The organism is Mesorhizobium sp. M0778 (genome assembly GCF_040320105.1).
Classification (GTDB): Bacteria; Pseudomonadota; Alphaproteobacteria; order Rhizobiales; family Rhizobiaceae; genus Mesorhizobium.
Genome location: NZ_JAMYPA010000036.1, coordinates 1 through 42,496, shown reverse-complemented (window position 1 = coordinate 42,496; position 42,496 = coordinate 1). Strand labels below are relative to the sequence as shown.

30 protein-coding genes and 3 pseudogenes are annotated in these 42,496 nt (G+C 60.7%); 20 read left to right on the top strand and 13 right to left on the bottom strand.

Annotated elements, in window-relative coordinates:
- From NKI22_RS30045 to NKI22_RS30035, 3 genes and pseudogenes are all read left to right on the top strand, one after another.
- A pseudogene (locus tag NKI22_RS30045) lies at positions 1-187 on the top strand (IS110 family transposase); the annotation flags it as partial.
- A 923-nt stretch (positions 188-1,110) separates the two neighbouring features.
- On the top strand, positions 1,111-1,863 hold the full coding sequence (locus NKI22_RS30040; RefSeq protein WP_352484263.1) for a LuxR C-terminal-related transcriptional regulator: 753 nt from the start codon (positions 1,111-1,113) through the stop codon (positions 1,861-1,863).
- 303 nt (positions 1,864-2,166) lie between these two features.
- The gene (locus NKI22_RS30035; RefSeq protein WP_352484262.1) at positions 2,167-2,355 is read left to right on the top strand and encodes a hypothetical protein; all 189 of its coding nucleotides are present in this window, start codon (positions 2,167-2,169) and stop codon (positions 2,353-2,355) included.
- Positions 2,356-3,591: 1,236 nt separating this feature from the next.
- On the opposite strand, the gene NKI22_RS30030 is transcribed toward NKI22_RS30035, so the two are convergent.
- The 3 genes from NKI22_RS30030 to NKI22_RS30020 all read right to left on the bottom strand — a co-directional run bounded on the left by NKI22_RS30030 (position 3,592) and on the right by NKI22_RS30020 (position 5,446).
- Positions 3,592-4,425 (bottom strand): LuxR C-terminal-related transcriptional regulator, encoded by an 834-nt coding sequence (locus NKI22_RS30030; protein ID WP_352484261.1) that lies wholly within the window; start codon positions 4,423-4,425, stop codon positions 3,592-3,594.
- Positions 4,426-4,744: 319 nt separating this feature from the next.
- Positions 4,745-5,026: a hypothetical protein gene (locus NKI22_RS30025; protein ID WP_352484260.1), complete on the bottom strand. Its 282-nt coding sequence runs from the start codon at positions 5,024-5,026 to the stop codon at positions 4,745-4,747.
- Positions 5,027-5,278: 252 nt separating this feature from the next.
- Positions 5,279-5,446: a hypothetical protein gene (locus tag NKI22_RS30020; protein ID WP_352484259.1), complete on the bottom strand. Its 168-nt coding sequence runs from the start codon at positions 5,444-5,446 to the stop codon at positions 5,279-5,281.
- A 200-nt stretch (positions 5,447-5,646) separates the two neighbouring features.
- Here NKI22_RS30020 and NKI22_RS30015 point away from each other — a divergent pair, with 200 nt between their 5' ends.
- The 6 genes from NKI22_RS30015 to NKI22_RS29990 all read left to right on the top strand — a co-directional run bounded on the left by NKI22_RS30015 (position 5,647) and on the right by NKI22_RS29990 (position 14,002).
- The gene (locus NKI22_RS30015; protein WP_352915801.1) at positions 5,647-7,611 is read left to right on the top strand and encodes a polysaccharide biosynthesis/export family protein; all 1,965 of its coding nucleotides are present in this window, start codon (positions 5,647-5,649) and stop codon (positions 7,609-7,611) included.
- A gap of 365 nt (positions 7,612-7,976) precedes the next feature.
- A complete protein-coding gene (locus NKI22_RS30010) occupies positions 7,977-9,266 on the top strand; it encodes a GNAT family N-acetyltransferase (RefSeq protein ID WP_352484257.1) in 1,290 nt (429 codons plus the stop codon).
- Between the two features lie 60 nt (positions 9,267-9,326).
- Positions 9,327-10,682 (top strand): NAD(P)-binding domain-containing protein, encoded by a 1,356-nt coding sequence (locus NKI22_RS30005; protein ID WP_352484256.1) that lies wholly within the window; start codon positions 9,327-9,329, stop codon positions 10,680-10,682.
- 265 nt (positions 10,683-10,947) lie between these two features.
- Complete coding sequence (locus NKI22_RS30000) at positions 10,948-11,946, top strand: carboxylate--amine ligase (RefSeq protein WP_352911123.1); 999 nt, start codon at positions 10,948-10,950, stop codon at positions 11,944-11,946.
- A gap of 644 nt (positions 11,947-12,590) precedes the next feature.
- Positions 12,591-12,809 (top strand): hypothetical protein, encoded by a 219-nt coding sequence (locus tag NKI22_RS29995; protein ID WP_352484254.1) that lies wholly within the window; start codon positions 12,591-12,593, stop codon positions 12,807-12,809.
- Between the two features lie 341 nt (positions 12,810-13,150).
- Positions 13,151-14,002 carry a class I SAM-dependent methyltransferase gene (locus tag NKI22_RS29990; protein WP_352484253.1) on the top strand — a complete coding sequence of 284 codons (852 nt, stop codon included), beginning with the start codon at positions 13,151-13,153 and terminating at the stop codon, positions 14,000-14,002.
- Positions 14,003-14,146: 144 nt separating this feature from the next.
- On the opposite strand, the pseudogene NKI22_RS29985 reads toward NKI22_RS29990, so the two are convergent.
- The 10 genes and pseudogenes from NKI22_RS29985 to NKI22_RS29940 form a co-directional block, all read right to left on the bottom strand.
- Positions 14,147-15,112 (bottom strand): annotated as a pseudogene (locus NKI22_RS29985) (acyltransferase family protein); the annotation flags it as partial.
- Between the two features lie 13 nt (positions 15,113-15,125).
- Positions 15,126-16,460, bottom strand: a complete 1,335-nt coding sequence (locus tag NKI22_RS29980) for a lipopolysaccharide biosynthesis protein (protein ID WP_352484252.1) — start codon at positions 16,458-16,460, stop codon at positions 15,126-15,128.
- Positions 16,451-17,731 carry a glycosyltransferase family 4 protein gene (locus tag NKI22_RS29975; protein WP_352484251.1) on the bottom strand — a complete coding sequence of 427 codons (1,281 nt, stop codon included), beginning with the start codon at positions 17,729-17,731 and terminating at the stop codon, positions 16,451-16,453. Before NKI22_RS29975 ends, NKI22_RS29980 begins: the two co-directional genes overlap by 10 nt.
- 14 nt (positions 17,732-17,745) lie before the next feature.
- On the bottom strand, positions 17,746-18,501 hold the full coding sequence (locus NKI22_RS29970) for a hypothetical protein (RefSeq protein WP_352484250.1): 756 nt from the start codon (positions 18,499-18,501) through the stop codon (positions 17,746-17,748).
- Positions 18,488-20,455 (bottom strand): putative glycosyltransferase family protein, encoded by a 1,968-nt coding sequence (locus NKI22_RS29965; protein ID WP_352484249.1) that lies wholly within the window; start codon positions 20,453-20,455, stop codon positions 18,488-18,490. Before NKI22_RS29965 ends, NKI22_RS29970 begins: the two co-directional genes overlap by 14 nt.
- A gap of 8 nt (positions 20,456-20,463) precedes the next feature.
- Positions 20,464-21,609, bottom strand: coding sequence for a glycosyltransferase family 4 protein (locus NKI22_RS29960; protein ID WP_352484248.1), 1,146 nt, complete (start codon positions 21,607-21,609; stop codon positions 20,464-20,466).
- Positions 21,609-22,415, bottom strand: a complete 807-nt coding sequence (locus NKI22_RS29955) for a glycosyltransferase family 2 protein (protein ID WP_352484247.1) — start codon at positions 22,413-22,415, stop codon at positions 21,609-21,611. The genes NKI22_RS29960 and NKI22_RS29955 overlap by 1 nt, the downstream gene beginning before the upstream one ends.
- The gene (locus NKI22_RS29950; RefSeq protein WP_352915796.1) at positions 22,412-22,798 is read right to left on the bottom strand and encodes a hypothetical protein; all 387 of its coding nucleotides are present in this window, start codon (positions 22,796-22,798) and stop codon (positions 22,412-22,414) included. The genes NKI22_RS29955 and NKI22_RS29950 overlap by 4 nt, the downstream gene beginning before the upstream one ends.
- Before the next feature lie 655 nt (positions 22,799-23,453).
- Entirely contained in the window at positions 23,454-25,007 is a 1,554-nt protein-coding gene (locus NKI22_RS29945) for a glucosamine inositolphosphorylceramide transferase family protein (RefSeq protein WP_352915795.1), read from the bottom strand.
- Positions 24,992-26,146, bottom strand: a complete 1,155-nt coding sequence (locus NKI22_RS29940) for a hypothetical protein (RefSeq protein ID WP_352911139.1) — start codon at positions 26,144-26,146, stop codon at positions 24,992-24,994. Before NKI22_RS29940 ends, NKI22_RS29945 begins: the two co-directional genes overlap by 16 nt.
- Positions 26,147-26,409: 263 nt before the next feature.
- Here NKI22_RS29940 and NKI22_RS29935 point away from each other — a divergent pair, with 263 nt between their 5' ends.
- The 11 genes and pseudogenes from NKI22_RS29935 (at position 26,410) to NKI22_RS29885 (ending at position 42,062) form a co-directional block, all read left to right on the top strand.
- Positions 26,410-27,654 carry a glycoside hydrolase 5 family protein gene (locus tag NKI22_RS29935; protein ID WP_352959506.1) on the top strand — a complete coding sequence of 415 codons (1,245 nt, stop codon included), beginning with the start codon at positions 26,410-26,412 and terminating at the stop codon, positions 27,652-27,654.
- A 150-nt stretch (positions 27,655-27,804) separates the two neighbouring features.
- Entirely contained in the window at positions 27,805-28,764 is a 960-nt protein-coding gene (locus NKI22_RS29930; RefSeq protein ID WP_352484242.1) for a glycosyltransferase family 2 protein, read from the top strand.
- Between the two features lie 58 nt (positions 28,765-28,822).
- Positions 28,823-29,875, top strand: coding sequence for a UDP-glucuronic acid decarboxylase family protein (locus tag NKI22_RS29925; RefSeq protein WP_352959503.1), 1,053 nt, complete (start codon positions 28,823-28,825; stop codon positions 29,873-29,875).
- A 218-nt stretch (positions 29,876-30,093) separates the two neighbouring features.
- Entirely contained in the window at positions 30,094-31,062 is a 969-nt protein-coding gene (galE, locus tag NKI22_RS29920; protein WP_352911197.1) for a UDP-glucose 4-epimerase GalE, read from the top strand.
- Between the two features lie 1,112 nt (positions 31,063-32,174).
- A complete protein-coding gene (locus tag NKI22_RS29915) occupies positions 32,175-33,731 on the top strand; it encodes a family 16 glycosylhydrolase (RefSeq protein ID WP_352911143.1) in 1,557 nt (518 codons plus the stop codon).
- 701 nt (positions 33,732-34,432) lie between these two features.
- Positions 34,433-35,347, top strand: coding sequence for a metallophosphoesterase (locus tag NKI22_RS29910; protein ID WP_352484239.1), 915 nt, complete (start codon positions 34,433-34,435; stop codon positions 35,345-35,347).
- 463 nt (positions 35,348-35,810) lie between these two features.
- Positions 35,811-37,346, top strand: coding sequence for a phosphomannomutase/phosphoglucomutase (locus NKI22_RS29905; RefSeq protein WP_352959500.1), 1,536 nt, complete (start codon positions 35,811-35,813; stop codon positions 37,344-37,346).
- A 12-nt stretch (positions 37,347-37,358) separates the two neighbouring features.
- Positions 37,359-39,657: pseudogene (locus tag NKI22_RS29900) on the top strand (AGE family epimerase/isomerase).
- A gap of 74 nt (positions 39,658-39,731) precedes the next feature.
- Complete coding sequence (locus NKI22_RS29895) at positions 39,732-40,040, top strand: GYD domain-containing protein (RefSeq protein ID WP_352916264.1); 309 nt, start codon at positions 39,732-39,734, stop codon at positions 40,038-40,040.
- Positions 40,041-40,444: 404 nt separating this feature from the next.
- Complete coding sequence (locus NKI22_RS29890; protein WP_352916267.1) at positions 40,445-41,389, top strand: PA3715 family protein; 945 nt, start codon at positions 40,445-40,447, stop codon at positions 41,387-41,389.
- A 124-nt stretch (positions 41,390-41,513) separates the two neighbouring features.
- Positions 41,514-42,062 (top strand): class I SAM-dependent methyltransferase, encoded by a 549-nt coding sequence (locus tag NKI22_RS29885; protein WP_352780232.1) that lies wholly within the window; start codon positions 41,514-41,516, stop codon positions 42,060-42,062.
- Positions 42,063-42,496: the final 434 nt, after the last annotated feature.

Sequence of the window (42,496 nt, the reverse complement as noted above, 5' to 3'; positions counted from 1 at the left end):
GCAGGCGCTCTACATGCCAGCCCTCGTCGCGGTCCGTTTCAATCAGTCACTCAAGACAAAATACCAAGACCTCCGAGACGGCGGAAAACCTGCAAAACTCGCCTTAACCGCCATCATGAGAAAGCTCGTCGTTCTCGCTAACGCCCTCATCAGGGACGACCGGAAATGGTCGCCATCCCTTCCTTGACCAAGACGGATACTCTAGCGGGGCTTTCGCGTCGCCCCTGCGGCGCGGTGCTGGGCGCCAGCGCATAGGGCATCAGCAAAATTTCTGCTGGAAGACGACAGTGCGCTGTCGCTGGAGCCAGTTCCACACGATGTTTTCCGGGCTGCTAGTGCGCGGCTGACCTGGCGGGGCCGCGGTTTATCTTGACGAGGGCAGCGGCAAAGGCCCGCTTATCATGATCGACGGCACCATGGCCTATCGCATGAGGAGAAGGTGCTGCCGAAATGCGTGTAAGCTGCCCATAAACTGCGGCAGATACAGCCGGGTGTTCTCGGACCTAAAGCGCTTGGCAACGGATGCCACGAACTGCGCCCTGGTCATGCCAATATCCACCTTCAGGAATTCTCGTCCACAATCGCGGGGAACTACCGATCCTCCCTCGAATGGCTGCTGGGCTTGGGGTTTGGCTGAGCGGTCCCATCCTGAGAATGGCATCATCGCCTACCCGGTTAGTCAACCTCGCAGAGCTATCCCACTCCTTGGCATTCCTTAAGCGGTCGGGAATCATTTCAACGGTTGGCACATGGCCAAAGAGATTGAATCTCGCCGGTGCCGCGCGTCACGATCGAACTCGCGGGAGCTTCAAGGCGGGGTGACGCGGTCTGAACACATGCCCCCAGGCGACCGTCGACGCGAAATTTTCTAAAAATTAACTTATGTTAGAGAACGCTTATAAATAGACGATAGGCTGCACAAGCTGTTCTCGGCTAGGGGCGAAGAACTGCTGAAAACTGCTGGGTGAGCCTCAGGCTTTCACAAGGGCGGGGTGCTCAATCACAAGCGCACTCAAACACACGGCAGCGTATTCAAGCTTTCAGATTGCGAAGAATGAGGGGGTTTTGGCAGCCGCAACGCGGCTTATATCCGAAAGATTGGGGATTGGCATGGGTTCCACAGCAGGGCGGCATAATTACACTTCGACCGATCGGCCAGGAGTCCTGTCCAGCGGAACGAAAAGCGTCCACGGCCAAGCAGGCAAAGGAAGCCTCCTCGTCCTGGACGGAAGGGCCCTGGACGGCGAGTGTCTCGCACTTGCCCTCGCGGACCACGAACTCGGCATGGAAATCGCGGCCATGGGTTCGATCGATGAATGGCGCGTGAAGAAGGGCTCGGTCCCTCCCCTCGCAGCCATACTCTTCAACCTTGGCGGCCGGAAGGTCACCGATCATGGGATCGCAGACGAGATTCGGCATATTTCGTCCGAATTCAAATCAGTTCCTGTGGTTATCCTGGCCGACACCGAAGATCTTGCACACATACTGACCGCTCTCGAATGCGGCGCACGCGGCTACATTCCGACCTCGGTCGGAATCGATGTCTGTGTCGAGGCTATAAACCTTGCGGCAGCGGGAGGCATCTTCGTCACTGCGAGCAGTGTCCTTTGCATGCGCCACCTGATAGGGTCGGACAGCCGCGACACCCAGCCTTTGAAAGGCATGTTCACGCTTAGGCAGGCCGAGGTCGCCCAGGCGCTCCGGCGCGGAAAAGCGAACAAGATCATCGCCTACGAACTGAACCTGCGAGAAAGCACCGTGAAGGTCCACATCCGAAACATCATGAAGAAGCTGAAGGCGACCAACCGCACGGAAGTCGCCTACAAGGTCAACGATCTCTTTGCGAGAATGAAGTCTTCCTGAAGCGTTCCCAAGCAATAAGACGGCCAGCCTCGAATGAATCCCGGCGCGCCGTCTTATTGAAAGTCGGGGGATCTCCGTTGCAGTGAATGGCATCCGGGAGCCGCCCGAGATACAGCGGCCCCCGCCCCGGTGGGGTTCGTTGCCCCGAGCTTTCTGATTGTATGCTGTAAGGAATCTTGGCGGGGTGCTCCGAAGCGCCCGGTTTCGTCGCGATGAACTTGCTCTGCAGTCCTCTGGAAAGCTGTTCCAAGGGCGCGGTGTCAGAGGCAGTGGTCCGCATGCGGCCGCAGAAGCTCTCGGCGCTTGACCCAACGGCAAGCCGGCTGGACATACCGTCCCGTGTTCCTGCAGGGCATTCAGGCGTGGAGTGCTCATCGCGCTCTCGTCGTCAGCTACACCCGCGACGAGGCGGCTGTCATGAAGATGATAGCGGCCGCCGACGGTGCGCTGGCGGTGATGAGCACGATCTCACTTCGGTTGCGGACCAAATAAGGCGACGGTGTCTGACAAACAAGCCTAGGTCCCGCCGAAAGGCTTCGGTGGGACCTGCACATACGGCGGCACACGAAGGCCTGGAGGACGACCGCTTGAAAGGGACATGCGCGACTTCCGCCAGCTCGGAAGCTGACCGCGATTCGGGTTAACTTCCTGCCGCTGAATCCGCGGATCCATCTGCAGTGTCAGGGAAAGTGTGCCTGGCCACCCATCTTACGGCTTCTTCGATCGTATCGAAATTCTTGTGCTGCCCGCTCAGCAGCCCGAAGCCTGTCTCGAGGAACCATTTGCCCTGCGTGGAGTAGGCTTCCTCGTCGATCTGAGTAAGGACCGCTACCAGTTGGTCCCATTTCCACACCAGAACCCCGGATTCCCCGCCTCGACCGTTCCGATCCGGGCTTTCTTGAACGAAAATCCAGGAGCAATTTTTGTCATGCCCACTTTGATGAATCCCTCAACTTCAAAATGGAAAGTAAAAACGGGCGGCTTGCATGGTTAGTTCTGTACTGTCTTTCCTTGTAGATGTCTACTTGCCGGACCGCTGTAGACGAATTAGTTAGCAGATCGCCCGGTGAGTTCAAGGCCCACTCGATTTTTCGATGGTCTCCCCATTGGTTTTTTTGTGTGCAAACTGCTAAAGAATTTTGGCCTTCCGGAGCGTGAAAGCCTCGGCGAAATGCTCGGTGCCCGGCATTCCATTGCGCGCAATCTCGCTGATCGCGGAAGACGTTCCAGGTCAGTTGGTTGAACCTCCCGGTGGTCCTGATGGGTGTCGAACCTGGCCTGGATTAACACCACGTCGGGATGAACCCGTGATCTTGCATCCGTCAGCCGCTGCTTTATCGATCGGCTGTGGGCGGGGAAGTGGCTGTCTTCGAAATCCGCCACGGCAATCACAAAAGGCCGGTCGTGGTCCCGTTGGCGGGGTCCAGCGCAGCGCCCCGTTGCGATCCCGTCTCTACTGCACCCTCCTTACGCTACCATCGCCGGGGGTGATTTGAACCTACCCGTTCTTGATCGCGCAACCTCGTATCAGGGCGTAGCTTTGGAAAGTGCATCGTAGAAAGGTGTGGTTGCGGGACCTGAGACCATCTCAAAATTGCGGTTTTCAGCATCGGGATTTAATGTACTGGTAGCTCGTCGCATCGGTCGACCGGGGTCTCCTTCGTGCGGCAGCTAATGCAGCGTACAGGTCAGCAGCCCGAAGGTGATATTGTCAAGACGCGGAGGCGGTCACATCGGATGAGTGTTCTTGACAAGGTGGTACTCCTTTTGTGCTTCAAGTAGCTCTTGCGGATGGGGAGAAGGCTGAGTTACCGTCCTTTCGGTCCCTGACGGGCCAGTGCCAGGAGCGGACGTGAGCATACCATGGTTCATCGCCCAAACTGCAGCCTGGGTGCGGTTGCCGACCCGAATCTTTCGAAGGATGGCCTTCACGTGCACCTTCACCGTAGCCTCGGCGATGTTAATCTTGCGCGCGATTGTTTTGTTAGATTCCCCTCCGATCAAGCAACGTATAATACAATCTTCCCGAGTTGACAACATTGATGGTTCTCGATCAGTGTTCTCCATTGTAACAGCCACATTCGTAAACTCATGTACCGCATCATGTTTCAGACCATGTCTTATGTCTTGAATAAACGTCGAAGTTTCTGCAGGTAGCACCGTCTGACCTAGCATAACCAATTCGAGAGCTTTGATGAAGGTGTCGTGAGCGGCAACTTTTGTCAAATACGCGTCAGCTCCCGCACGAAGGGCTGAAACTATATCGTTCGGTCGACAGTGATCGGCTAGCGCAACGACATGGCTGGTCGGATAGATCCCTTTAAATTCTGAAATTTGTGCGAATCCAGCACCCGCATCAGTACCGTCGAGATCCATGATGAGCAAGATGGACCGGTGCTTGGGTAGGGGCTTCTGCAGAAGGTCGTGAACACAAGCCGCAGAGAAAAGAATGCGAAACTTTGCTGCATCGAGAATTAGAACAAGGCCCTCTCGGAGTAACTCGCTTTGGCTGACAAGCACTGTCATAAAAGACTTTGTGGTCACCAAGGATTTCGTTGTCATCATAGCCTCCCCTGACGCGATTGAGGTACGCGCGTCTCGCAAGGCGCTCCTCGCAAGTTTCTTTTTTGACCGTGTTACCTTACGCTAGGAAAACCCTAGACAAGAACACCCTCTTTAGGCGTAGGGTAGCTTCGTCGAGGGGTACCCCGGATTCTCAAGCCTGAGGTCTTGGTGAGGAGTGCGAGCCCCGGGTTTCAGCCGCTCCGGGCGGCAGCCAGCACCATCGTGGCGCCGCATGCGCGGACTGCGAGAGTTGTCGGGCTTGGTCTCCCTGGGGCGTGGGGGGTGCCGCCGGTCTGGCGCGGGGCGACGCGGCGTCTCAGGCGGGAGAACCGCGGGCCAGGGGCCGCGCCGCGACCAGCCGCGATTTTGGGATGACGGCGCAGGCCGGGAAGAAGGCGATCTTGACGCGGCGCGCGCTGATCCTGACCAGCGCCCGAGCTTCACCAGCTTGAGGAGCAACGTGCCACAGCTGGCGTGGCGACTGGGTGTGGGCCAGCGCGATGAGCCGCAGCGCGCACAACAGCACGGATACCTTCCGGGCATCGAAATGGGCGATGGTCTGCCGAGCCGCTCCTTGCGTTGCACCTGCGGTGAGCAATACAGGAGTTGCCTGGCGCGGCCCCTGGGGCGGCCCATATCGGGGCAGCGGCGCTGCCGGGGAAGTCCCGTGGCTGAGGCCGAAATTCGAGCCTGGTGAGATCCGGCGAGAAATGATGAGGCGGGCCAGTTCTGCTATTGCTATCTTGATAGGGTTGCCAAGATTGCGGCTTCGTCGAGGTCGCCTCTTCATTCATCAGGCGAGTCAAGCCGTCGATCGGTCATTGACATAGCAGAATGATCGGGTTTGCGACTAGGAGCCGGAGATCGTGATCGGCTCGTTCTCCAGGGCCTGGACGACGAAGTTGGAGCCCAGCCATTCTGCGAACGCATGTTGGGGCCGCAGAGGGTTCGAGACGCCGCGTCGGACCACTTTTTCCTGCTCTTCGTTGCGTTCGATCGCCTTTGTCCCGTTTGCCATCAAAGAGGTTCTCCTTCAGCGCAGCAATCTGCTCATTGGACGGGTTCGCCGGAGGGGGTGTTTATCCGGAAGGAGTGCCAACAAAGGGACAGTTGTGCCGCTGGCGGTGAAGGGTCACGATAAGGCAGAGCCTTCCTCGTCGACCGATGCTCGCCAGTTCGGGACGGGCTGGCCACCAATAAAAGTGAAAGCCACGCGCCATGGCCATGGATGCAGAACACAATTCCGAGCCCGTCACTCCCTCGTCACAGGCGGCCCGCCGCAGGGGAATGAAGGCCGTCCTGCTTGTCTTGGGGGTCTCCGGGGTCGCCGTCCTGGGAGCGGGAGCGGTCAGAAACTGGGAACCCATCGAGGTTGTCTCCAGAGCCGTGGCGCAGAAGGTCGAGGATGCCTCGGTAGCCGTGGCGCAGAAGGTCGAGGATGTCTCCGGAACCGTGATGCGGAAGGTCGAGGATGCCTCCGGAACCGTGATACAGAAGGTCGAAGATACCTCCCGAGCCGTAATGGAGAAGGTCGAAGATGCCTCGGCAGCCATGGGGCAGAAGGTCAAGGACGCCTCCGCAGCCGTGGTGCGGAACGTCGAGGATGTCTCCGGAACCGTGGTGCAGAAGGTGTCTGCTGCTATCGATAGCTGGCAAGAACAACCGGTCCACGCCACGATCGAACCCTCCCGCGCCCGCGCGATCGTGTCGGGACCGGATACGTCGGCGGTGGCGCCGGTCGAACGGAGCGCAGCCCCTGCGGTCCCCACTAGTGCCGAGCCCCCCAAAACCCTCAGCATGGGACAGGATGCATCGGCCGCCGCGTTGGTCGAGCGGACCGTCGTCCCTGCCGTCCCCACCAGTGCCGAGCGCCCCAAAACCCTCAGCACGGCGCCAGGCATGCCAACCGGAGCCCTGTTCGGCGTCGGCGACCGCCTCAAGGTCGCATTCTACGAGCGCGTCGACGTCGAGGAAGACAAGTGGGGGGGCGCGTCCTCGGCCTTGCACGGCATCCTGCAGCGTCCGGAACTGAGCGGCGAATATATTGTCCAAGAGGACGGCACAATTTCCGTGCCCTTGCTTGGCTCCATTCCGGTCGCCAACCGGTCGACGCAACAGGTACAGGCCGACCTGGCGGAGATCTTCAATCAACTGCTGGGCCGCAAGGGGCTGGTCAACATCCTGCCGCTGGAGCGCCCGCCCATTTACGTGCTGGGGCCGGTCAAGAATCCAGGCTCGTTCAAGTACGCGCCCGGCATGACGATCCTGCACGCGATCGCGCTGGCCGGCGGACTCGACCGGGCGGAGAGCGAGCCGTGGCAGAAGATCGAAGCCGTGCGTGAGACCCAGAAGCGGAGCGGGGCGATCGATGCCATGTTGAAGTTGCTCGCGCGCGCGGCGGTGCTGAAGGCCGAGCGCGACGGTACGGCACCCGCTATCCCGCGCCAGTTGCTGGAACTGGCCGGCGCGACGGAAGCGGCTAACCTGGTCAACGACCAGAGCGACCGGCGCAAGGCCGTCGCCACGGCCCGCAAGGATCGCGAGCGCGCGAACCTGCGTGCGCTGGAGGCGGCCAAGCAAGATGTTGTCGCTTATGGGCGCATGGAGTCGCTCGACAAACTCGTCAAGCTGCGCCAGGAGCGCGTCAACAGCATGCGCACGCTGGTGGACCGCAAAGTTCTTAGCATGACGGTAATGGATCAGATCCAGAGTGAGTTGTCCGACGCGGAACAGCGTCGGCAGGACGCCCTCAACCAGTACGCGAGCGCCAAGCAGCGCCTCGCTTCGCTGGAGTCTGAGGTGTTGCGGACCCGGGCCGACCTCAGGGACGATATGGAGGTCGAGATCGAGACCGTGGAAAGCCAGATCGAGGCCAATGTGCGCGAGTTGAACGTCAGCGAAGGCGTCCTGTACACGTTGCCGGTGACCCGCGTCCAGTTTGCTAAGGACGCGAACAGCGCAACCTATCAAATCGTGCGGCAATCGGCAGCCGGGCCGGTCAGCATTGAGTCCGTCGGGATGACCCTGTTGCAGCCAGGTGACCTCGTCAACATCATCGTGGGCGAAAACGGGCCACGAGAGCCGGCCGGTTCGCCGGTCCCGACCTCGTCGCCGACCAGCGAGAGCTTGCCGGCCGCGTCCAACCCCAACGATGTCGAGCTTTCCCGCGTGGTGAGGGAGTAGAGGATCGGTCCGAATTGATGCCCGGCAAGGAGATTGGTCTGCATCACCGGTCTGTGTGGATGAACTCGTCGGGACGAAGTGGGAAGCCCGAAACGACCCCTCGCCGACAGCTTGAGCCGCTTCAGGAAACGAGCATGTCCGCCTCCCCTCAGGAGTTCGGATCATTGGCAAGGTGCAGTGAGATAACATCGAACGGGACACAGGTGCGTATCAAGCGGGATTGGTCAAAGATTTCGGAATTTTCGTCACGACGGCGCGCACGCTCGAGCGGATATTTGCGCTAGGCGGATACGCTTCCGGCGCTCGCAAGTCTTCCCTTCCAGCGACATGAAGTCTTCACCGAACAGGAAAACCCCGAGTGCTCCATGGACGAACAGCAGCTCGCAGCGAGGATACTCCTGGCATTCCCGCCGCAAGGCGCAAAGGATCAGGAAGATGGCTGTATGTCAGGACCTCTTGATGTCTCAGCCATCGGTGCGGAACCCTATCGTGTGGCTTCAGTAGAACAAGCCATGCGCCAGGATACTGTCATCGACGTTACCGTGGAGGCCTTGCCGGACATCGCGAGACTCGAGACCGTTTGGAGAGAGCTCGAAGCGCGAGCAACTCACTCGTTCTATCTGTCCTGGCTCTGGATCGGAACTTGGCTGCGGCATCTGCCGGGGGGCGCGCAACCACATGTTCTAATCGCTCGGACGTCAAGCAGGATCGTTGGATTGGCGATTATTTGCCGGCGGAGGGCGTGGAGTTTCGGGCGGCATGCGCGGGCGCGTTGGCTGCTCAATGAAACTGGAGATGTTCGTTTCGATCGATTGTTCATCGAGTACAATGATATTCTTGCGGAGCGATCCCTGGCCGATGCCACTCGAGTGGCATGCGTCGAGGCCTTGGCGCATCACTTGCACCACTCTGACCAACTGGTGCTCTCCGGAATTGAACCGGACTTCGAGTTGGCCGCTTGTCGCATTGCGGACCGAGCCGGGCTCCTTACCGAGGTGAAAGCAGAAGAGACGGCACGGTGGATCGATTTCGCCGAAGTCCGCCAGAAAGGCGGAAATTACCGCGCCACATTGGGCAGCAATACTCGACAGGCGGTAAGCCGTGCCATGCGACTATATGCGGAACGCGGCCCCATTGCGTTCCGGACTATGGAAATGACATCGGAGGCGCTCGCCGCGTTTGATTTGCTCGCCGAGCTTCATCAGGCGCGGTGGGGACGCAAGGGGGCTTTTGCCAATCCGAGCTTCCGTCGATTTCACGAGGAGCTCATTGCACGCGGAGCTCCCAGCGGGACGGTCCGCATCTCACGGACGTTGGCTGGGGACCAGACAATTGGGGTCCTGTACAATTTCGTGCATGACGGCCGTGTTTACAACTACCAAAGCGGCTTTCTGTATGAGCGCGACGGCCGGCTCAAGCCCGGGCTTATCAGCCATGTTCTGGCTATTGAGGACAGCATCCGACGCGGGGAGCGCGGCTACGATTTTCTGGCAGGCTTCTCCGGGCACAAGTCCCGCCTGGCCAATGCGGAGCATCCCATGAAGTGGATCGCAATAGGCAGAGACAATCCAGAGCGCCGCATTGAAGCCAAGCTGCGCGGTGCCAAGCGGGTGCTGGGGAGCATTGTTGCCCAGATGAAACAGGCCGCGGCTTGAGGCATCGGCCAAAAAAGGACCCCGCCACTCAATGTCAGTATTGTTAGCAGGTTCTTGGATATGTGGTCGGCGGGTGCGGACCTTCGGCAGGCGAGAATCAACGGGAGGTGCGCTTTGTATACGATGTGCGATGTGACCATTGTCGGTGCTGGCCCGTATGGACTGTCGGTAGCCGCACACTTGCGCGGACTGGGTATTGACTGCCGGATAATCGGCAGCCCCATGGAGAGTTGGAAAAGCAAGATGCCGAAAGGCATGCTGCTCAAGTCAGCTGGCTTTGCATCAAACCTTTCTGATCCCGAGCATGCTTTTACTCTTCGGCAATTCTGCCTTGAGCACGGCAGTCCCTATGACCATCTGGATCTTCCAATTCCGCTGGAAATATTCTCCGCCTACGGGTTGGCGTTCCAAAAACGCTGCGTGCCGGACGTGGAAGACGAGGAACTCGTTTCCTTGGTTCCGGCTCCAGAAGGATTCGATCTTCGCATGAAGAGCGGGCTATCCTTCAGGACCCGGAAGGTGGTGATTGCAACAGGCCTGACCTATTTCCGCCATATCCCCGAGCTGTTGTCCCGACTGCCCAGCGATAAGCTGTCGCATGCCGCTGACATTCACGACCTACAAAGATTCGGGGGGCAGCGCGTCGCGGTACTCGGAAGCGGAGCATCCGCAATTGATATAGCGGTGCTCTTGAACGAAGCGCGGGTCAACGTTCAGCTTATCTCGCGCAAGCCGGCCATCATTTACAGTGGTCGGTGGGGAGGCTCAGGCTCGCACCCGGTGCTACGCCGCCTGGCACATCCCGTTTCTGGAATCGGCCCGGGTTGGACACATCGACTATTCGCAGACTGGCCTTGGCTCTTTCGGTATTTCCCCGAGTACTATCGACTTGAAATGGCAGAAAAGTTTCCCTCGCCGTCCGGAGGGGAGTCAATGAAAGATCGGGCAGCAACCATTCCTTTGCTTGTGGGACGCTCGCCGCGAGAGGTGAGATTATCAGAGCACGGAGTACAATTGAAACTACTCTCCATGGACGGCAACGCTCACGTCGTCGAGGCAGATCATGTAATCGCGGCGACGGGATATAAGGCCGACGTGCGTCGTTTTCCTTTCTTAAGCTCTTCAGTTGTCGAACAGCTGCGTCTTGTCGGAAAAACTCCCAGGCTGTCCACGAATTTCGAGTCGTCCATCCCGGGATTGTATTTCGTCGGGCATGTATCGACTACGACGTTTGGACCGGTCATGCGTTTCGTGTTTGGCACCGGCTTCACCTCTCGCACGATATCAAGGCACCTAGCGAGCCTGCGCCCTAGGCCCTGGCGAGCGGGGCAGCATCGGCCCACTGTGCCGACAACTTCAGCCGGAAATGTGGACGCTCGCCTTGAACCAATCAAGGGAAGTCAGTCTTCTCGCTAGGATTGGGGCTATTATGCCTAGTCACGTGATAAATCCGCGGCAACACACTCTAGCAGCCGATGGCGCACCGACACCCGTGGTCTTAGGAGGAGGAATAAACGGCCTGTCCGCTGTACGCAGCTTGGCTCAAGCGGGACTTCGGCCGATTGTAGTAGTTGAGACAAGGTATGATGTGTCAGCTGTATCGCGGTATGCCCAAAGAGTTATTGTTTCGACATTTAACGGCGAAGAATTCGTGGAGGAACTAGTTAGATTGCGAGAAATAATGCCTCAGAAAGGTGTGATAATATTTGCCGATGACCGTCCACTTTTGACTGTGTCACGGTACCGTGACCGTGTGGCTCCCTGGTTCAGCTTCCAACTCCCACTCCACGAACTGCTGGTCGACTTAACGCTGAAGGAGCCATTTTTTCGTTTGGCCGAGCGCGGTGGCTTTCCGGTGCCAAGAACCCTCTTGGCGCAGAACCATGGTGACTTGATTGGCCTGCGTGACCTTCGGCCTCCGTTGTGCGTGAAGCCAAACAGCCGTTCCCCGGCGTATGATGGCTCGTTCAAGAAGGCCTATCGCATCGAAACCCAAGCCGATGCTCGGTTGCTCTGCGAGCGAGTGCTGGACGCGGTGGGGGAGGTGATTGTTCAGGAGTGGATTGAGGGGTCGAATGACTCCATCTACTTTTGCCTGTGCTATCTGCGCCCGGGTGCTTCGGTCGCCTTTACAGGCCGCAAAGGCCGTTCCTGGCCACCTCAAATCGGCGTAACCGCTAGTTGCTGGGCGGCGCCGGAAGTCGCCGAGGAATTGGAGGATCTGACAATCCGTTTCTTCCGATCAATCGGTTTGACAAACGGATTCGCCAGCATGGAATTCAAGCGCGACCAGCGTGACGGTGTATTTCGATTTGTTGAGCCAACCGTTGGCCGGATCGATGGGCAGGTGGAGATCTCCGCCCTCTGTGGCGTCAATCTCTGTCATGTCGGCTATTGCGACGCCGCCGGGCAGCCACACCCACCATTAGAGCTTGATCCGACGCACGTCTGGCGCGATGAATTCAGGGATTTCATCTCGGCCCGGCTCCTTGGCGCCGGCTGTTTCTATCCACCGAGTCATCGGATTCACAACGCCTACTGGCGCTGGGACGATCCAGGTCCGGCGCTACTGGAGTCAGCGAAAGCCGCGAAAGAAACGCTGCGCCGTGTGATCTGGCGGCCTTTAAAAACTGAACCGATATCAACGTACCGAAAAGAACAATCAGAGTTAAGGTGCTGATTGGCTCAGCATTATTCCGACTCGCGGGTCAACAAAGAGGCGATCGGCAAGAGCGCTCAAACGTGGGCATCCGCTGAAGGCCGCGGGATAGTTCGTTGCACGCGCGGCACGACGGCCCGCCTAAGTCCTCGACGCTGGCGAGTCCCATCGCGATGGCGCGCAGGCTCGCCGCTGCCAATTACAACATTCGGCCTGCTCCTGCGTTGGCTCGCAGAGCTTTTGCGTGCTTTGATCCGGACGTTCGTCAAGACCGGCGCAGATTGGCAACGCGCTTGAATGGGAGCTCAAGCGTTTCTTCAGAGACGACTATCGCTGCGCGACCTGTAATAGGCAATGATGTCCTTCGGTTTCATTGCACGTCCCGAACGCCGGCCAAGAAAATAGACTGCGCTCGCGCCGTCGGCTGCATACAAGGCGGTGCCTTATCCGGAAGGAGTGCCCACAAAGGGATAGTTGTGCCGCTGGCGGTGAAGGGTCACGATACGGCAGAGCCTTGCTCGTCGACCTGTGCCCGACCAGATCGGGACGGGATGGCCACCGATGGCCACCCTTGAAAGTGAAAGCCACATGCCCTGGCCATGGATGCAAAATACAATTCCGAGCCCATCACTCCCTCGTGACAGGCGGCCCGACGCAGGGGAGCCGTGGCGCAGAAGGTCCAGGATGTCTCCGGAGCCGTGGCGCAGAAGGTGTCTGCTGCTATCGACAGCTGGCAAGAACGACTGGTTCAAGCCATGGCCGAACCCTCCCGCGCGATCGTGTCGGGACCGGATGCGTCGGCCGTGGCGTTGGTCGAGCGGAGCGTCGTCCCTGCCCTCCCCACCAGTGCTGAGCGCCCCAAGAAACCTCAGCAAGGCGCCTGACGTGCCAACCGGAACCCTGTTCGGCGTCGTTGACCGCCTCAACTCGTCGCCGACCAGCGAGAGCTTGCCGGCCGCGTCCAACCCCAACGATGTCGAACCCTCCCGCGTGGTGAGGGAGTAGAGAGGATCGGCCGAATTGATGCCCGGCATAATTGGTCAGCAAGGTGATTGTTCTGCACGGAGACGCTCGGGGCTGGCCCAGGACTTCAACTGTCGGGCCGAGGCTTCCCTAGGGCCCTTTGCGCTGGGCCGCTCAGCTGCCGGGTGGACATCGCCAGCCGGTCGCCAGGGTCTCATCAGACTCGGCCCCAGGAAGCGGCCAGATCAAAGGGGGGCGTGTGTTGACAAAGCTGAAGCCTGACTATGTCGCGATCCAGCGGCGCTGCAAGGACACACGGCCGCCTGAGCGCCTGGTCGCGCACTACGAACTGGAACGCCGGCTCGCGGATCGGCTGCGGGCCGCCTCCCGCGACGAGCGCTCCCGAATCTATGCCGAGGTGTATTCGGAACTGTTCAACAGCCTGCCGGACCATCCGCAAAAAGCCGCCGTCGGCTCGCGCCCTAACCGGGTCGCGAAACAGGTCAGGGCCCTCAAGCCTTTAATGGGACGCGGCGAAGTGTACCTTGAGATCGGCTGCGGTGACGCCTCGCTGCCGTTCGCGCTATCCGGGAACACTCGTGAGGTGCTGGGCCTCGATGTCACGGACGCCTTGGTGGATTTCGCCGCCGCTCCGACCAATTTCCGCTTCCTGAAGACGGGCGGGGTCGATATCCCACTCGCGGACAACTCCGTCGATCTGGCCCATTCGGACCAGCTCATGGAGCACCTGCACGTGGAGGACGCCGAGGCCCAGCTCCGGGAGATCCACCGGGTGCTCAGGCCCGGCGGGCACTATGTGTGCACGACCCCGAGTGGCGTCACGGGGCCGCACGATATCTCGGTGTTTTTCGACGAGGTGGCGACGGGCATGCACATGCGGGAATACGACTACCGTTCATTGCGCACGCTGACGCTCCAGGCGGGCTTTCGCCGGATCGAGTTCCCGCTGGTGGTCACCGGATATTGGCTCGTCAAGCCGCCCTACCGACTCCTGCACGGCATCGAGCGGGCTCTGCAATGGCTTCCGGCTCGGTTGCGGCGCAATCAATTGGCCGGCGTCCTGATGGGAATCACGGCAGTCGCCACCAAATAACAGCGCTGGTGCGGGCGCGGCCAGGACCTCTAGGGCCTTGCCCGTCGGCCTCATCCGCACCTGGGCGGGACCCCCGTCCAACAGGCGTTCCTTGAGCTGGAGTAGCGGCAACTCCATCACGTACCACGAGGTCGCTGGCACCGCGACGCTCAGGACCAGGACGCAGATGCCCTGAGCCCAGACCGGGACGGATCCCATCCGTTCGATCACGGCGCTCGACTCGAAGATCCTCGGGAAGAACGCGTGGGTGAGATAGATGCCGTAGCTGATCTTGCCGATGAAGCGGACGAACGCGAACCCGCTGAAGAACGCTAGCGGGCCCGGCAGCCCGGCATCGGCCCGCAAAACCACCCAGGCAAAGAAGGTCCCCACACTCGCGTTGAAGGTCACGTGACGCAGGATGCCGTTGCCGTAGACGTACCAAGCCACGGCCTGGAACAGCAGGCAGGCCAGCGCAAGGATCCCAAAGTCCCACCCGGCGACGAGGCGTCGGCCGCCACGCGACGCGGCATAGGACAGAGCGCCGATCAGCACGCCGATGCCCAGGATCTCGAACTTTCCGAAGATCGACAGCTCAAAGGCGAACGGGTCAATCGGCGTCGTTAGGACAATGTTACGCAACAGGAATCCGGTCGCGATCAGGAACAGCCCCACCCTCATCGCATTGCGACCGGAGATGAGCAACAGCACCGGCAGCATCAGGTAGAACTGCTCCTCCACGGCCAGTGACCAGAACACAAGGAGTGGGCCTCCGGTCGCCGCGAGGTAATTGCTCGTGTAGCTGAGATGCCAGGGAATGAAGTCGTGAACCTCGGGCACGCCCAGCACGAACAGCACGAGCAGGGTTAGATAGTAGGCCGGCATTAGCCGAACCGCGCGGCCGATGAAGAACCTGCGGATGACTTCGCCTGCAGGGGCTTGCTCTAGTCTGAACAGCAAGTTGCGCGTGATCAGGAAGCCACTCAGGACGAAGAACAGTTCGACCCCCAGCGCACCCGCCCCGATGGGGAAGCGCATTGTGACCCACGACCCGCCGAAGTGCTCTACGCCGACTAGTCCGATCGCGATGGCCCGTAGGCCATCCAACTGCGGTCGATAATCCTGCGCCATGGTCGGTGTCTCCTCAAGTCTGGAGCGGCGACGGGGTCGGTCGGTCGTGCGCGCGGCCGGCGGCAGAATCCAGTTTCATGGCGAAGGCCAAAATCAGGGCCGCATATGCACCCTCGATGCTGAGGGCGAGCGTCCAGCCTAGGACCAGGCCTTGAAGTCCATCAAGCTTCGCCCCAGCGACGACGAAGCACAGTTCCAGTATTCCGCCAAGCGCGAACCAGCGAGACGCCTTGCGCATCGTATTGCTCAGCCGCGCCAGCGTGCAGGCATGAAATTTGAGCGTTGATCCCAGCAAGCTAAAGCCGAGAAAGCGCAGGCTCGAACCAGCGATCTCAGGATAGGCGGGATTAAAGACCGCAAGGACCTCCTGAGAATATGTGAAGACGAAGGCGGCGCAGACCACTGAGAAGAGCAATGACGCCACGAGGCACAAAAGGATGTTGTGCCTAAATCGTTTCGGGCTTGCTCTGACTACGGGGAACAGGGCCGTAGCCATGGCTGCGGGAATGATCGAGGCCATGAATACCAGCATCCACAACGATACAAAGGCGGCATTGATGGCCGGCGACAGGAGAATCAGCACAAGGTACGGCATGATGACCGCAGGGGCCTGCAAGGCCACATCAAGCGCGTAGTGGTCGAAGACCTTGCGGCGGAGCGTAGACAGCAACGGAAAATCGGGGGCCCCAACCAGGTGACGCGTCCCGCCCCGGGTCAAGAGATCGACACCGATCCAGGACGCCAGCATACCGGCCACCCAGGTCAGAAGAATCGCGGCGTTGGAGGCGTAGCCAGCTGCTGCTGCGGCGGCGATGAGCACCAGCTTGAATGTGGAGAACAGCACTTGCCGGATCATCCTGTCGGTGCTGCGCAAGTTGCCGACGAGCGCCTGATCGGCCACCGCGCTGAAAACGGTCAGGCAGCAGCCGAGGACGAACGCGACGCCCCCGAACCATCCGTCAATCGGCCCGGACGAGCTGTTGAAATACGCCTCTCCGAAGACAAACAGCAAGGCGAAGCCAGCCGCCAATGCCACCCCGACGGACGCTGCCGCGGCCACGAGGCCGCGCTCCTTGCCGGGGTGCCGAACGATTTCGCCCATCAGCAGGGTGCCGAGCCCGGCCTCCCCCAACAGACCGACGAGCCCCATCACGGACAGAAGGGCAGAGGTCTTGCCGATCACCTCCGGGGGAAACAGTCGGGCGGCGAGCCACCAATAGATAAACCCAAGACCGGCCGCTGCCATTGTTCCGATCGCCAGAGCACCGGAATTCGTGGCGAGCGTAGCGTTCTTTTGAAGCACTCGGCGCACGCGAATAAGTGCAGTCACGGCGAGATCTACCGGCATGATGGCTCTTCCGAGTCTTGGTGCGCCGGCACCGCGGACCTGCTGGCGGCTGGACGCAGGATATCCCAGTAGACCTGCTCGATCCGGGTCACAACCACTCCGGCCTTGAGGCGCCCCACCCTGGCGAGGCTTGTCGCCTCCAGGCGGGCCAGCAGGGCGCGGTCGTCCACAAGTGTTTGCATCGCGTGGGCCAGCGCATGCGTGTCACCAGGCGGCACGAGAAGCCCTGTTTGGCCATGATCGACCATATCCGGCATGCCGCCGACGTCGGTTGCGACGACTGCCTTGCCCGACGCCATCGCTTCCATGATCACCGTCGCGCAGGCTTCGGGTCCGACCGATGGAAGCACGCCGAACAGTGAGCGCCGCCATGCATGCATGATGGCTGAATGCGGCCACGTATTGAAGACGCGGACGTTCGGCGGAAACTCGGTAGGCGTATCGGCGACCCGGCGCCCAATGAGGACCAGCGGTGGCGCCCGCTCCAGGCTGGCATAGGCTTGCAGGAGAACGCCGATGCCCTTGAGGCGCATCATGTCGCCGACGAACAGGATGAATCCATTCGCAGGCAGCTCCTGCCGCAGGCAGGGATCTTCCGGGCCAAGCACCCCGACATCGTCGGGCACGAAGTTGGGGATGATCTCATAGCTGGCGCGGCCTTGGGTGAGTCCGGTGTGATGCGCCACCGCGTGGCTCACCGGGATGAAGCGGTCCACCAGGCGCTGAGCGGCGAAGCTCGACACCCAGTTGCTCAACGTTGTCGCGGCTCCCTTCACCGCTCCGTAATGCACAATAGCGCAAGGTAAGCACTTGGCCGGTGCTGGGCCACTGCAGAGATGGGTGCCCAGGTGCATGAAGTTCTTCTTGGCGCAGACAAGACCGTAATCGTGCAGCGTGACCACGAGGCGTGCCCCACTGAGAACTTTGACCGGCAGGAAGGACGCATAGATCCAGTTATGGGCGTGGACGATGTCCGGCCTCTCCTGGGCGACCAGCCGCTTCAGGGCTAGCACCAGTTCGGGATCCGGGAAAGGTGGTGCGTGGCGGCGCTCGGGATCGGTGTGAAGGCCTGACAGACGCTGGAGCGTGCCGCGCAGGCGGTGCACGCGGACCGCGCCGTCCTGCTCGGTTTCGGGCGATCCGGGATGCCGCAAGGTCCCGACGCTGACATGATGGCCCCGCTGCGCCAACGCCGCGCCGAGGTTGCGGACGTGCCGCTCCTCTCCCCCGATCACCGGAGGATAGAACTGCGACAGTAGCAGGATGCGCATGGTTGAGCCTCGTTTCAGATGGGCGGCACCAGCGTCGAAACGCTGCGATAGAGTCGGTCGTGTTCCGGCCCATAGAGCCGCGCCTCCGCCGTCTGGCGAGTTGCCAAGACGGGCACCAAGATTTCCCGCGCCCAGGTGTCGCCCGGCGCGATAGTGAGCGATCGGAAGACGGCGAACGGTTGCCCGTCAAGCGTGATTTCCAGGTCAAATCGCTGAACTCGGGTTTCGGCGCTTCTGATGCCGACGGTGAGTAGGTCGGGCTCCCCATTGGGCGATGGCAACATCCAGAGCTCGGTGTATTTGAATTGCCGGTAGGTCGCTTCGTCCCGGACGGCCAGCGCATAAGCTCCGGTCGCCACCAGCACCGCTACCATCAGTGCGGCCCCCTGCCAGAGCCGGAGCCGCGGCGGAGGCGCCCAAGCTGGCAGATTGGGAGCGTCGCGGCGGACCGCCACCAGCGCCGCGGCGGTCGTCACGGTCCAGAACCACACCGCCCAGCCGAGCGGCGTGAGGAAGCCAGCGGCGTTCAGGGCAAAGCCCCCGGCGATGCCGGAAGTGAGGCTTGCTCCGACCGCGTAGACGAGGTGTTCCGACACGGTGGTGGTCCTCACCCCAAGAGCCCGCAGCACCACGTGGCCCGAGACGAGCAACACCATTGGCGCGCCCAGGACGGTCCGGAGGAGCAAGCTGTCGCTGATCGCAACGACGGCCACCGTGGCCACTGCCCACAGGCAGGCGGCCGCAAGGTCCCGATTACTAGAAATTCCCATGTAATCCCCTCACATCGTAGATGACGATCCAGCCGTTGTCGTAGATGCGCGTGATCCCCTTGATGTTGTTGAACTTGAGCAGCTGTGCGCCCGAGAGCGGAGTTCCCTCCTGCGCTTGCCACGGCTCGAAGTAGAACCCGAGCACCGGGATGGCTGTGGACAGGCGCAGATCTACCAGCAGGAAATCGATGTCGCTCCTCGCCAAGGCGTAAAGGTCGTCAGGCCATAATTCCTTGGCCTCGAAAATGCGCGCGGCATCGACGCCTTGGACGATGTTGACCCTGGCATCCTGCCGGCCGTAGCCGGCGAGCAGCAGGCGATTGACGCGGTCGGCGGTGAAGCGATTGCCGGGCTTGAGCCATTCCTTGGTCCAGAGCGCGGTTTCGATCCCCATGGATTCGACCGATTGCTGGTCGGCCGCCACCCTGTAGCGTCCACGCAACGGATCGAGCGAAGCGCTCGTGACGCCGCCTAGGACGATGGCCGCCAGAGCAACGGCCGGTGCGACGCGGCGCCACCCGCGTGGCGTGCGACCCTGCCAGAAGTGGACTATGCTCACCGCGACGACCAGCGCGACGGCGATGAACACGAACGTTCCCATGCGGTGGCCGATTTGCCATCCAGCGATGGTAAGCCGGAAGGCCACCGAGACCGGGAACGCGAAGGCCAGCAAGGTAAGGAGCACGATGCGGCTGTCGCGCCAGCGCCGGTTGAGAATGTCCTGGATCGGACGCCAGCCCGCTTGCGCATCGCGCGGCGCTGCCATGGCCAGCGACCGAAAGAAACCCGTCGCCAGCCCGAGTGCCAACAGCAGGATCGCGAATAAGGTGGTAAGCCGCATGCCGAGGGGCTGGGTAGGCGCTCCGAGGTGCTCCGACGATGGAGTGGGCGCGCCCAGGATCTTTCCGAGCAATGTCTTGAAGCCGGTTTCGGCCACCGGGGCGAGATAGCTTGTGAGAGGGTTGCCACGGGCCTGTATCCAAAGGAGCGGCAGGGCTATGGCCAGGAGCGCGGTGAAGCCTGCGACGGTCCTGGCCTTAATCCGCAAGGGGCCGCGCCGGCGCAAAGCCTCGAGGGCCGCCAGCACTGCGAAGTAGGCGGCGGTGAAGGCGGCCGAGAGGTGGTGCGTGACCGCGAGGCTCGCCAACAGCAAGGCAATCAGACCGAACGCCTTCAGCCTCGGTCGCCCGACGAGATCCTTGGACGCTGCTTCGACGGCGAAGGTCAGTACGCACAGCACGATGCCGAGGCTCTCGTAAGAGAACATCGACTCGAACAGGACGAAGGTTGAGCAACCCATATAGGCCAGACAGGCGATGGCCGAGATGCGCGGCGATCCGGTGATGCTTTCGAAGAACAGAAACAAGGCACCGACGAACGTGCCCCTGAGGACGACCAACAATAGAGTCCCCGCCACAAACAATGGCAATCCCGTCAGATTGACGATCGCCGTCGAAAGGATTTCCAGGGCGGGATACGTCGGCCCGATCGGGAGAAGCGGGTTGGACAGAAATAACCGGCGGGCCGTCATAAGGTCGTCGGCTGCGATCCAGTGCAAGAACTCGTCGTGATGGATGAAGCTCGTCGGGGAATAGACCGCCTTGTAATAGAACAGGGCTTCGGCAAGCAAAAACAGGAGGAAGAGGCGCTCACCCCGGGCTACGATCGGCCAAGCTATGCGCAGGCTGGTCGGGACGACCAGGAGGACGACACCGGACCAGAAGAAAAGCGGCGCTACGTCATAGCCCCGGCGCCCGGCGGCGTGCCCGGCCACAACCAGGAGCAGAGCCGTGGCGGTCGTCAGGCACAGAACCGCGATCCATCCGAAGTTGGCCCGTTGCGGCGGGGCATCGGCGCTGCCGCCGCGAAGGTCGGGACCGATAACGGCCGAGACGAACCTTATCCCGGCCCGGAGCGGGTTGATCCTGGCTCCCGCGGCGAAATGAGCTGGCATTATCAGCCTCATGCCTCCGTCGCAGGAGGCCACGACATCAGGCCGTCGGGGGGCAAGCGGACCGTGGATCGGCTGCTCAGGACATCACAATAAACGTCGCTCAGCGATTGAGCGCAGGCATCCCAGTCCGGTAGCGCCAAATCCGGGACCTGCCGGTGGGCCTTCAGCTCTTTGGCCATGGCGGCGGCCAGCTCTTTCGGACCGGCATTGGGCGGAATCGCCCTGCACAGGCCCTTGCTGGCCAGCTCCCGCAGCCCGGACGTGTCGCTGACAAGGACCGGACGGCGCAGCGACAGGGCTTCCATTACGGCGACCGGATGGGCTTCGTAGTCGCTGAACAGCACGAACAGCGCAGCCCTCGCCAGAAGATCTGCCATTTGCTGCCGCTCGGACCCGGGGATGCTCGCGATAGTGACCCGCCTCTCGAGGCCGAGCGTCGCGACGAGGCGCCGCAATTCTCCCTCATACGGGCCTGTTCCGACGACGTGCAGTCGTGCGTCTGGCACCCGGCGGATCAGTTCGGGCAAGGCCGCAATCGCCCGTTGATGGCCCTTGTAGCGCTCCAGCCTGCCGCCCGAGACGATCAGGTGCGGATCGACCTTGATGCCAGGGGTCGGAGCCGGCATCGCGGCGCCGTTCGGGATGATGACAAACCGTTCCCGCGCCACGCCCATCCTCCCGCTGAAGAAATTGGCCTCGAATTCGGAGACGCCAATCAGCCGCGCGGCCCGGGCAACCAGCGGCCGAAGCAGCGCGTGCTGTGTGCCGCGCACGGCGTTGCGGAGCCGGGAGGAATGTCCGCCGCTGTGGAAGGTCAGGACGAACGGCAGGTGTCCGCGGACGGCCGCGAGCAGCCCGATCGGCGCCACGAAGGTGTTGTAACCTTGGAAATGGATCAAATCCCAAGCCCCGCGCCGGATAGCAGTATAAATGCCGGGCGCAGCATAGAGGTCCAGCTCCCTCGGCCAGGCCGGTACGCGCTGCACCCGCATGCCGCGCACCTCCTCCTCAACCGGCAGCTCCCCCGAGGGATCGGTGGTGAGCACGTCGACGGCGTGGCCGCGCGACACCAAGCGGGGACCGACTTCCTGGATGTGAGTTTCGATGCCGCCTATGAGGGGGTAGCAGCGAGCGGCAACCATCAGGATTCGCATCAGGTCTGTCCACTGACAACACAGGCTGTCGCGCTCTGCCTGCGCTGTTGGTGCACCCTCTCGCGCAGGATGGTTTTCAGTACGCGCCAGCCGTCCGGCATGGCGCGCAGATGGCTCACACCGCTGATGCGCGGAGCTTCGAAACTCGCCACCTCGACGATATTGAGGTGGTTCTTCAAGGCCCGCACGTTGATGAGGGTCTCGATCTCGAACCCATCGCAATCGCAGTCCAGCGTGGCGACGTGCTTGGTCCAGAAGGCTATGTATCCGTAGCATAGATCGGAGAACCAACCGCCATAGAGCAGCCGCACGAACAGGGTCAGCCCCTTATTGCCGAACATCCGGAACAGCGACATGTCGTCGGTGCCGGCGCCCTGGATAAATCGAGAACCCTTGACGACATCCGCGCCGGCCATCAGCGCACTTACAAAGACGATAGCCTCCTCCGGCACCATGGAGCCGTCGGCGTCCAGCATGACGATGATTTCGCCTGTGGCGGCCAGGAATCCTGCTTGCAGTGCAGCACCCTTGCCCCGCCGGGGCTCCATGACAATCTTCACGTCCTCGCGCAGGCGACGCGCAACCGCGACCGTGTCGTCGGTCGAGCGACCATCCACAATAATGACCTCATGCGCCCAGTTGGGGATGCGCGGCAGAAGCCAAGGGAGGTTCTCGGCTTCATTGAGCGTCGGGACGACGAAGCTGACCCGGGGCAGAGTGAGCGATCGGCGCAGCGCGAAATCAATCGGGTCAGGCGGCGATACGGCACCGACAGGGGCGAGAATGCTGGCGAGACGGGCGTTCATGACAGCGCTTTGAGGTCGTACGATGGAACCCAGAAGGCGGCCTGGAAGCGCGCAAGAACTGCCGCTAGGCGTCGGGCGAGATGATGGGCCGGGTGATAGGTCCCGTATACGAATCGACGCACCGGGCCGAAGCTGTTCGCGGCGGCGGGACCGATGAAATGCAGGCCAGGCACCGAGGTCTCGTAATGGGCCGATCGCTGCGGCGCGCCCTCAACCAGGCGGATCTGGCGCAACAGCGTTGGGCCGAGGAAATGCTTCCATGACCCCATGAGCTCCCCGAAAATCCGGTGCTCGACATCTCGCGCACGTAAATGCGCGGCCAGCGACAGGTAGGGGCCCGCTCCAATGACCGCCACATCCACGGATGTGCTTGATCTAGCCATGCGCCGACTCCCCGGAAAGTGAAATCAAGATGATCTTGGATAAGATTTGCCTAGATGGCATCTTAATCTGTGTTTACCTGAGCATTACTGATGAAAATCTGAAATGGAAGAACGATAGATGATTAGGGAGAAACAATAGGTGATTAGCTCTTTGGTGGTATCCATTTAGGTTATTTCGAGCCATGCCACCGGCGCGGATAGTGCGGCAGCGGCACCGATCATCTTCAGCAGCTGTGTCGGCAGCGTTGCCAAACCGTTTAGACCTCTGGGGCCACCTTCAACGCCAGCGAGGACCTTCATCGACCCGCGGCCACGGCTAGAGCGGGATGACGTTGGGGCAAGTCGAGGAGGGATTCCCAGATCGGTTGGATATTGTTTCAACCTTCTGGCTGGAGCTGGAGCCCAGTATGAATGGTTGGCTATTCGATGGACCTTCGTGAACGGGTTGTTCATGCGGTCAAAGCCGAGGGGCTTTCTCGGCGCGCTGCGGCGGCGCGATTTGGCGTCAGCTATAACGGGGCGATTGAGTGGCTAAAGCGGGTGGAACAGACCGGCAGCGTGACGCCTAGCCAAGTGGGCGGCAACAAGCCGGAGTCGAGCGCACCCGCCCTTCGCAGGCGGTGTACGTTGCGCTCGACCAACTGGCTGCGGGCAGCTAACCTGGACGCGAGACCTGCCTAGAGAGGGGCTGGCCACGCGGTCCTGAGACCGGCGCGTCGGGTACAAGCAACCGATACGAGGTCGTGACCTCTCGCAAACCCCGGACATGTCCGAACAAGTCGATCACCTCCAAGCCGGACCGCCGGTTGTAGGTGTGGCACCCGAACTCTCCGGACCGAATGCGACCGACGGGGGTCTGGACAAATTCCGACTCGCCGAGCGCATCGATCCGGCAGAACGTCACCGCGCCGCCATAGCCGAGCGCGCTGTCTTGGACCGGGCGTAGCGTCTGTCCGCAGTGTCGGATGACAGCGCCTGCGGGGCGGCTGAGCGCGGCATCAATCAGGACGGGGTTTGCGGCATGAGGCGTCCAACAGCCAGTCAAGCTCTCGGCATGGTAGAGGCTGAGGACATCCCAGGACGTGGACCTCCATACCCTGAGGCTGACGAAAAACCAGAAGCCGCCTTCATGGCGCAGCGGCGTGGTGTCGTAGCCCTCGATGCCGTCGATCAGGCAGGCCTCCCGCGTCCACCGGAACGGGAATTCGACTGCCCTGTAGAGGGCGACATTCCTGGCCGCCCCCGATTCGGGGATCATCCAGATCTGTCCGTCCTGCTCGAATACAAACGGGTACGAGAGGTGGTGCGGCTCCTCCAGGACGATCTGGGGTGCGCCGGCGGTCCCGCTCCGGTCTGCTGTCACGACCGCAATGCACCCCCGGTTCTTTGAGTAGAGGTACTGTTCGACGAAGATAAAGTCCTGCCCCTGATGGCGAAACGGGAACGGGTCGGCAAGGTAGCTGCCGGTGTCCCCGGTGAGCACCTTGAAGGCTGCTCCGCCTTTGTCGAGCAGGCTCGCCGCCTGGTCGAAGCGCCAGCCAATCCCCCAAGCCTTACCGCCTCTCGCCAAGATGTCCAAGAACTTGATCATCTTCGATGCCACCCTGCCAGTCTCCCATGCAGTGGCCGAAAGCGCGCTTAACGAAGGCACGGCCATGCGTGGGCCGGGGACACCGGCCGCAGCTGAACTGGTTTCCTCGCGCAAGGCTTTTAAGGTCAGCGCCACAGCGCAGGAGAGGACGCTATCGAGGCTCGCTGAGAATACTGCACGGTCTAAACTGGCCGGACGCGCCATCCACGGCTGTGACGGGCGCGCCGTGTCGTGCAGCTCGACGAGAAGGTCCTGATCATTCGCCAAGGCCGCCATGACTCCAATCTCGCCCGGTACGCCGTTGAAGAGCGGCGTCAGCACGCGCCTTCCCGACGGGAGCGGCCCCTCTCCGCTGAAATCGATCACCACGTCCACTTGCTCGGCCGGAGGCGGCAGGGACCGCAGCGCCGCCTCGACGGCGTCGGTCGCGCCCTTGACACGAAAGCCATAGAGTAGTCGTTCGAGTTCGAGCAGCAGACGGAAGATCAACGGCAGCGGGCGGCAGCCGGCCGCGAAGGCGCAGGAGACATCGTTGCCGGGCACTTCAGCAAGCGCTTCTGCCAGCCACAGATGCCAGCGCAGCGGCCGCGACGGATCGAGACTCAAGCAAATGCGCATTGTTGTTCTCGCGGGGGATTCCAAAAAGACCCCAGCTTTGACGAGAACCACCTTGAGCGATGCGCCTTGCCAGCTATCCGCCGTAGGCCCGCGCGCCAGGGCGGCAGATAGAAAGCCACGGCGCGCGCCACATCACAAGGATGATGCACCAAGGCCGGCAGCGGATCGTCCCGGCGCCGGAAGCCATCCATCACGACCGAGCGAGGCGGGATCGGCTTCGCGCCAAAGCGGATCCGCTCGATCCAGGAACCCTGCCAGAGCACGCGGCCGTCAAGCGAGCCGGTCGGCAATGGCTGCAGGTCGAGTTGGTGCCGACAAGCTATCAGCGAGATATTGAGCCCGACGAGCGTCGCCAACTCCTCCTGCCAATCGGTGCGCCCGACCGTCGGCTCTATTGTCAGAAAGCGTCCGCTCCTGATATCCCGCTTGTACTCGAGGCCGCCAAATCCGAAGTAGTTGACCTGATCGAGGAGGTTTTTCGTGGCGCGTTCCAACTCCTCGTTTACTGCCGCCCTACAGAACGCCGTGCTCCCGGTGCCCGGCGGTATGCTGGCGAGTTTTTGCCCGGTGAACATGCCGAGCGTCTCGCCGTTGCGTCCCCGGTAGAACAGGCAGAAATAGACGTTGTCATCTGGTCCCTCGACCGTCTCCTGTACCAGGACCTCGCCTGTCTGAGCCAGCAGCCTCTCGGCCGCCGAGACGGCGTCAGCGTAGCTGTTCGCTGTGATCGGGCGGGGAGCATGCCCCTCGTGGAAGTGGCGCTTGTCGGCGGGTTTCAGGATCATCCCCAGGCGGAGCGACGTCTCGCGAACACCCGCGAGGTCCCGCACGACCACGCCGTTCGGCACTGGCCAGCCATGCTCTCCGGCGCTCTCGGGGAACCTGGCTTTGTCGTGAAGCATACTAGCGGTGTCGTGAGTTGAGAGGCGGAAGTGGTAAAGCCGCTCCAGCGCTTTGCGGTACTCCGAGATCGTAAGAAGCGCCAGCTCATCGGTGATTACCAGCAAGGGCCGCTCTCCGATTTGTCTCCGAAGATCGCGGAGGAAGACCACGAAGCCATGGCCATTCAGAGCGTCTGCCAGGAAGGGGTGGGCGTAGCGCGACCACAGCGCGGGGTTCGACCGCTTGCGGTCGACCACCCAATTGGGCATTCCGCCTGGGGCGAGGCTGCGGCACACCCCGAGTCTATTCAGCTCCCCACCTGTTGCAACCGCGGGGACCCGCCAATGCGAAGAGCCAAACTCTTGGTTGGGAGCGACGTCTGACAGCACGGGTCTGTACTCGAGCGACCGTAATCGGCCAAGCACCACTATGCCCCCGTTGACGCCGGGCTGTGCGAGGTCAGAGGGGGTAATCCCTAGGCGCCATTGCACTCGGCGCCCGGTGAGAGCCACATGGCGGGATGACAGTCGGCTGGCAACGGGCGAAATACGGGCTGCGCAATGCCGGATGGCGTGTGCTGGTCTTGGCGCTGTTATGTGTTCCGGCAGCCGTGAGCGCCGCGGACAGCTTGGCGCCAGCGTCCTTCATCAAGACTTCCGGCACGGAGTTTACAGTCGACGGCAGGCCATTTTTCTTGACCGGCGTGAACAGCTTCTATGTGACTTTCGCGTCGAAGGACGAGGTCATCCGCGTTCTCGATGACGCGGTGGCAATGGGAGCCAATGCGGTTCGCATCTTCCTCCAGCCAGTGATCGGGTCGCCCGATGGAAGCACTGCTACGATCTGGAACTGGCGGCTTGAGGCTGATGCCAGCGACGTCGCTGTGAGAGGAATGTACCTGCTCTCCTGGGACCCTCATGAGAACAGGATGGCGATCAATGACGGCGTGAATGGCATGCAGAAGATTGATTTCCTCGTCGCCGAAGCCGGCAAGCGACACCTCAGGCTCGTCATCGCCTTCCTGGATTTCTGGGCCTATACGGGTGGCGCCCAGCAGATGCGGGCCTGGTATGGGAGCCAAGACGAGTCCAGGTTTTTCTTCGATGACCCGCGCACAAAGCGGGACTACAGGACCTGGGTCCGCCACGTCGTGCAGCGCGTCAACCTGCTCACCGGACTTGTCTACCGGGATGATCCAACCATCATGGCCTGGGAGCTGATGAACGAAGGCAATGCGCGCCCTGAGGCTTTGCGGCTGGCCTGGACTGCCGAAATGTCGGCCTACGTGAAGTCGCTCGATTCCAATCACCTTGTCAGCTCAGGGCACGCCAACGTTTCCGAGAAGCTGGCCGATTTGATGATCCCAACTCTCGATTTCGGGACCTGGCACGGCTACCCGCTCTACTACAACCTCACAGTCCAGGAATTTAACGACCTGATCACCGAGTTCTGCCAACTGGCGGCCCGCGCCAATAAGCCGGTCCTTCTGGAGGAATTCGGTTATGCCCGCTCCAATCGGGACTCCGCCGATGCTTACGCTACATGGCTCGATACGCTTACCCGCGATCCCAAGTGCTCTGGCTGGATTGTGTGGCAGCTGGCCTCACGGCAGGACAGCGGACGCTATCCCGTCGATGAACACGACCAGTTCGATATCCGCAACGACGGAAGCGTGATTTGGAAGATCTTCAAAGCCGCGACGGCCCGGGCAGCGCAGACCCGCGAAGCCCGCCGGGCCTCAGAAACCACCGGGGAGATCCCATGACCGAAGTGTCCATCGTGACCTGCGCAAGCACGCTCGACCGCTGGGACGAATTGAAGCGTCCGTCGGGTCTGGCCACACCCAAACGCGCGCCCCGCGCGATATCGTTGTAATGGCCGCAACTCGACAGGCACGCGAAAGGAATCAGCAGCCATGATCGATGCGTCGGTTGTCATCTGCGCCTACACACTCGATCGCTGGGACGATTTGAATGCGGCCATCGCGTCGGTGCGCAACCAGACCAGCCCCGCCCGCGAAATCATTCTCGTCGTCGACAACAATGAGGCTCTCTTGAAGCGAGCCCGGCGCGAGATCGAGGGTGTCGTCGTCACACCTAACAATAACGTGCGTGGACTGTGCGGCGGTCGCGTTACGGGTGCCGGATTGGCAACCGCACCGGTCGTGGCATTTCTCGACGACGATGCGATGGCCGATGAGCGCTGGCTGGAAGAGTTGCTGGTGCCCTACGCCGATCCGCGCGTGCTTGGCGTCGGCGGGCGCATTGAGCCTCTATGGCGCAAAGCTCGGCCCTGGTGGTTCCCGCCTGAATTCAACTGGATCATCGGCTGCAGCTATCGCGGAATGCGGGTACGAGACGGTGGCGAAGTGCGTAATGTGATAGGCGCGAACATGTCAGTCCGCGCCGACGTGCTGCATGGCTGCGGCGGGTTTGCCGGTCAAATGGGACGCATCGGCGGCGGTAGGGGCTCAGCCAATACATGCGACGACACCGAGTTTTGTATCCGTGCCACAAAAAAAATTGGAGGCGTATGGATATACAAACCCGAGGCCAGCGTTCGCCATGTGGTTACAGCGGAACGCACGACCTGGAAGTATTTCCTCCATCGGTGCCGCATGGAGGGGACCTCCAAAGCGGTACTCGCAGGCTTGGCGGGGACTAAGGACGGGCTGGATTCCGAGCGGCATTACATTCTTACTCTGGGGCGCTCCGTACTCGAATACGCAGCGGCTGGCAAAATCGGTCAGGCGTTCGCCATCTTTGTCGGATTGGCGACTACCTCAATTGCTTACACGCAGGCACGGGCACGGGCCGCCATCTCGCAGGATCCAACGATAGCCCCGGAACAGAAGGGCGTTACGTTCAGGACGTGAGTGGCGCAGCTACTGGCACAATGCAGCGTCAGCCTATTCATTTCGTAAGGAGATTGACATGTCACGGATTTATGAGAGTCGCAAACGCGTTTTGGTCACCGGGGGAGCCGGCTTTCTCGGCTCCCATCTAATAGATCGACTGCTCTCCGACGGTCATGAGGTTCTCTGCGTGGACAATCTCTTCACCGGAACCAAGCACAACATTGAACATCTACACGCAAACCCGCGCTTTGAATTTCTGCGCCACGATGTCACGTTTTCCTTATACGTCGAAGTCGACGAAATTTACAACTTGGCCTGCCCCGCATCGCCCATCCAATACCAGCACGATCCGGTGCAGACCACAAAAACGTCGGTGCAAGGCGCGATCAATATGTTGGGCCTCGCCAAGCGGCTCAAATGTCGAATTCTGCAGGCGTCGACAAGTGAGGTCTATGGCGACCCCGCGGTTCATCCTCAAACCGAAGATTATTGGGGCAATGTGAACCCCATTGGCCCTCGGTCCTGCTATGATGAGGGAAAGCGTTGCGCCGAAACGCTATTCTTCGATTATCATCGACAGTGCGGCCTTGAAATCAAGGTTGCGCGCATCTTCAACACATACGGCCCGCGGATGCATCGGGCTGACGGTCGCGTTGTTTCCAATTTCATTATTCAGGCACTCAGCGGCGAGCCGATTACGCTTTACGGTGACGGCAACCAGACTCGTTCATTCTGCTACGTTGATGACTTGATAGATGGTCTTGTACGCCTCATGGACAGTCGAGCCTCATTCACGGGGCCAGTCAATTTGGGAAATGATGGAGAATTCACCATTCGAGAGCTTGCGGAACTGGTGCTCGCTGAAACCGGCTCGTCGTCAAAACTCGTCAATTTGCCGTTACCCCGCGACGATCCAAGACAACGCCGACCCGATGTTTCTCTCGCCAAAGCCGAATTGGGCTGGCAACCGACCATGGGACTGAAAGACGGGCTGAAGCCAACCGTTGTATTTTTTCGCCGCGACCAGGCACGCCGATCATGCTCGCAGGAGGAGCCACAGCTGATCGCTTTCGAAGAGCGGAGACAACGGTTCCATTCCATTGCTGGCGACTTCCTCCCAGCTGGATAACCACTCGCACATCGCGAGCTTCGGCCATTCCGACTATCGACCGCATATTCCGGCGCCCGAAGCTGCTTCGCGACAGTCTATGCCTCTAAGTTTTGAACCGCTGAACCCATGTGAACTGTGCGCTCTCATTTCGCCCGATTAGAGCCAGCTATGGCGCCGAACAGCTAAGGATGAGCTTCTTTTCGCGCAGTGTTGAGCTTGAGGTGATATAGACCGTGATGAAGATTCTGGTAACGGGCGGCGCTGGTTATATTGGCAGCCAAACCTGCAAAGTATTGGCGCTCCATGGATTCGAGCCGGTTGTCTACGACAATCTTTCGCGTGGCAACCACTGGGCCGCGAGATTCGGCCCGTTCGAATTGGGCGACGTCGGTGATCGCGCTCGGGTGCGTTCGGTACTCGAAAAACACCGTCCGTCAGCTCTGATGCATTTTGCCGCTTATGCTTACGTCGGGGAATCGGTCGTAAATCCTCTGCTTTATTATCGCAACAATATCGGCGAAACCATCTCCCTGCTTGAAACCTTGATCAGCTTCAAGCAAATGCCGGTGGTGTTCTCGTCAAGCTGCGCGACCTATGGCGTGCCTGATTGGCTTCCGATTTCGGAGGATCATCCACAACGACCGATCAATCCTTACGGCTACTCGAAGCTTGTTGTTGAGCAGATGCTCAGGGATCTCGACGCGGCTCACAACCTTCGTTCGGTCTCGCTCCGTTACTTCAATGCTGGGGGTGCTGACCCCGAAGCAGAAATCGGCGAAGCTCACGAGCCAGAAACCCATTTAATCCCGCTTGTCCTCGCCGCCGCCCGTGACGCCACAGCGATCAAGGTGTTCGGGAACGATTACGACACGGCGGATGGAACTTGTATCCGCGACTACGTCCATGTGCTTGATATCGCTGATGCTCATGTGAGGGCACTCAGGTATCTTATCGACGGCGGGGCCACCTGCGCGGTCAATTTGGCTAATGACCGGGGTTACTCGGTATTGGAAGTAGTGGCCACGGCTGAGCGCGTTACGGGCAAATCAATCCGAATCGAGCTGGCGCCGAGACGGCTTGGCGATCCGGCGGTTTTGATTGGTGCTCTCCAAAGAGCACGAACCCTGCTCGGCTGGAAACCAAAGCGATCTGACCTGGAAATTCAGATCCGCGACGCATGGAAATGGATGACGCGAAAATCGTGAGCGCTTGATTCAGCGGCAGCGAATCGATTGCGGCACCAAATTAGCCTGGACGAAGTTCGAAGGTGCTTGGAACAGGCGCCCGGCTCGAGCCGTTGTGGTAAGCCGACGCCGCCCTCCTGGTTTCCCGGCGAGTTCCACTGGGTCGTGGGTTGCACGCACGCCGGCGTGCACGTGCGGGACGCGCATCCGCAACTCAATCGGGGCGAACATGTCGGTACCCGCCGACGGGCTGCGGCGCACCGGTGGCTTTGCGCCGGATCTCGGGTGCCGCAAGCTCGGATTCGTCAGCGGCCGAGCACGGATCGGCGGCAAGGCTGAGAGCTGCAAGGAAACGGAATTCTGCATCCGGGCGCCGGGCTATTGCGATATGGAAAGTCTCCGAGATGGCCTTGTTTGACCGGCGGCTCCAGCTCCATGGGCTCGTCCGCCATGCAGCTCGGAAGACACCCCGGCCTTCCGCCTCGACCTCATATGCGAACGACCCGCTCGGGCCCCCGAACCAGCGCAACATTTCAGCCGACGGACACGGTTTTCGCAGGACGTCGGGAAGGCTGTTTCGTCGCGGCTGTTCGACGCACCGAATATATTAGAAGGTGTTAATAAGTTTTCGCCCAGCCTCATTCTCGCCGCAAACGGTAGTAGGCTTGCGTACATCGTCCACGAATGATCCATTCATATGGGTACAAGACGGCGTGTGGATAAGCAAGGAAGCGGCAATGCCTGCGTTTTACTTAGGGCGCGGGTGAAATGACAACAAAAAGACGCAATGAACTAAGGATCAACCATTGTTTTTACTAAACGGCAGGCTTGGTGGCGCATGCGCCGGAAGAGCTGCGCTCGACTTCAGTCCGGCTGCGGCTCGAACCATTGAAGACCTTGCGTGCGTCGGCAGCGACACCGTTCAAGGAATGGCCTGATGAGTATTCCCGTCGACAAAACTCTCCTTCGATGGCGAGTTCAACGTTAAGCTCGCTCGAAAAGGCGAGGACCTCCAAAGCTCCGCTACTTTGAAATCCGTTCGCAGTGCTCAACTGCGAGCATGCGATATGTCGCGCGCCTGGCGATGCGCGACAGTGGAATTCCCTGTTTTCAACGCCAAAAAGGATCACTGAATGGCTCTTTCCGCACCCGCAGGCTTTGCCTCTAGCGACCTCGTTTTCGAGGAAAACTTCTCCGGTACGGCACTGGACAGCGACTGGCATCCCTACCTCACCAGCAATGCCGCCAACGGCTGGCCATGGAACAGCAATGGATCGGGCGGAAGTGGGATGGGCAACCAGTTTAATGCCGAATACGATATGCCGAGCCAGGTGTCCGTGAGCAATGGGCAATTGGGTCTCACGGCGACCCAGCAACCCGTCAACGGCGTGGCTCAGGGGTCGGCACAGACATTCCCTGTCACGTCTGGCGCCGTCAGCAGCTATGGCAACTTCGAATTCGATGGCGGCTATCTTCAGATCAGCATGAAGGCGCCGAGCGGCGACGGCGCATGGCCAGGCCTCTGGCTGATGCCCGGCCAAGGCGCAGGCAGCAGCGGCGACAATTTTGAGATCGATATGCAGGAGGGTGGATTCACCGGTTCGGGACCGGCAAACCAGGCGTTCTCCTACCACCTCCACGGGCAGTCAGGGGTGGTCGGTGGCGTCGTCGACAGCGGCGTCGACCTCACGGCCGGCTTTCACACGTACGGCATAAACTGGGATCCCGGTCAATCGATCACCTGGTATCTCGACGGGAAACAGATGGCGCAAGTGACCAGCGCACAGGCCCCCATCCCGACTGAACCGATGGAATTGATCATGAGCAATGCGGTCGGGAATTCCAACGCGGCCGGATGGCACACGGCTCTCGATAGCTCGACCCCTTCGTCGATGCAGATGCAGGTCGATGGGGTTCAGCTCTATCAGAAGGCGGGCAGCGGGGACACCGTCACGGGTGCGAACGTCACTCCCCCAACCACTGGCTCGATCGGGACCGAGACTGGGTCTGGGACCGGGACTGCCCCTCCGTCCGGCGACACCAGCGATGGCACCTTGTACGGCACCAGCGGCGCCGATGTATTGCATGGAACCAGCGGCCACACGATGATCGGCTATGGCGGCAACGACACTTACTATGTCGACAATGCCAACGAGAAGGCAGTTGAGGCAGTGGGCGGCGGCAACGACAGTGTGATCGCCTCGGTGAGCTATGCGCTTTCGGCCGGCTCGGAGATCGAGCATCTCGCCACCAACAACCCGTCCGGCACGAAGGCGATGAGCTTCACCGGCAACGAGTTCGCCCAGACTATCGAGGGCAATGCCGGCAACAATGTCATCAACGGCGGGCTCGGCGCCGACGTCTTGACCGGTTACGGAGGCCACGATGCCTTCTCGTTCAATACTGCTCTTGGAGCCGGCAATGTCGATAAGATCACCGACTTCAAGCGCTCCCAGGACACGTTCCATCTCAGCGATACCGTTTTTGCCGGGCTTCAGCCGGGAGGGCTTCCATCCGCAGCTTTCTTTGCTGGTACAGCCGCGCATGACAGCTCCGATCATATCATCTACGACAGTGCAACCGGGGCGCTCTCTTTCGACAGCGACGGGGCCGGCGGCGCATCTCAAACACAGTTCGCCACCCTTTCCCCACATCTCTCGCTCACCGCAGCCTCATTCTATGTGACCTGAAGGACCTACGCGGGGAAATAACATCCCGCGAGGGGCTGCCGTGGCCAAACAAGGACTGGATAAACAGCACCTCAAAGACATGATCCCGAACCGAAGGTCAGCGTAGCAAAAAGCGGGAGCCCGGTTTTCGGAGAAGATCATGCTCTAACAAAGAGATGGAGTTCCATCCCGATGGCATCGGGATGGAAGGCTCTAGTTGTGAGCTTTCTGTAGGCTGTCCATTCGGACCGAACCGAGGAGACTGGAGTTACCAAGCTTCAGCACTCACCGGAGGGTCCGAATGTACATCCACAAGAATGCCTGTCTGACGCCGTGGCGGGGAGAGGAACTGGTCTTTCGGTCATCGAGGGACGTCTCTCCCAAGCCTTGCGGCGCGGTCTATGGTGTGAGCGCAGTCGATGCGCGACCGACGAAAGGTATCAAGTGAGCGATGCCGAGATGGAGGCGTTCGACGATCTAAAGGCGACCCATTCCATCCGGAATGGTGCTACACCATCCCTCCGAGATCAGTCGCAAATCGGAGCGGTTGACGGATGTCCGAGCTCCCTCCCCTGCGCAATAAACACCAATGCTTGCAGGTGATGCCGATTTGGGAAACTATTGACCCCGCGAGGCCTCTCACCCGGTTGATTTGATTCAGGCTGCCGCAGCTGAATTCGTGGCGATCCCTAAAACCGACCTCGTTCTGCTGGGAAATACAAGTGCTGACGTCGCGGCGGTCATTCCTGAAGCTCTTTGGCGCCGTGTCGCTCGCGGCATTCGGTCTGGCGAGTTATGCCCTCGCGATTGAACCTCGGTTTCGACTGCGTGTCACTCGCTACAAGGTCCTACCGCCGCGCTGGCCGACGACTGCCAAGCCCCTGCGCATCGTCGTGATCGCTGACATCCACGCCTGCGAGCCTTGGATGCCGGTTTCCAGGATCGACGAGATCGTCGCTGTTGCGAATAGCCTGCAGCCCGATATCATCCTTCTCCTTGGCGACTATGTGATGGGCGTGCTGCCGCGCTATGCCACCGGGATCGTGCCCGACACTGTTTGGGGCAGTTCACTTTCAAAACTTTCCGCGCCCCTCGGCTGCCACGCCATTCTCGGCAACCACGACTGGTGGCACGGTGTCGATAGCGTCCGCGCAGCCCTCGTCGACAATGGCATTCCGGTCCTCGAGAACACCGCCACGCTTATCCGGCAGCAGGATGGCCCAGCATTCTGGCTCGCGGGTCTTGGCGATCAGTGGGCCATGCAGTTTTCTCGAGGCGTGTACAAGGGCGTCGACGATCTGCCTGGAACAATGGCCGCAATACCCGACGACGGCAATCCGATATTGCTCCTTGCGCATGAACCGGACATCTTCATTACTGTCCCTGACCGTGTCAGCCTGACGTTATGCGGCCATACACATGGCGGACAAGTGCGCTTGCCATTCATCGGCCCCCCCATCATCAATTCAGCCTACGGACAGCGCTTCGCCTATGGGCATATCGTCGAGGGTGGGCGGCACATGATCGTATCCGGGGGTCTGGGCGTATCGTGGCTGCCGGTGCGCTTCGGCGTGTCGCCGGAGATCATGGTCGTCGATATTGGCCCCAAAACGTCCTCTCGTCCTGTCGACGAATGACATCTGCTGTCCCCAGAGAGACCTGCCGTCCGCGGACCGTTCCGCATGAGGGTATTGATGGTCGTGTACATGCGGTCGGGGTTTCGCCGTGTTCCCATCGCCTCCCAGACCAACGCGGCGCAGTCCATCATCCTTTCCCCGGACAGACGGAGTTCCGCTGATCCCTTTCGATTTCCACTTGAATGCCATTGAGAAGGCGAGCCAGGCGTCCGAAACGCCTTTCGTCGACATTCTCGCGGAACGGGAACTTGAATGCGGTCAGCGGCATCTGGCAGCCCCCCTTGTCGTCAGCGCCTGAGCTGGAAGCACCTCCAGAATACAAAACCCACGCTTGGGCGAGAGATCCTTTCGGCCATCGGCAGGCACGGTCCTATTGAATGAGGGGGGCGAACCAGGGCGTTGGGGCTACCCCGATTCCCGAAGGGGCCTGCGCCCGGCAGCGTGCTAGGATTGTTGCCCGCAATTGCGGAGCAGAAACCGTGACCCTGAACATGTCGGCCAAGCCAGACCAAACACTTTTGAATTCGAAACCTCGGCGCTCGTCAAGCCGTCCGGGTTTCGCGAATATGATGCACGCTGGTGGTTTGGCCATCCCGGTTCGAACGAGCCGCCGGAGCTCAATCTGATCGGCGTCCAGGCGCTCGGCATGGGGCTCGGCACGCTGATCCGCCGTCTGGGTGCCGGACCCGACATAGTCACTGGTCACGATTTCCGCTCTTATTCGCTTGCCATCAAGCTGGCGCTGGTTTCCGGGCTGATGGCCGCCGGCGCGCGGGTCAAGGATGTCGGGCTGGCCTTGTCGCCGATGGCCTATTTCGCCCAGTTCGCGCTCGACACGCCGTCCGTCGCCATGGTCACCGCCTCGCATAACGAGAATGGCTGGACCGGCGTCAAGATGGGCGCGGCGCGCCCGCTGACTTTTGGTACGGAGGAGATGAGCGCGCTGAAGGCGATCGTGCTCTCAGGCGATTTCGACCTTGTCGGTGGCGGCTCCTATGACTTCGTTGCGGATTTCCGCAAAACCTACCTCGACGATCTGACAGCGGGAAAGCGTATCTCGAGGAAGCTCAAGGTGGTGGCCGCCTGCGGCAACGGCACCGCCGGGGCTTTCGCTCCCGAGGCACTGGAAAGGATCGGCTGCGAGGTGATTCCGCTCGACGTCGCGCTCGATCATACGTTTCCCAATTACAATCCCAACCCCGAAGACATGAAGATGCTGCACGCCATTCGCGACAAGGTGCTGGAAACCGGCGCCGATGTCGGGCTCGGCTTCGACGGCGACGGCGACCGCTGCGGCGTGGTCGACAATGAAGGCAACGAGATCTTCGCCGACAAGGTCGGCGTCATGCTCGCGCGCGACATCTCACACCTCTCTCCCGGCTCGACTTTCGTCGTCGACGTCAAGTCGACCGGCTTGTTCATGACCGACAAGGTGTTGCGGGAAAATGGCGCGGTCACCGACTATTGGAAAACCGGTCATTCCTATATCAAACGGCGCGTCGCCGAACTCGGCGCTGTCGCCGGTTTTGAGAAATCGGGCCACTTCTTCTTCAATCCGCCGATTGGCCGCGGTTATGACGATGGCCTGGTCACGGCCATTGCTATATGCCAGATGCTGGATCGCAGCCCGCAAAGCAGCATGGCCGACCTCTACCGCGATCTGCCGCTGACCTTCGGCACGCCGACTATGTCGCCACATTGCGCCGACGAGGTGAAATACGGCGTGGTCGCGAAAGTTGTCGGGGAATTCACGAAAATGAAGGCGGACGGGATCGAATTCGCCGGCCAGCCGCTGGCCAATCTCGTCACCGTGAATGGGGTGCGTGTCGTTGCCCAAGACGGCACCTGGGGTCTGGTCAGGGCCTCGTCGAACAAGGCGGAAATTGTTGTCGTCGTGGAAAGCCCTGTCTCGCCGGAACGACGTCGCGAGATGTTCGAGGCTGTCGATGCCGTGCTGCGCCGCAATCCAGAGGTCGGAGCCTACAACCGGACATTTTGAGAGGACTGGGCCATGCGGGAGCGGATCGTCAGTTTTGTGATGAGCGGGGGCGTCGGGTCACGGCTGTGGCCGCTGTCGCGCGAAGACAATCCTAAGCAATTCCACGACCTTTCGGGCGACGGCTCCATGCTTGCGAAGACTGTCCGACGCCTCAAGGCGCGGTCGGACGGCGAGACGCCGATCTATCTCCTAGCCTCCGAACGGCATGCCGACCGCGTTATCTCGGACATCGGTCCGCTCGGCCTGAACGGCGGCAGCCCGATTTTCGAGCCCGTCGGCCGCAATACCGCCGCTGCGGTGGCCACAGCCACCTTACACACGATCTCCGAATATGGCGGCGAGGCGTTTGCGCTCGTGGTCCCTTCCGACCATCAGATATCCACCGAAACGCAATTCTGGGAAACCGTCGAGGCGGGCATGCCTGCCGCCGATTCAGGCAGCATTGTCGTATTCGGCATCAAGCCGACGCATCCCGAAACCGGCTACGGTTACATCGAGGTTGGGGCAACTGGTGACGGAGTGGCCGCCGTTTTGCACTTTGTCGAAAAGCCCAATGCCGAGACGGCCCGCAAATATGTGGCTTCGGGAAGATTCTACTGGAACGCCGGCATCTTCCTGTTTCGTGCCGACACGATGCGGAAGGCATTTCTCGAGTTCCGGCCAGACATCTGGGACACCGCGGAACGGGCCTATAAGGCTGCACGGACCGACGTCTTGGGCATCTACCTGCCCCTGGGCTTCTATTCGGCTGTCCCGTCGACGTCGATCGACTACGCAGTCATGGAGCATGCACGCGGTATCGCCATGGTTACGGCTTCCTTCCGCTGGAACGACCTTGGATCGTGGCAATCGCTGCTCGAAGCCAGCCCGACGGACCGCGACGGCAATGTCGTAATGGGCGACGTTGTCGCCATGGATTGCGGCAACTCCTATCTCAGAAGCCAGGGCAGACTGCTGACAGTCATTGGAATGCAGCATGTGGCGGTGGTGACGACACCGGACGCGGTATTCGTCGCTCCTGTCAGCCACAGCCAGAACGTGAAGAAAGTCGTCGAACAACTCGAGAAGAGCGGACGCCTTGAAACGAAGTTCACGGGGTCGGACGACCGGGTCATCATCAGGGTGATGGCGCAAGCGGGTCGAGCACTGGCTCTTCAACGAAACCCTGCCGCTGTGGTCCACTGCAGGTGTCGACCATGCGTATGGCGGCTTCCACGAGGCGCTCGGTTTCGATGCAAGGCCGTTGGGCAAACCCAAGCGCATGCGGACAATGGCTCGCCAGATTTACGCCTTCGCGGTGGCCAAAGAACGCGGCTGGGCTGGACCGGCCGACAAGCTCATCGACCACGGCATCGAGTTCATCGCCAGACACGGCCGCACCGATCCCGGTGGCTGGGTGCGCACCCTCAATTGCGACGGCAGCGTGGCTGACCCGACGGAGGACGCCTACGACCATTCCTGCGTGCTCCTGGCGCTTGCCCATGCTCACCGATGCGGCCATCAGGATGCCATGCAGCTGGCACAAGAGACGTTCCATTTCATCGACACCCATCTCGAGGACGTCAGCCTGAACGGCTTCCTCGAGACCCCCGGCTGGAAGGGGGTGCGGTTCTCGAACCCGCACATGCACATGCTGGAATCCTTCCTTGCCTGGCATGGCGTCACCGGCGAGCGTGCATATCTCCGTCGGGCGGCACGCGTCGTCGATCTCTTCCGGTGCCATTTCTTCGACCAGGAGAGCTGGACGCTTGGGGAACATTTCGACGTCGATTGGCTACCGTTGCCGGGAGACGAGGGACAGTGGACCGAACCAGGGCACCATTTCGAATGGGCTTCGCTCCTCGTCGAGTTCGCGCGGGCAAGCGGGCAGAAAGACTTGGCAGCCTACGCCAGGAAGCTCTATTCGTCGGCGATCGCCAGCGGATTGAACCGGGCCACGGGCCTGGCTTATGCAGCCGTGTCGCGGCAGGGAATTCCCTTCGACCGGCTCTCCCGCAGCTGGCCGCAATGCGAAGCCGTCAAGGCCGCCGTCGCCCTCGACGGCATCGGCGGGCCTGATCTGAAACCTGAGATCGAAGCTCGTGTCGCCCGCCTCTTCAAATGGCATATCGATCCCGCACCGCTTGGGTTGTGGATCGACAGGATTGACGAGCGCGGAAGGTCACTGGCAACGGAGGTCCCCGCGAGCATTTTCTACCACCTCGTGACGGCCTTGATGCAGTATTTGGACAAGACTGGAGGGCAGGTCGAACCTTTCCCGCTGCCAGCTTTGGATACGAGCAAGAGCGTTGCGATGCAGGGTTACGGCTGACCCAACTGTCCGCGTAGCTCCGTGTTGGTCAAACGATCAATAACGAAACTAGTACAAGATAGGGAGGAATACCCATGAAAGTGACAATCCTGGGAAACTATCCGCCCCATGCCTATAAGGGATTGATACAAGGCTCAGACCGAGAAGCTGCAATCAAGGCGATTTTGGAAAGCGTTGGTGGCAAGGTGTCCGGTATGATGTTTACTCGCGGCGCCTATGATATTGTCGTCAATGCTGAGGTTCCGGACCAGGCCGATGGGATGGACCTAGCACTGGCGGTGCGGGCAAGCGGCTGGGTAAACGACCTCGTTGTCCTCGAAGAACTCGACATGAAGGCGGTGCTCGCACAAGCTCGCCGGCTGATGGGACTGGCTGTACATTGAAGGCAGCAGGGTTCCGATTGAACGCGCCGTGCTGCCAAGTCTCAAGGAAAGACAAGGCGGGGTCTCGGAAAGCCGAAGCAGGCGCCGCATTGGTTCTGCTTCGATACCGCGCCGACAGCGAACGCGCCCGACTCAGGGGGTCAGAATCGGAGGTCATGCCGAGTTAATTTTGGAATGTACACCCTAGAAGGTGCGCCCGACGGATCGGCGAGGTCCGGTTTTGTAGAGGTTTCTTGTCCAGGCGCTTCTTTATCTAATCGGAGCGCGACAAGGCAACCGAGATCACATTGTCAGTATCTGTTTCAGGTAGCTCGAACAGCATTGGCAAAATTGGCCGCTCGGGCGGCGTTCTCATGATCACCGTTCCTAAGCGAGCTCGGACTTTACGACTTTCCAGGATACCTATGGTCCTGACGCAGCGGGTGGAGCTAGCCGTCACTTCCCTACACCCTGTGCGCCGCCACCAATCTCGCGTAGAAGGGCCCTGGCCGAACCCGGCCCTGCGACGCGAGAACTCCATGCGAATAGTGTTGCCTGTCCTTTTGTTCGGCGCCGCCCTCGCCAGCCTGTCGCCCGCCCGGGCAGCGGCCGGCGATTGCGGCGATGCCGCCGCCCTGGTGCAGCAGGCCTATCCCAAGGCCCGAAAGAGCGCCGACGGCGCCTCGTTCACGCTTGTACCCCATACGAGCATCGCCTCAACGCTCCCGGAGAGCGATGCGCCATTCGGCCTGGCCTGCAAGATCTGGCCGGCTCATGACGACCTGCTTTTGGTCGCGGTACCGCTGATCGACAGCGCTAACAGCGACCACCTGCATGTTGGCGACATCGAGCTACTGGTCGTCGATAGAAAGAGCCTGCGGGTGCGCCAGCGCCTGCTCCAGCCTGGACTGATGACCGATGATGCCATCGCGATCCGTAAGGTGGAATTCGACACCGGCCGCTATGCACTGGCCCCTGACGCCACCGCCTTCGGCCTGCGCATCGAAATGGCAAACCATTCGCAGGCTACTCCCTTCACTGAAACCGACCTGCGGCTCTATGCCGTCGCCAGCAATGCGCTGCGCTTGGTGCTCGACGGCCTCGTGGTCGCCGGCCATGGCGGCGAAGGCGATGCCAGTTGCGCTGGATCGTTTCATTCCAGCCAGGTCAGCCTGGCGATGAGCCCGGCGCGCCACCAGGGCTATCGTGACATCATTGCGGTCGAGCGGACGGATACCGACAATCCCTCCCCCGACAAAGATGGCGAATGCCAGTCCCATCCCGGCAAGCCTGTGAAGCGGACCTATCGGCTGCGCTATGACGGCAGCCGCTATTCGGTTCCCGCGGCACTCAAGGTGATGGGGTTGTGACGCGGCCGCACACGTCCCTGCCTTGGTTCGTCAATGTGATCAATTCCAGTTGAATGGGTATCGACCATTAATTCTCTCGTGGTAGGAGGCGCTCAAGGGGGCTCTTCCCAAAGGAGCTGATGATTTGTGGTGGTCAAGATTCAAAAGGGGTTTTGCCGGAACGTGGGACGACAGACTGGACGGGCTATTCTCCGCAAAGGTCGACTACGCTGGAAAATCCATTCTCGATGTTGGCTGCAATATGGGTGTTGTCGCCTATGAGATATCCAAGCTGAAACCCAGCTCGATCCACGGGATCGACATTGCCAAGCCGCACATCCAGACTGCAAAAATGTTATTGAGCGGCTCCCCGGTGCATGCCCGGTTCGATCGCCTGAATCTTGGCAGCCGGCGCCTCGGCAATATCCTTCTACCGAAATACGATATCGTCCTGCTGCTGGCCGTCTATCAGCACATGCAGCGCAACATCGGCCCAGGCAAGGCGCGAAGGGTGCTTTCCAATATTGTGAGGCGCACCTCAAACGTTGTTGCCCGCGTTCCGCCTGGAACGGATGGCGAATTCATCGAAACGCTGTCCGACGAGGGATTCCAAGTTAAGAGCACTCACACATCCCCTCTTGGTAGTCATGTGCTCGTTCTTGAGAAACCTGCCTTCGGAAATCCGCAGCCATGATGACACATTCCTTGTGGTAGTCTGCCCACCAACATCCATGTGCCAGCAGCGGGCGCAGACCAGCTGCCTGCAGCTCGGCCCGGGGAGCGCTGATTCGCCGGCAGAAAGCATCTTGCGGATGACTTCGCGCCAATACCGATGACATTGAGGGTTGCGGCTACGGTGTTGTCTGCTAGTGCCTTGACGGCCAGGATGCGCCCGTTGGCATAAGTGGCGAAAGAAGAATTTGGCCGCCACGGCGAGAGCATTGGCCGTCCCGCCTGCGGTCAGCGCGCCGCCACTATCGAAATTCAGCCAGGTGCGCCATCATCTCGCGGCTCCCAGCGCTCATGGGATAGTGTCCTGAAGGTTCTGCAAAAAGTTTTGGAGAGAGAACGGCGCTTGCTCTGAAGGGCGAGCGGCCATGGCACGGTGGTGACGTTGCAATCACCGAT

Coding starts and splice junctions, on each gene's coding strand:
- NKI22_RS30040 (WP_352484263.1), top strand. CDS start 1,111: ATGGGTTCCACAGCAGGGCGGCATAATTACACTTCGACCGATCGGCCA.
- NKI22_RS30030 (WP_352484261.1), bottom strand. CDS start 4,425: ATGACAACGAAATCCTTGGTGACCACAAAGTCTTTTATGACAGTGCTT.
- NKI22_RS30020 (WP_352484259.1), bottom strand. CDS start 5,446: ATGGCAAACGGGACAAAGGCGATCGAACGCAACGAAGAGCAGGAAAAA.
- NKI22_RS30015 (WP_352915801.1), top strand. CDS start 5,647: ATGGCCATGGATGCAGAACACAATTCCGAGCCCGTCACTCCCTCGTCA.
- NKI22_RS30010 (WP_352484257.1), top strand. CDS start 7,977: ATGGACGAACAGCAGCTCGCAGCGAGGATACTCCTGGCATTCCCGCCG.
- NKI22_RS30005 (WP_352484256.1), top strand. CDS start 9,327: ATGTGGTCGGCGGGTGCGGACCTTCGGCAGGCGAGAATCAACGGGAGG.
- NKI22_RS30000 (WP_352911123.1), top strand. CDS start 10,948: ATGCCTCAGAAAGGTGTGATAATATTTGCCGATGACCGTCCACTTTTG.
- NKI22_RS29980 (WP_352484252.1), bottom strand. CDS start 16,460: ATGCCGGTAGATCTCGCCGTGACTGCACTTATTCGCGTGCGCCGAGTG.
- NKI22_RS29975 (WP_352484251.1), bottom strand. CDS start 17,731: ATGCGCATCCTGCTACTGTCGCAGTTCTATCCTCCGGTGATCGGGGGA.
- NKI22_RS29970 (WP_352484250.1), bottom strand. CDS start 18,501: ATGGGAATTTCTAGTAATCGGGACCTTGCGGCCGCCTGCCTGTGGGCA.
- NKI22_RS29965 (WP_352484249.1), bottom strand. CDS start 20,455: ATGCCAGCTCATTTCGCCGCGGGAGCCAGGATCAACCCGCTCCGGGCC.
- NKI22_RS29960 (WP_352484248.1), bottom strand. CDS start 21,609: ATGCGAATCCTGATGGTTGCCGCTCGCTGCTACCCCCTCATAGGCGGC.
- NKI22_RS29955 (WP_352484247.1), bottom strand. CDS start 22,415: ATGAACGCCCGTCTCGCCAGCATTCTCGCCCCTGTCGGTGCCGTATCG.
- NKI22_RS29950 (WP_352915796.1), bottom strand. CDS start 22,798: ATGGCTAGATCAAGCACATCCGTGGATGTGGCGGTCATTGGAGCGGGC.
- NKI22_RS29945 (WP_352915795.1), bottom strand. CDS start 25,007: ATGCGCATTTGCTTGAGTCTCGATCCGTCGCGGCCGCTGCGCTGGCAT.
- NKI22_RS29935 (WP_352959506.1), top strand. CDS start 26,410: ATGACAGTCGGCTGGCAACGGGCGAAATACGGGCTGCGCAATGCCGGA.
- NKI22_RS29930 (WP_352484242.1), top strand. CDS start 27,805: ATGATCGATGCGTCGGTTGTCATCTGCGCCTACACACTCGATCGCTGG.
- NKI22_RS29925 (WP_352959503.1), top strand. CDS start 28,823: ATGTCACGGATTTATGAGAGTCGCAAACGCGTTTTGGTCACCGGGGGA.
- galE (WP_352911197.1), top strand. CDS start 30,094: ATGAAGATTCTGGTAACGGGCGGCGCTGGTTATATTGGCAGCCAAACC.
- NKI22_RS29915 (WP_352911143.1), top strand. CDS start 32,175: ATGGCTCTTTCCGCACCCGCAGGCTTTGCCTCTAGCGACCTCGTTTTC.
- NKI22_RS29895 (WP_352916264.1), top strand. CDS start 39,732: ATGAAAGTGACAATCCTGGGAAACTATCCGCCCCATGCCTATAAGGGA.
- NKI22_RS29890 (WP_352916267.1), top strand. CDS start 40,445: ATGGTCCTGACGCAGCGGGTGGAGCTAGCCGTCACTTCCCTACACCCT.